This window comes from Rhodococcus tibetensis, from assembly GCF_024438035.1.
Classification (GTDB): domain Bacteria; phylum Actinomycetota; class Actinomycetes; order Mycobacteriales; family Mycobacteriaceae; genus Rhodococcus_F; species Rhodococcus_F tibetensis.
Map to the genome: position 1 here is coordinate 1 of NZ_JANFQF010000029.1, position 57,671 is coordinate 57,671.

At 66.7% G+C, this 57,671-nt stretch carries 46 protein-coding genes and 1 pseudogene (1 of these 47 running past the window's edge); 22 read left to right on the forward strand and 25 right to left on the reverse strand.

The window, feature by feature from the left end:
• The first annotated feature begins 24 nt into the window (after window positions 1-24).
• Window positions 25-3,417, forward strand: coding sequence for a non-ribosomal peptide synthetase (locus tag NOF53_RS25050; RefSeq protein ID WP_255974024.1), 3,393 nt, complete (start codon window positions 25-27; stop codon window positions 3,415-3,417).
• Here NOF53_RS25050 and NOF53_RS25055 read toward each other — a convergent pair.
• From NOF53_RS25055 to NOF53_RS25065, 3 genes are all read right to left on the reverse strand, one after another.
• Entirely contained in the window at window positions 3,396-6,323 is a 2,928-nt protein-coding gene (locus NOF53_RS25055) for a non-ribosomal peptide synthetase (protein ID WP_255973938.1), read from the reverse strand. The two genes, NOF53_RS25050 and NOF53_RS25055, sit on opposite strands and share 22 nt — an antisense overlap.
• Before the next feature lie 84 nt (window positions 6,324-6,407).
• Window positions 6,408-7,238, reverse strand: a complete 831-nt coding sequence (locus NOF53_RS25060; protein ID WP_255973940.1) for an SDR family oxidoreductase — start codon at window positions 7,236-7,238, stop codon at window positions 6,408-6,410.
• Complete coding sequence (locus tag NOF53_RS25065) at window positions 7,235-7,948, reverse strand: thioesterase II family protein (protein ID WP_255973942.1); 714 nt, start codon at window positions 7,946-7,948, stop codon at window positions 7,235-7,237. Before NOF53_RS25065 ends, NOF53_RS25060 begins: the two co-directional genes overlap by 4 nt.
• A gap of 231 nt (window positions 7,949-8,179) precedes the next feature.
• Between NOF53_RS25065 and NOF53_RS25070 the strand changes: the two genes are divergently transcribed.
• The 3 genes from NOF53_RS25070 (at window position 8,180) to NOF53_RS25080 (ending at window position 12,062) form a co-directional block, all read left to right on the forward strand.
• Window positions 8,180-10,483, forward strand: a complete 2,304-nt coding sequence (locus tag NOF53_RS25070) for a carbon starvation CstA family protein (RefSeq protein ID WP_255973944.1) — start codon at window positions 8,180-8,182, stop codon at window positions 10,481-10,483.
• Window positions 10,476-10,667, forward strand: coding sequence for a YbdD/YjiX family protein (locus NOF53_RS25075; RefSeq protein ID WP_255974026.1), 192 nt, complete (start codon window positions 10,476-10,478; stop codon window positions 10,665-10,667). Before NOF53_RS25070 ends, NOF53_RS25075 begins: the two co-directional genes overlap by 8 nt.
• Window positions 10,668-10,820: 153 nt before the next feature.
• Window positions 10,821-12,062, forward strand: a complete 1,242-nt coding sequence (locus NOF53_RS25080) for an AI-2E family transporter (RefSeq protein ID WP_374212666.1) — start codon at window positions 10,821-10,823, stop codon at window positions 12,060-12,062.
• 7 nt (window positions 12,063-12,069) lie between these two features.
• Here the strand turns inward: NOF53_RS25080 and NOF53_RS25085 are convergent, their stop codons facing one another.
• Complete coding sequence (locus NOF53_RS25085; RefSeq protein WP_255973946.1) at window positions 12,070-15,051, reverse strand: AAA family ATPase; 2,982 nt, start codon at window positions 15,049-15,051, stop codon at window positions 12,070-12,072.
• On the reverse strand, window positions 15,048-16,232 hold the full coding sequence (locus NOF53_RS25090) for an exonuclease SbcCD subunit D (RefSeq protein ID WP_255973948.1): 1,185 nt from the start codon (window positions 16,230-16,232) through the stop codon (window positions 15,048-15,050). The genes NOF53_RS25085 and NOF53_RS25090 overlap by 4 nt, the downstream gene beginning before the upstream one ends.
• Before the next feature lie 197 nt (window positions 16,233-16,429).
• On the opposite strand from NOF53_RS25090, the gene NOF53_RS25095 reads away from it, so the two are divergent.
• Window positions 16,430-17,290, forward strand: coding sequence for a DUF6542 domain-containing protein (locus tag NOF53_RS25095; RefSeq protein ID WP_255973950.1), 861 nt, complete (start codon window positions 16,430-16,432; stop codon window positions 17,288-17,290).
• A gap of 18 nt (window positions 17,291-17,308) precedes the next feature.
• Here the strand turns inward: NOF53_RS25095 and NOF53_RS25100 are convergent, their stop codons facing one another.
• Window positions 17,309-18,319 carry a 4-hydroxy-3-methylbut-2-enyl diphosphate reductase gene (locus tag NOF53_RS25100; protein WP_255973952.1) on the reverse strand — a complete coding sequence of 337 codons (1,011 nt, stop codon included), beginning with the start codon at window positions 18,317-18,319 and terminating at the stop codon, window positions 17,309-17,311.
• Between the two features lie 142 nt (window positions 18,320-18,461).
• Between NOF53_RS25100 and NOF53_RS25105 the strand changes: the two genes are divergently transcribed.
• From NOF53_RS25105 to NOF53_RS25115, 3 genes are read left to right on the forward strand one after another with little or no spacing between them, the layout of a single operon-like run.
• Complete coding sequence (locus NOF53_RS25105) at window positions 18,462-19,088, forward strand: lipid droplet-associated protein (protein WP_255973954.1); 627 nt, start codon at window positions 18,462-18,464, stop codon at window positions 19,086-19,088.
• Window positions 19,085-20,341: an exodeoxyribonuclease VII large subunit gene (xseA, locus tag NOF53_RS25110; RefSeq protein ID WP_255973956.1), complete on the forward strand. Its 1,257-nt coding sequence runs from the start codon at window positions 19,085-19,087 to the stop codon at window positions 20,339-20,341. The genes NOF53_RS25105 and xseA overlap by 4 nt, the downstream gene beginning before the upstream one ends.
• A gap of 4 nt (window positions 20,342-20,345) precedes the next feature.
• Window positions 20,346-20,582: an exodeoxyribonuclease VII small subunit gene (locus NOF53_RS25115; protein ID WP_255973958.1), complete on the forward strand. Its 237-nt coding sequence runs from the start codon at window positions 20,346-20,348 to the stop codon at window positions 20,580-20,582.
• A gap of 14 nt (window positions 20,583-20,596) precedes the next feature.
• Here the strand turns inward: NOF53_RS25115 and NOF53_RS25120 are convergent, their stop codons facing one another.
• Window positions 20,597-21,166, reverse strand: coding sequence for a DUF4245 domain-containing protein (locus NOF53_RS25120; RefSeq protein ID WP_255973960.1), 570 nt, complete (start codon window positions 21,164-21,166; stop codon window positions 20,597-20,599).
• Between the two features lie 191 nt (window positions 21,167-21,357).
• Here NOF53_RS25120 and glpX point away from each other — a divergent pair, with 191 nt between their 5' ends.
• A complete protein-coding gene (gene glpX, locus NOF53_RS25125) occupies window positions 21,358-22,398 on the forward strand; it encodes a class II fructose-bisphosphatase (RefSeq protein WP_255973962.1) in 1,041 nt (346 codons plus the stop codon).
• 92 nt (window positions 22,399-22,490) lie between these two features.
• Window positions 22,491-23,894: a class II fumarate hydratase gene (locus tag NOF53_RS25130; RefSeq protein WP_255973964.1), complete on the forward strand. Its 1,404-nt coding sequence runs from the start codon at window positions 22,491-22,493 to the stop codon at window positions 23,892-23,894.
• Between the two features lie 64 nt (window positions 23,895-23,958).
• Here the strand turns inward: NOF53_RS25130 and NOF53_RS25135 are convergent, their stop codons facing one another.
• Window positions 23,959-24,816: an acyl-ACP desaturase gene (locus NOF53_RS25135; protein WP_374212667.1), complete on the reverse strand. Its 858-nt coding sequence runs from the start codon at window positions 24,814-24,816 to the stop codon at window positions 23,959-23,961.
• 154 nt (window positions 24,817-24,970) lie between these two features.
• Between NOF53_RS25135 and NOF53_RS25140 the strand changes: the two genes are divergently transcribed.
• On the forward strand, window positions 24,971-26,578 hold the full coding sequence (locus tag NOF53_RS25140) for a serine hydrolase (RefSeq protein ID WP_255973968.1): 1,608 nt from the start codon (window positions 24,971-24,973) through the stop codon (window positions 26,576-26,578).
• 24 nt (window positions 26,579-26,602) lie between these two features.
• Window positions 26,603-27,034: a limonene-1,2-epoxide hydrolase family protein gene (locus tag NOF53_RS25145; RefSeq protein ID WP_255973970.1), complete on the forward strand. Its 432-nt coding sequence runs from the start codon at window positions 26,603-26,605 to the stop codon at window positions 27,032-27,034.
• A gap of 73 nt (window positions 27,035-27,107) precedes the next feature.
• On the opposite strand, the gene phoH2 is transcribed toward NOF53_RS25145, so the two are convergent.
• The 3 genes from phoH2 to NOF53_RS25160 form a co-directional block, all read right to left on the reverse strand.
• A complete protein-coding gene (phoH2, locus tag NOF53_RS25150) occupies window positions 27,108-28,475 on the reverse strand; it encodes an RNA 5'-3' helicase PhoH2 (protein ID WP_255973972.1) in 1,368 nt (455 codons plus the stop codon).
• Window positions 28,476-28,789: 314 nt separating this feature from the next.
• Window positions 28,790-30,085 (reverse strand): serine hydroxymethyltransferase, encoded by a 1,296-nt coding sequence (glyA, locus tag NOF53_RS25155; protein WP_255973974.1) that lies wholly within the window; start codon window positions 30,083-30,085, stop codon window positions 28,790-28,792.
• A gap of 80 nt (window positions 30,086-30,165) precedes the next feature.
• Window positions 30,166-31,371: a DUF885 domain-containing protein gene (locus NOF53_RS25160; protein WP_255973976.1), complete on the reverse strand. Its 1,206-nt coding sequence runs from the start codon at window positions 31,369-31,371 to the stop codon at window positions 30,166-30,168.
• Between the two features lie 169 nt (window positions 31,372-31,540).
• Here NOF53_RS25160 and coaA point away from each other — a divergent pair, with 169 nt between their 5' ends.
• A complete protein-coding gene (coaA, locus tag NOF53_RS25165; RefSeq protein WP_255973978.1) occupies window positions 31,541-32,473 on the forward strand; it encodes a type I pantothenate kinase in 933 nt (310 codons plus the stop codon).
• A 22-nt stretch (window positions 32,474-32,495) separates the two neighbouring features.
• On the opposite strand, the gene NOF53_RS25170 is transcribed toward coaA, so the two are convergent.
• Window positions 32,496-33,263, reverse strand: a complete 768-nt coding sequence (locus tag NOF53_RS25170; RefSeq protein ID WP_308213870.1) for an isoprenyl transferase — start codon at window positions 33,261-33,263, stop codon at window positions 32,496-32,498.
• Window positions 33,264-33,423: 160 nt separating this feature from the next.
• Between NOF53_RS25170 and trhA the strand changes: the two genes are divergently transcribed.
• Window positions 33,424-34,095: a PAQR family membrane homeostasis protein TrhA gene (gene trhA, locus NOF53_RS25175; RefSeq protein ID WP_255973979.1), complete on the forward strand. Its 672-nt coding sequence runs from the start codon at window positions 33,424-33,426 to the stop codon at window positions 34,093-34,095.
• Here the strand turns inward: trhA and NOF53_RS25180 are convergent, their stop codons facing one another.
• The 3 genes from NOF53_RS25180 to mca are packed head-to-tail and all read right to left on the reverse strand — an operon-like array spanning window position 34,096 to window position 37,324.
• Window positions 34,096-36,111 (reverse strand): thioredoxin domain-containing protein, encoded by a 2,016-nt coding sequence (locus NOF53_RS25180; protein WP_255973981.1) that lies wholly within the window; start codon window positions 36,109-36,111, stop codon window positions 34,096-34,098. It lies immediately after the preceding gene.
• Window positions 36,112-36,128: 17 nt separating this feature from the next.
• Window positions 36,129-36,449, reverse strand: coding sequence for a hypothetical protein (locus NOF53_RS25185; RefSeq protein WP_374212668.1), 321 nt, complete (start codon window positions 36,447-36,449; stop codon window positions 36,129-36,131).
• Window positions 36,446-37,324: a mycothiol conjugate amidase Mca gene (gene mca, locus NOF53_RS25190; protein WP_255973985.1), complete on the reverse strand. Its 879-nt coding sequence runs from the start codon at window positions 37,322-37,324 to the stop codon at window positions 36,446-36,448. Before mca ends, NOF53_RS25185 begins: the two co-directional genes overlap by 4 nt.
• A 191-nt stretch (window positions 37,325-37,515) precedes the next feature.
• On the opposite strand from mca, the gene NOF53_RS25195 reads away from it, so the two are divergent.
• Both NOF53_RS25195 and greA read left to right on the forward strand, forming a co-directional pair.
• Window positions 37,516-37,941 (forward strand): DUF4307 domain-containing protein, encoded by a 426-nt coding sequence (locus NOF53_RS25195; protein WP_255973987.1) that lies wholly within the window; start codon window positions 37,516-37,518, stop codon window positions 37,939-37,941.
• A gap of 228 nt (window positions 37,942-38,169) precedes the next feature.
• Window positions 38,170-38,664, forward strand: coding sequence for a transcription elongation factor GreA (gene greA, locus NOF53_RS25200; protein WP_005238978.1), 495 nt, complete (start codon window positions 38,170-38,172; stop codon window positions 38,662-38,664).
• 72 nt (window positions 38,665-38,736) lie between these two features.
• Here greA and NOF53_RS25205 read toward each other — a convergent pair whose 3' ends face one another.
• Complete coding sequence (locus NOF53_RS25205; protein WP_255973990.1) at window positions 38,737-40,101, reverse strand: C40 family peptidase; 1,365 nt, start codon at window positions 40,099-40,101, stop codon at window positions 38,737-38,739.
• Between the two features lie 244 nt (window positions 40,102-40,345).
• Between NOF53_RS25205 and NOF53_RS25210 the strand changes: the two genes are divergently transcribed.
• Window positions 40,346-40,537, forward strand: a complete 192-nt coding sequence (locus NOF53_RS25210) for a hypothetical protein (RefSeq protein ID WP_255973992.1) — start codon at window positions 40,346-40,348, stop codon at window positions 40,535-40,537.
• A gap of 22 nt (window positions 40,538-40,559) precedes the next feature.
• Complete coding sequence (locus tag NOF53_RS25215) at window positions 40,560-41,327, forward strand: FAD:protein FMN transferase (RefSeq protein WP_255973994.1); 768 nt, start codon at window positions 40,560-40,562, stop codon at window positions 41,325-41,327.
• 7 nt (window positions 41,328-41,334) lie between these two features.
• Here NOF53_RS25215 and ilvA read toward each other — a convergent pair whose 3' ends face one another.
• The 4 genes from ilvA to NOF53_RS25235 form a co-directional block, all read right to left on the reverse strand.
• Window positions 41,335-42,567 carry a threonine ammonia-lyase gene (gene ilvA, locus NOF53_RS25220; RefSeq protein WP_255973997.1) on the reverse strand — a complete coding sequence of 411 codons (1,233 nt, stop codon included), beginning with the start codon at window positions 42,565-42,567 and terminating at the stop codon, window positions 41,335-41,337.
• Window positions 42,568-42,639: 72 nt separating this feature from the next.
• A complete protein-coding gene (locus NOF53_RS25225) occupies window positions 42,640-43,812 on the reverse strand; it encodes a cystathionine gamma-synthase (protein WP_255973999.1) in 1,173 nt (390 codons plus the stop codon).
• A gap of 21 nt (window positions 43,813-43,833) precedes the next feature.
• Window positions 43,834-44,355, reverse strand: coding sequence for a hypothetical protein (locus NOF53_RS25230; RefSeq protein ID WP_255974001.1), 522 nt, complete (start codon window positions 44,353-44,355; stop codon window positions 43,834-43,836).
• 69 nt (window positions 44,356-44,424) lie between these two features.
• Window positions 44,425-45,810 carry a cystathionine beta-synthase gene (locus NOF53_RS25235; RefSeq protein ID WP_255974003.1) on the reverse strand — a complete coding sequence of 462 codons (1,386 nt, stop codon included), beginning with the start codon at window positions 45,808-45,810 and terminating at the stop codon, window positions 44,425-44,427.
• 136 nt (window positions 45,811-45,946) lie between these two features.
• On the opposite strand from NOF53_RS25235, the gene NOF53_RS25240 reads away from it, so the two are divergent.
• Both NOF53_RS25240 and NOF53_RS25245 read left to right on the forward strand, forming a co-directional pair.
• Window positions 45,947-46,969, forward strand: a complete 1,023-nt coding sequence (locus tag NOF53_RS25240; protein ID WP_255974005.1) for an SGNH/GDSL hydrolase family protein — start codon at window positions 45,947-45,949, stop codon at window positions 46,967-46,969.
• 108 nt (window positions 46,970-47,077) lie between these two features.
• Entirely contained in the window at window positions 47,078-48,295 is a 1,218-nt protein-coding gene (locus tag NOF53_RS25245; RefSeq protein WP_255974007.1) for an acetyl-CoA C-acetyltransferase, read from the forward strand.
• Window positions 48,296-48,363: 68 nt separating this feature from the next.
• Here NOF53_RS25245 and NOF53_RS25250 read toward each other — a convergent pair whose 3' ends face one another.
• The 3 genes from NOF53_RS25250 to NOF53_RS25260 all read right to left on the reverse strand — a co-directional run bounded on the left by NOF53_RS25250 (window position 48,364) and on the right by NOF53_RS25260 (window position 51,220).
• On the reverse strand, window positions 48,364-49,218 hold the full coding sequence (locus NOF53_RS25250) for a Bax inhibitor-1/YccA family protein (RefSeq protein ID WP_255974009.1): 855 nt from the start codon (window positions 49,216-49,218) through the stop codon (window positions 48,364-48,366).
• Between the two features lie 165 nt (window positions 49,219-49,383).
• Window positions 49,384-50,511, reverse strand: a complete 1,128-nt coding sequence (locus tag NOF53_RS25255) for a class I SAM-dependent methyltransferase (protein ID WP_255974011.1) — start codon at window positions 50,509-50,511, stop codon at window positions 49,384-49,386.
• A 1-nt stretch (window position 50,512) separates the two neighbouring features.
• Complete coding sequence (locus NOF53_RS25260) at window positions 50,513-51,220, reverse strand: nitroreductase (protein WP_255974012.1); 708 nt, start codon at window positions 51,218-51,220, stop codon at window positions 50,513-50,515.
• 100 nt (window positions 51,221-51,320) lie between these two features.
• Between NOF53_RS25260 and NOF53_RS25265 the strand changes: the two genes are divergently transcribed.
• On the forward strand, window positions 51,321-54,818 hold the full coding sequence (locus NOF53_RS25265) for a protein kinase domain-containing protein (protein WP_255974032.1): 3,498 nt from the start codon (window positions 51,321-51,323) through the stop codon (window positions 54,816-54,818).
• Window positions 54,819-54,963: 145 nt separating this feature from the next.
• Window positions 54,964-55,833: pseudogene (locus NOF53_RS25270) on the forward strand (class II glutamine amidotransferase).
• Between the two features lie 14 nt (window positions 55,834-55,847).
• On the opposite strand, the gene NOF53_RS25275 reads toward NOF53_RS25270, so the two are convergent.
• Complete coding sequence (locus NOF53_RS25275) at window positions 55,848-56,153, reverse strand: hypothetical protein (RefSeq protein WP_255974013.1); 306 nt, start codon at window positions 56,151-56,153, stop codon at window positions 55,848-55,850.
• Window positions 56,154-56,348: 195 nt separating this feature from the next.
• Window positions 56,349-57,671, reverse strand: partial view of a zinc ribbon domain-containing protein gene (locus NOF53_RS25280; RefSeq protein ID WP_255974015.1) — the 3' portion only. Its footprint extends 483 nt past the window's final position; 1,323 of the gene's 1,806 nt are visible here — the last part of the coding sequence; its start codon lies off the right edge, out of view; it ends in the stop codon at window positions 56,349-56,351.

The window sequence follows — 57,671 nt, forward strand, 5'->3', positions numbered from 1 at the left end:
ACCACCGAAGACCCCCACAGCCTCATCACCACCCAACTCCACTACTGGAAAAACACCCTCCACACACTCCCCGACCTCCTCCCCCACCCCACCGACCACCCACGACCACCACAACGCACACTCCGCGGTGATCGCCGCGGGTTCGGCATCGGTCCCGAACTCCATCGGCAGCTGCGTTCCATGGCGCGCGCGAGCAATTCAACGCTCTTCATGACGTTGCATGCCGCCTTCGCCGCCCTGCTGTCCCGGCTGACCGGCACCGAGGACATCGTCATCGGCACACCGATCGCGGGCCGCGCCGAACCCGCCCTCGACGACCTCGTCGGCATGTTCGTCAATACACTGGTATTGCGCACTCGGGTGACGGGAGCCGAGTCGTTCACCGAACTCCTCGACGACACCCGGGAAGTCGATCTCGGAGCGTTCATTCACGCCGACCTGCCGTTCGAGCAACTCGTCGAGGCACTCGCTCCGGTCCGCTCGACAGCGCATTCCCCGTTGTTCCAGGTGTCCCTCGAATTCGACAGCAGCGCGCCGCACGACCTCGAGATTCCCGGTCTCACAGTCCATCCGGCAGAGACCGCACCGGCGACAGCCAAGGTCGATCTCGAGCTGGTGGTCACCGAGAAACTCGACAGCACCGGGGAGCCGATGGGAATCGCCGCCGGATTCACCTATGCCACAGATCTGTTCGACCCTGCGACGATCACCGGTTTCGCGAACCGTTTCCTCCGCATTCTCGAACAGATCGTCGCCGACCCTGCGATCGTGGTCGGCGACATCCGACTCGGTGACGAGGAAGTCCCCACCGCAGGACTGCCCGCGTCCACTCCACACCTGTGGTCGGAACTCCTCGCAGTCGCCGCGCAGGCCCGTCGAGAAGACGTGGCCGTCTCCTGCGAGGGCCGCCACCTCACCTACCGGGAACTCGACGAACGGTCCAACAGGCTGGCGCGGATGCTGGTGCAGCGCGGCGCCGGACCGGAACAGGCTGTCGCGTCGGCCCTCCCCCGCTCGATCGCATCCGTGCTCACGCTGTGGGCGGTGGTGAAGACCGGGGCGGCCCTCGTGCCGGTAGACCCCACCTATCCCCCTGCGCGCATCTCCCACATGCTCGACGACTGCGGCGCGCGACTCGGCATCACCGTGTCCGAGTACCGGGCGAAGCTTCCCGAGGCGCTGTCGTGGCTGGTTCTCGACGAACCCGGATTCGACGAGCACCTCCAGGGCCTCCCCGCTGCCGTCGTCACCGACGCCGACCGCACCACGACTCTCCGCCTGGGCCACCCCGCGTATCTGATCTACACCTCCGGATCGACGGGGACACCGAAGGGTGTCGTGCTCACCCACCGCGGTCTCGCCGATCTCGCCGAACAGGAACGGGTACGGCTGGGTGTCACTCCCGAAGCGCGGGTATCCCACCTGGCGTCCCCCAGCTTCGATGCGTCGATCTTCGAGATGACGATGGCGTTCTGTGCCGGTGCGAGCGTGACCATCGCGCCCCCGATGACCTACGGCGGGCCTGCGCTGGCGGAGTTCTTCGTTCGGGAAGGGGTCACCCACGCGTTCATCACCCCCACGGCGCTGGCCACCCTCGAACCCGACGGCCTCGACACCGTTCGGGTACTCACCGTCGCGGGCGAGTCGTGTCCCTCGGCCCTCGCCTCGCGCTGGGCGCCCGGCCGTCGCATGGTCAACGCGTACGGTCCTACGGAAACGACCATCATGTCGCACATGAGTGAGCCGCTCACTTCCGGCGATCCCGTCACCATCGGCCGGCCCACCCGCGGATTTGTCGCTGCCGTGCTCGACGACCGACTCCATCCCGTCCCGGCGGGCACGCCCGGCGAACTGTATCTCGCCGGCCCGGGACTTGCCCGTGGATACAACGCCCGGCCCGGGACGACGGCGCACCACTTCGTGGCCTGTCCCTTCACGAAGTTCGGTGACAGGATGTACCGCACCGGCGACCTGGTGCGCTCGCGTGCCGACGGCACGCTCGAGCATCTGGGCCGCACCGACTTCCAGATCAAGATCCGAGGTTTCCGGATCGAACCGGGGGAGATCGACACGGCGCTCACCACACACCCGGACGTCTCCTTCGCCGCCACCATCAGCAGACCCGGTCCGGGCGGCGTCCCTGCAATCGTCACGTACATACGATCCGACACGAGATCCGCCGACCCGGCGGAACTGACCGCATACCTGTCGCAACTGCTTCCGGCGCACATGATCCCCGCCGCGATCGTTCACCTCGACCACATCCCGCTCACCCCCGCCGGGAAGCTGGACCGTAGCGCCCTGCCGGAGCCGGCCTTCCATTCGGAGTCCACCCCGTTACGGGGTCCTCGAACCGCGACCGAACGCGCCGTTCTCCACGCGTTCCAAGAGGCACTTCGGCCGGAGGGCGGTGACGACGACGCCGGACGGATCGGCGTGGACGAAGACTTCTTCGCGCTCGGTGGCACCTCGCTCACCGCGATAGGCGTCGTCACCGCTGTGGAGGAGCGGCTCGGACGCGCGGTCCCGCTGCAAGCGTTGTTCCTCGATCCGACTGCAGCGGGACTGGCCAGGCGTCTCGATGCCGAATCTGATTCCGCCCGCAGCGATGCAGGCGCGATCGACGCGGCACTGCGGGTGCTCGTTCCCCTCCACCCCGGTGGGTCCCGACCGCCTCTGTTCTGTGTCCATGCCGGGATCGGGTTGGCCTGGGCCTACACCTCACTCGTGCGTCACCTCTCGCCGGACCGTCCCGTGTACGGGCTGCAATTACCCGCCCTCAGCGGCGGTCCGAACTACGAATCGATCGAGGAACTGGCCCGGCGATACGTCGACGAGGTCAAGGCGATCCAGCCGAACGGCCCGTACCATCTCCTCGGCTGGTCGCTCGGCGGGACAATCGCCCACGCCATGGCCACCGCACTGCGATGCGACGGTGACGAGGTCGCGGCGCTGGTTCTCCTGGACAGCTATCCCGGCAATCCGGAGGGGGACCACGCGGCGACATTGCCGATCCGCGAGCTGCTCGCGGGCCTCGGCGTCGATGCCGGGGCGGAGGCCGGTGACGAGGACCTGACGTACGGCGAGGCCGCTCTCCGGATACAGCGGGCATATGGATCGGCCGTGGCCGGGCTCACCGCCGAGCATCTTCGACGAATCAACGAGGGGTACGCGAACTCCACGCGCATGCTCGGCCGATTCACGCCGGCGTCGTTCGACGGTGATCTCCTGTTCTTCACCGCGGCCGAAGCGGCGCAGGACGGCGGCGGCGCACACGCCGTCGAAGCCTGGCGGACTTCGGTTGCCGGAACCATCCACGAACATTCGGTCGCGTGTCGTCACAACGACATGACACAGCCCGAACCGGCGCAGGAGATCGGGCCTGTCGTCGAACGCTACCTGTCCGCCGGCGGATAGAGCCTGTTCAAGGTGTCGCAAATTCCCCGAACACTCGGCCGGAGATACAACTCCCGCATCGGGAGTACCGGTAGGCCGAGTCTTCGCATCATGCTGTCGGCCTTGATGGCGCACAACGAGTTTCCGCCGAGTTCGAACAGGTTGTCGTCGGCGCCGACGGGCACACCGAGGACGGATTCCCAGATGTCGGTGAGAGTGGCGGCCAGGTCGTTCGTCGACGTCGCGTGCGATGGCCGAGTGGGCGGCGTCGGGAAGTGGCGCTCCGGCACCGGAAGCCGGGCGACGTCCAGTTTGCCGTTGATAGTGAGGGGCAGGGTCTCGACCACGGTGATCGTGCGCGGCAGCATGTAGTCGGGCAGGAACGTGGCGGCGCGTTGCCGTATCGACCCCGCTTTCCCGTCGCGCGAGATCACGTACGCGTCGATGCCCGGTCCTGCCGGATCGTCTTCGGTGTCCGTGGCCACCACTGCCGCAGCCGTGACCTCGGGGTCATCGAGCAGGACACCCCGTACCTCACCGAGTTCCACCCGGAACCCGCGGAGTTGAACCTGCGTATCCAGCCGGCCCAGGTGTTCGAGGGTGCCGCCACCGTGAAGGCGGCCCCGATCTCCTGTGCGATACAGCTTTTCGCCTTCCCGCCGGGATACGAACCGCTCCTCGGTCAGCTCGGGCCGGTTCAGGTACCCCAGCGCGACGCCGACCCCACCGACACAAATTTCACCGGTCACACCTGCCGGCACGGGGCGGCCGCAATCGTCGAGAACGTGCACGGACCAACCCTGCAACGCCTTGCCCACCACCTTCGAATTCGACAACGCGTCCCGTCGGGTCACCGTGTGGGCGGTGACGTGAACGGTGGTCTCGGTGGTCCCGTACATGTTGACCAATCGGCACCTGGATTCCGGATAGCGGTCCATCCAGGGCACGAGCATGCGCGTGTCGAGTGACTCTCCACCGAACACGACCAACCGGAGGTGTGCCAAGCTCGGCAGTTCACGGTCCGCCACCGTCAGTTGCCCGAACGCCGAGGGCGTTTGGCTCAGCACGCTCACACCTTCCTCCTCGAGGAGCGTGTGGAATTCGACCGGTGAGCGGGATATCCAGTACGGCACGATGACCAGCCGGGCGCCCGTCAGCAGCGCACCCCAGATTTCCCAGACCGAGAAATCGAACGCCGACGAGTGGAACATCGACCAGGTGTCGTCGGGCGTGAGGGCGAATTCGTCCTCCGTGGCAGCCATGAGAGCGAGCACATTGCAGTGGGGAATCAGCACACCCTTGGGACGACCCGTCGATCCCGACGTATAGATCACGTACGCCACTGCGGTGCCGTCACTCATTTCCGTCCCGAGTCCGGATGCGACGGCCCCGTCGGGGTGGGCAGCACTCGCCGCGCCGTCGAGATCCTGCGGAGTCAGCGAGCGGATTCCATCCCCCCAGCTCGTGTTCGTTCGATCGGTGACGACCAGGCGGATCCCGGCGTCACCGGCGGTGTACTCGAGACGGTCCGGGGGATGGCGGATGTCCATGGGGACGAACGCCGCACCCACCTCGAGGATCGCCAGCATCGTGACGACGAGCTCGATGGAGCGGTCCAGGCACAAGCCCACACGATGACCGGGTTCGACGCCACATTCCCGAAGTCCGACTGCGGCCCAGCGGGAGTGCTCGTCCAGTTCACCATAGGTGAGGGTGCGGCGACCCTGTACCAGGGCAACCGAGTTCGGGCGCTCGCGGGCCCGCTGCCGGAACACGGTGTCGATCCGCTGTGACCGGTCCGCTGCGACGTGCGCTCCCAATTCGGCAACCCGGAGACTATCGTCCTCGGACACGAACACGTCGTCGCACGTGGAGCCCGAAACTTCCGCAGTCCCGAGGCGGCGAAAGATCTCGACCGCGTGCTGCGCGAATTGCCGTGCTGCCTGTGCGTTCACCACATACGGTTGCGCGTACACCGCGAGCGTTGCGTCCCCCGCCTCACTGATCGCCACGGCGAGCGTGAGGGGAAACGGTGGGCTGTGACAGGCCAGCCAATGCTGCGCCGTACCCGGGCATCCACGGGCGCCGCTGAGGACACCGATACGCTGCGGTTCCGTGTCGTCACCCGGCGCGGTCCACGATCGCGGAATGTCCTCGTTCGCAGGATGTTCGGCGCAGTCGACCGAGAGTACGTCGAACTTGTCGAATCCGCCCAGGACATCCACGGGTCTCTCGGAATCCGGAGACCACAGACCGACCCGCACCGTGTCGAGGTCTTCGTACCGACCGAGGACTCTCCCAGCCGCGAGCGCTACCCGGACTGCGATGTCGCACGGAGGTCGCCCGAGCGATACCTGGACCGGCGCTGGGTGTGGGCCCGGTTCCTCACCTGTCACCCAGGAGAAGCCCGTGCGTCCACGCATACCTGTCGTAGGCGGTGCTTCCAGGGCGCGCCCGTCGAGGCGTTGTCGCAGGGGTTCTGCGGTGAGTGGTTCGGCACTGCGGTTGCCCACCAGGACATCTGCTACCGCGGCAAGAGACGGCGGGTCCAGGTCCCGGCGATCCGCGGTGACGACGAGATCCGCCGCACCGTCCGAGTACCGCAACAGCACAACCCGCATCACGGGCCCGTCGATACTCATCGGCCGGCGTAACTCGGCATCGAGTCTTCGCCGTGCTACCGAGTCGGTGGAGGCGGCGGCGACGCGTTCGATCCACAGCCGCGGATGCGGAGCGTCGTTGCCCCACCACCGGCTACTCGCGGCTTCGAGGGTGCGAGCGATTGCATCGTCGTTCCATTGTTCTGCGGCCGAGAAGCTTTCGGCCGAGAGGTTTTCGGCCGAGGAGCCCGCGGGAATGCGCACCGACAGTGCATGGCCGTACGCCGTGCGCGCCAGCCCAGCCCGACCCCAATGGGATTGGTGCATAAGCCGATTCTACCCAAGAAACGCCTCGAAGTGAGTACGGAGATACGCCCGGCGCATCGCCGCAGCTTCCAGACGGACGGCCTGTCAACGAGCCGAGAACCCTCCGTCGACCGTGACGACCGATCCGGTGACTCGCCTCGAGTCGTCGGAGGCGAGCCACCGGGCAGCCGCAGCGACATCCTCGGGTTCGATGAGTGCATTGCCCGGTTGCGACTGCACGAACACGGACTCGTGCTCCTCCACTCGGATGCCGAGCGATCGAGCGATCTCGGACAGCATCCGCCCTTCGAACGCTGGGCTGTCGCGGACCGAACCGGGGCACAGTGCATTCACGCGTACGCCACTCGGCGCGTAGTCCAGTGCGACGGCCTTGGTCAGTCCGACCAGTCCGTGTTTGGCGGCAACATAACCGGCGAAGCGGCTGTAGCCGACGATGCCCGCCGTGGAACTGATGTTGATGATGCTGCCGCTGCGTTGCGCCACCATGATCCGCCCTGTTGCCGCGATCGCCCGCCACGCCCCCGAGAGGTCGACATCGATCATCAACTGCCATTCGTCCTCGTCGATTTCGTGTACGAGCTTTCCCGACGGCGCCGCGATCCCTGCGTTGTTGACCAGCACGTCGACGTGACCGAAACGTTCGTGTGCCGCGTCGACGGCGGCGTCGATCTCGCTGCGCACCCGCACATCCACCGCACGGGTCAGCACCGCCACTCCGTGGTCGCGGCACAGGTCGGCGGTGTACTCGAGCTGGCTCGTCGAGCCCATCGGATACGGAACACCCGCAATGTCCCGGGACACGTCGAGCAGCATCAGGTCAGCACCCCCCGCGGCGAAGTCGATCGCACAGGCACGTCCGATGCCCCGCGCAGCTCCGGTGACGACGGCGGTCTTCCCCTCCAGCGCGGGGCTCATCGCGAGTCGGTTCCTGCGAGGCGGGACGCAACGAGTCGCAGGAGGGAGTGCGGATGGTCGGTGAGGTACATGTGGCCACCGTCGAGTTCCACCACCGTGGCCTCGGCCGTGGTCACCTCTTTCCACTGGGCTGCCTGTTCCGCGCTGACGAGGTGGTCCTCACGTCCGCGAAGTGCCGTCACGGAGATGTCCAGTAGTGAGTGCGGCGGCGGCCGGTAATTCTCGTGCATCTCGACGTCGGCGCGGAGGACCGGGAGGAGAAGTTCGCGTAGTTCGGGATTCTCCAACGCCGGATGCGAGTAACCGGCCAGTTCGTGCACCTGCGCGAGAAACCCCTTGTCATCCAGCAGCGAAGCGCGGATCTCACGGACCGTCGCGGGCCCGGGCGACCCGCTCACGAACAGATGTGTCAGGGGCACACCGGCCTCACCGGCCAGGCGATGGGCGAGCTCGTAGGCGAGAACCGCACCCAGGCTGTGTCCGAAGATCGCGACCCGCTCCGCATCTCGCCCGATCGGCAGCACCCGGGGCAGGAGATCGTCGACGGCCTCCGCGACCTCGGTGAGCGGAGGTTCCACGAAGCGCTCCTCGCGCCCGGGCAGTTGCAGCGGGACGACATCGAGCCCTCGCGGAGCGAAACCGCGCCACCCGCGGAAGAACGACGCACCGGAACCGGCATACGGCAGGCATACGAGCACGGTCCCATCCATCGCGCGTCTCCGTTCGACGAAGCTCGTCGAGTCCGGCGGCTCCGACACTCCCCGGGCTCTCCCTTCAGCCTGCCCGGGTTTGCCTCCACATAAACGGGAGACATTTTTCCGTGTCGGCCCACACTGGCAATCTGGGGGCAATAGTGTGGCGGAGGCCACAACACCGTGAGCCGTGTCGACACCGTTCCCCTGCCACACAATGACGACGGGAACGCTGGAAAGGAGATCGCGATGGCTCTGAAAGCCGCCCCCGAGCCCGAGGTCGAATATCTGAGGACGGACCCCGATCTGCCACCAGTGGGAGTCGTAGACCGCACCACGATTTCCCCGACGGCACGGATCGTCTTCATCGTCCTCGGCATTGTCGGCGGCATCGCCTGGGCCATGATCGCGTTCGTCCGCGGTGAAGACATCAGTGCCGTGTGGTTCGTGGTCGCAGCCGTCTGCACCTACCTCATCGCCTACCGCTTCTACGCACGGCTGATCGAGCGCAAACTCGTCCAACCCCGTGACGACCGGGCCACCCCCGCCGAGATCCTGGAGAACGGCAAGGACTACATGCCGACGGACCGGCGGGTGCTGTTCGGCCACCACTTCGCCGCCATCGCCGGCGCAGGCCCTCTCGTCGGCCCCGTCCTCGCCGCGCAGATGGGCTACCTGCCCGGCACCCTGTGGATCATCATCGGCGTCGTCTTCGCAGGAGCCGTCCAGGATTTCCTCGTCCTGTGGATCTCGACGAAACGCCGTGGACGCAGCCTCGGTCAGATGGCCCGGGACGAACTCGGCGTGGTCGGTGGTGTCGCCGCCATGATCGGCGTCTTCGTCATCATGATCATTCTCATCGCCGTCCTGGCGCTGGTCGTCGTCAACGCGCTCGCCGAAAGCCCGTGGGGTGTCTTCTCCATTGCGATGACCATCCCGATCGCCCTCTTCATGGGCGTCTACCTGCGGTATCTCCGTCCCGGCAAGGTCGCGGAGGTGTCGCTGATCGGCGTCGTGCTGCTGCTGCTCGCCATCGTGTCCGGCGGTTGGGTCGCCGACACCGGCTGGGGCGCCGACTGGTTCACGCTCTCCAAGGTCACCATCGCCTGGCTGATACTCGCCTACGGTTTCGCCGCATCCGTCCTGCCCGTGTGGCTGCTACTGGCCCCCCGCGACTACCTGTCGACGTTCATGAAGATCGGCACGATCATCCTGCTGGCCGTCGGAATCCTGGTCGCGCAGCCCACCATCAAGATGCCGGATGTCACCACGTTCGCCATCGAGGGCAACGGCCCCGCCTTCGCGGGCTCGCTGTTCCCGTTCCTGTTCATCACGATCGCGTGCGGCGCGCTGTCCGGTTTCCACGCCCTCATCTCCTCCGGCACCACGCCCAAGCTGCTGGCGAAGGAAAAGCAGATGCGGCTGATCGGCTACGGCGGCATGCTCACCGAGTCGTTCGTAGCCATCATGGCGCTCGTCACGGCCTGCATCATCGACCAGCACCTGTACTTCGTGCTCAATGCCCCGTCCACCCTCACCGGCGGAACCCCGGAAACTGCAGCCGATTACGTGAACGGGCTCGGACTGACCAGTCCTGACATCTCACCCGGTACCATCTCCGAAGCCGCCGAGAACGTCGGCGAGGAATCGATCATCTCCCGCACCGGTGGCGCACCCACACTCGCCTTCGGCATGTCGGAAGTGCTCAGTCAGTTCCTCGGCGGCGCAGCCCTGAAGTCGTTCTGGTATCACTTCGCCATCATGTTCGAGGCGCTGTTCATCCTCACCACCGTCGACGCAGGCACTCGTGTCGCCCGGTTCATGCTCTCCGATTCCCTGGGCAACTTCGGTGGCCCGGCCCGCAAGTTCAAGGATCCGTCGTGGCGCGTCGGAGCATGGGTCTGCTCGCTGGCGGTCGTCGGACTCTGGGGCGCCATCCTGCTGATGGGCGTCACCGACCCGCTCGGCGGAATCAATACCCTTTTCCCGCTCTTCGGCATCGCGAACCAGCTGCTCGCCGCAATCGCCCTGACCGTGGTCCTCGCCGTCGTCATGAAGAAGGGCCTCTTCAAGTGGGCGTGGATTCCCGGGGTGCCGCTCGTCTGGGACCTGATCGTCACGATGACCGCATCGTGGCAGAAGATCTTCTCCGGCAACACGTCCATCGGCTACTGGTCCCAGCACGCTGCTTTCAAAGATGCCAAGGAAGCCGGCAAGACCAGCTTCGGTTCCGCGAAGACCCCGGACGCCATCGACGCGGTCATCCGCAACACGTTCATCCAGGGAACGCTGTCGATCGTGTTCGCCGGACTCGTCCTCGTCGTGGTGGCGGCCGGACTGATCGTGTGCATCAGAGCGTTCCGGGCGGGTGGACTGCCGACCACCGAGTCACCCGAGCAACCGTCGAAGATCTTCGCACCTGCCGGGTTCGTCCCCACCGCCGCCGAGAAGGAACTCGACAAGGAATGGAACGAACTCATCGCGTCGGGCGTCGTGCGCGCACCCGGTGCCGCGCACACCCACACGGACAGGGCACATCACCATGATGAATAGGGTCGTCGGGGCCGTCCGAACCGCCTGGTGGTGGGCGGGGTCGCTGATGGGCGACCACGACTACAGCAGGTACGTCGAGCACCTTCGCCGGAACCATCCGGACGCCGAGGTGCCGACCGAGCGCGAGTACTGGAAGGCGCGCTACGCGGACGCCGACGCGAATCCGGGTGCCCGCTGCTGCTGACCTCACACGACGGCGCGGCGCGCTGTCAGTACGATCGGCGGACGGAGAGTCGGCACACGTGGTCAGTGCGGTCACCGGTCCGCGTCAGCGCGGCACCGGGGCGGCACAGGAGCGATATGGCAGATACGTCTGCAAGACGAGGGAGGACCAACTGTGGCGGAGCAGGGAGCCCCGGCAGCGCCAGGGCAGGACATCACCAAACCCGACCGCGGGCATCTCATCGGACTCGGCGGGATGTGGCTGGCCAAGTGGTCGCTCGTTCTCGTCGCGATCGCGCTGGGCGCATTGTTGTTCGGGTGGATCATCGAGAAACTCTGGGTGATCGTCCTCCCCGTCCTGCTCGCGATCGTCGTGTGCACCGTGCTGTGGCCGCCGACGCGGGCGATGACCAAACGGGGCATGCCCTCGGCGGCGGCCGCCGCAACCACGCTCGTTCTGTTCATTGCGGTGCTCGCGGGCATCATCGCGGGCATCGTGCCCTCGGTGGTCAGCCAGGCTCCGGAGCTGGCCAACAAGGCCACCGAGGGCATCAACCAGGTGCAGGACTGGTTGCAGGGCCCGCCGATCAACCTCAAGGACGATCAAATCGACGAGGGAATCCACACCATCGTCACCAAGGTCCAGGAAAGTGGAACGGTCATCGCGTCCGGCGTGTTCACCGGCGTCAGCACCGCCAGCTCCCTGCTGATCACGCTCGGCCTGGTGCTGGTTCTGTCGTTCTTCTTCATCAAGGACGGACCGCGCTTCCTCCCCTGGCTCCACTCCGTGAGCGGCGGCCGCGCCGGCCGTCACCTCGAAGTGGTGCTCAGCCGGATGTGGGAGACGCTCGGCGGGTTCATCCGAACGCAGGCACTCGTGAGCCTCATCGACGCGGTGTTCATCGGCGCGGGGCTGCTCATTCTCGGCGTACCCCTCGCACCGGTCCTCGCGATCCTGACGTTCATCGGTGGCTTCATCCCGATCGTCGGTGCGTTCGTCGCCGGCGCTCTCGCCGTCCTCGTCGCCTTGGTGGCCAACGGGCTCACCACCGCGGTGATCGTGCTGATCATCATCCTGGTGGTGCAGCAGATCGAAGGCAACGTGCTGCAGCCCGTCCTGCAGAGCAAGAGCATGAAACTACACGCGGTCGTGGTGCTGCTCGCCGTCACGGCGGGCGCCTCGGTGTTCGGCATCGTCGGCGCCTTCCTCGCGGTGCCTGCCGCCGCCGTGGCCGCCGTCGCGGTGCGCTACATCGGCGAACAGATCGACGAGAAGAGTGCCGAAGCCAACATCCCCGACGACGTCGCCGCCGACGAGGACATCGACGATGCCGAGCGGGAGGGTGTGACGATCGACGAAGCCGCCGTCGCGCCCAAAGGTATCGCCCCCAAATCCATCACACCGAATGCCGGGTGATCGGCGCTCAACCCGCGATCACCTCGACCGTCGAACCGGTCCGGCCGCGAATCACGTGGAGTCGGCTGGGAATTCGCTGACGCATCTCGTCGACGTGGCTGACGATACCGACCACGCGACCCCCGTCCCGCAATTCGTCGAGCACGCCCATCACCGAATCGAGCGTGTCGGCGTCGAGCGTGCCGAACCCCTCGTCGATGAACATGGTGTCGAGGACGACGCCACCGGACTCCGCCGCGACCACGTCGGCGAGACCGAGCGCCAACGACAGCGACGCAAGAAACGACTCGCCGCCGGACAGTGTCTTCGCCGACCGAACAACGCCGGTGTAGTCGTCGCGGATGTCGAGTCCGAGGCCGCCACGACGACCACGCGGACCTGCCTCGTCGGTGTGCACGAACGAGTAACGTCCAGCAGACATCCGGCTCAGCCGGGCGGACGCCGAGACCGCGACTTCCTCGAGCCGTGCCGCGAGAACGTAGGACCGCAGCGACATCTTCCGTGAGTTCTGACCACGGCCGGCGATCACCTCGGCGAGAGCAGCCAGTTCCTCGTGTTCCGCCTGCATCGGGGCGATTGCCGCGGCAGTTCTCTCGAGCTGACCGGCGTAACGCTCGAGATCGAGTAGCCGGCGTTCCGCCTCAGACGCTACTGCCACAGCGACGTTCACTGCCTCTGCCGCGGCGTCGTGCGCCTGCTGGGCAGACACCAGATCGACTGGCGGCGCATCGGCGACCGCGACGATCTCGGGATCGTCGAGGACCCGGCGTGCCCCGACCTCGGCATCACGGGCAGCCGTGAGAAGGGCGTCGATCTCGTCCTGCCGGGCGACGGAGCGCACCGCTGCCACCGCGGCGCTGGTTTCAGCGAATCCGGCTTCGCGAGAGAGCAATTCGGCCTTCGCCGCGAGTTCCCCAGCCGAAGCCTCTGCTACTGCCCCCTCGTCCCGCGCATCGAGCAGATCCGATGCGGCATCCGCCAGCACCTCGATGCGGGAGCGGCGGGCCGCGGGACTGCGGTCGTCATCTGCTGCCTCACTCACCCGTGCCCGAATCTCCTCGAGTTGCGCCACTCCCGAGGTGATCTTCTCGGCGACGGTGGCAGCGTCGACCGCCAGATCATGCGAACGAGCGTGCAGCTGCGACTCGCGGTCGCGGAGTTCACCGAGATGCTGAGCCCGCGATGCGGCCCGCTCACCGAGTTCGGTCGCACGGTGTACCGCCGCCTCGGCGGCGGCGAGTTCTACGTCGAGTTCCGCTACATCACCGTCGCCGCAACGCTGGACCAGGACGTCGATTGCGCGTTCTGCCGTTGTCAGAGCCTCCACCGCGGTGTTCACCTTCGCCGCGGCCTGCTGTTCCGCCGCGAGGGCCGAATCCTCATCGGCCTTGGTGACCAACAGCTCGGACGCTGCCGCCGGGGCGGGGTGCTCTACCGAACCGCACACCTGACACGGTTCACCATCCTCGAGCGTGCTCGCGAGTTCGGCAGCCATGCCCAAGATCCGGCGCTGCAGCAGGGTGAGCCAGTGTTCCCGCGCATCTTGGTGTTCTTGCCGGGCGCCCAGCACGGCGCGTTCGAGTGCGCCGCGTCCCGCCCGGCACGTGCGGAGCTCGGCGGCCGCCGCTGCGGCGTCGGCCGCACGAGCGCGAACGTCCTCGAGCGCAGGCAAAGACACGCGAGCATTCTCGGCCTCGTCGAGAGCTCGTTCCGCGTCCCGGATGGCTCCGGGCAATTCCTCGCGTTCGCGGGAAAGCTCCGCACGAGTGTCGGCGAGTGCGAATTGCCGGGCGCGCAATCGGTCGAGTTCAGCGTCGAGCCGATCTGCAATTTCCGACTCGGCGAGCACACCGTCGAGGCGGACGACGTCGTCGCGCCACGACCGGATACATGATCGAAGATGTTCACGCTCTTGATTGTTCGGCGGCCACGACAGTTGCTCGACCACCTCTGCACCGCCGGGCGTCGAACACAGCCGGTCTGCGATGGCGGCAACCCGCCGTGCCGCCATCGCGGCCTTGTCGCGGGCGGCGTCCGCTTCGCGGACGACGGCGGCCACCGGTTCGGCCCGCCGCGCTTCGGCGACTTCGGCCGCGAGAACCGCTCGCTCGGAAGCTCCGGCCTCGTATTCGGTGAGTTCGGCTTCTGCCTGGGCGCGCCGGTTCTGCAGCTCGACGATCCGGCGAGCCTCCGCCAAGGCATCACGGGTCCGGGCCGCGTCACACTTGACCCCCTCGAGCTCGTCGACGGCCACATCTCGGGTGGCGCGCGCTTCCTCTTCGAGTTTGTGCGCCCAGGTGACCGGATCGGCGTCCGCACCCCCCTCGATCCCGGCCGCCGTCGCCACCTTGGCGATCAACACGTCGATGGAACGCTGATGCTCGTCCAGGTCGTGAGCGCTCGTTCGCCGCCTGCTCAGGAACCACTCCTCCACCGTCCCGAACCTGGTGGTGTCGAACAACCGCTCGAGCAACTGTCCGCGCTCTTCATTGTCGGCACGCAGGAATCGGGCGAACTCACCTTGCGGGAGCAGCACGACCTGAAAGAACTGGTCGGCGCTCATTCCCATCAACCGGCCGACTTCTTCGGCGATGTCGGGGATGCGGGACAGGTTCTCGCCCCGGCCGTCCAGCCACGTGAGAGTCGCTTTGGCGTTCTCCTTGATCGTTCCCGTACCGCGCCGCTTCGGGCGGTCGAATTCGGGACTGCGCACCAGTCGGAGGCGGCGGCCGGCGATGGTCGTCTCGAGTGTCACCGTCGGCACCGACCCTGCCGGAGCATGGTCGGAGAGCAGCCGCTTTCCGTCCTTCCGCGCGCCGGGAACAGTGCCGTAGAGCGCGAAGGCCACGGCGTCGAGGACCGTAGTCTTGCCCGCACCGGTATGACCGTGCAGCAGGAACAGGCCGTCGGCACCGAGTCGGTCGAAATCGACCTCGACAGAATTCGCGAACGGCCCGAAGGCCTCGACCTCGAGTCGATGCAGCCTCATGCCGTCTGTTCCAGCGAAACGACGCCGGCCGTGTCTTCCCCGGCACGGTCGGCGTAGCCGAGAGCAGCCTCCACGAGGCGTACTTCGCGCGGGGACGGCTCGCTGCGCACATCGGTCAGGAAGCTGCGGGTGATCTCCACGTCGCTACGCCCATGCACCTTCTCGCGGTACCGCAGATCCTCGGTGCCTGCCGGTCGCTGCCATTCGAGGTGGACGGCGAACGGAAAACGGGTCTGCAGGGAGCGCATGGCGTCCACGGGGCGTTGCGGATCGGTGAGGACCGCGGACACGTAGCAGTCCTCCGCGTCCTGGAAGTGCTCACGTTCGAGTAGCTCCGCCACAGTGCCGGTGAGTTGTCGCAGGCCGCGGACGACGGGCAGATCCACTCGCTCCACACGGCGGAGCCCGTCCGCAGCGAGGTCGACGAGAAAGACAGCCTTGCGGTGGGTGCGCTCACCGAAGGAGTACGGCAGCGGCGACCCCGAGTACCGGATGTGCTCCGTCAGCGTCTGCGGTGAGTGCAGATGGCCCAGCGCCACGTAATCGACGTCACCGAACGCCGACGCCGACACCGTCTCGACGCCGCCGACCGAGATGGAGCGTTCCGACCCTGTGGCCTCGGCCCCCACGACAAACGCGTGAGCCAACACGACCGACCGCGTACCCGGCGCGTCGGCGATCCTGGCGCCGCGGTCTGCCCGCACCCGATCCATGGCCGCATCGAGAATCTCCGCGTGCGATCGGGCAGCGGGGACACCGAGCTGAGTTCGGGTGATCTCCGGTTCGAGATAGGGAATTCCGTAGAACGCGACCGGACCGTGCTCGTCCTCCAGCACTACCGGCGATGTGATGCCGGCCACCGTGGTCATCAGGTGGAGACCGCCCGCACGGGAGAAGGCGGCGCCCGCGCCCAGTCGCGCGGCGGAGTCGTGATTACCGGAAGTTGCGATGATGACCGCACCGGCGTCGCGGATCGCCTCGAAGCCGCGGTTGCACGCCGTGACGGCGTCCGCGCTGGGAATCGAGCGGTCGTACACGTCACCGGGAACTACCACGACATCTACCGCGTGCTCGCGGACCAGCGCGGCGATCGAATCGAGCACCCGGGACTGATCGGCGAGCAGATCCACTCCGTGGAACGTGCGTCCGATGTGCCAGTCCGACGTGTGCAGGATCCTCATGTCTCGGACGGTAGAGCACGATGCCGACATCCTCGAACACCCCGACCGCGTGGCGCACGACCGATCACCCGGCACCCGGACCCGTGGGCGATGTCGCCCCGCCGATTCGTGAGGAACCACACAAATACGGCGCGAGTCCGGTATCCGACCGGTCACGCCAACGGGGATAGTCGACGTGTTGCCGCTACTGTCGTTGTGTGTCTGCAACCCAACGTGCTCGCTCCGGGGTGCCGCTCGACCGGCAGTCGATTGTCGGGTCGGTCCCCGGTCTCCCCTGGTGGGGTGTCATTCTTCTGGCCGTCGGCGTCACCTGTGTCGGGTTCGCGGCCGATGCGGCCGGGGGGCGCGAACTCACGGCAGCCTTCTCGACGTTCTATTTCCTCGGCTGTGTCCTCGCCGTGCTGGCGGCCGGCAACCGGGCCCTCTTCACTGCGATCGTTCAACCACCGCTGATCCTGTTCGTCGGAGTACCGCTCGGCCAGAGCCTGATCGCGGACGAGAACAGCACCGCACTACGAGACCTTGCCATCAATGTCGCCTACCCGCTGGTCAACCGGTTCCCGATCATGCTCGCCGCCACCGTCGCCGTCTTGGTGATCGGCGGCCTGCGGCTCTTCTTCCTGCAACAGCGGCGTACCGGGCCGGCCCGCGCGGCGGAACGTCGTCGCGCACCTCGCTCTGCGCGTGAGGGCACGCGCACTCGTCGGACCGCACCGGACGCCGAGCAGACGGCCACCAGAATGCGGCAGAAACGTACTGCGCGGGAGCACCCTCGCTCGTCGGCGCGACGAGCCGACGCACCGCCCGCGCGCCGGTCGGCATCGTCGGGCCGCCCCACTCCCCCGCCGCCGGTATCCGACAGGATGGCGCAGGCACCCCGCGCAACCCAGGTACCGCGCAGCGCACAACCCTCGCGCTCCACCGAGACACCTCGATCGGCCCCGCAGCGGCCGACGGCACGCTACAGACCGAGCACCGACGTGCCTGCTCACCCGATCCCTCAGGTGCGCTACCGGGACCGCTACGAACCGCCGTTCGAGACGGAGCAGCCCCGCTGACCGCTGCGGTCGAGGGGGTCAGTGCCGGGCGGCGCGAAGCTCCCGAGGCAGCGCGAAGACGAGCGTCTCGTTGGCCGTGGTGACCGACTGGACGTCGTGGAACCCGTGCTCGGCCAGCAGGTCGATCACCCCGCGCACGAGAATTTCCGGCACAGAGGCGCCGGAGGTGATGCCGACCGTGCGGACACCGTCGAGCCACGCCGGATCCACCTCACGGGCGAAGTCGACGAGATACGACGCCTTCGCGCCGGCACCCAGAGCGACCTCGACAAGGCGCACGGAATTGGAAGAGTTGCGGGAGCCGACCACGATCACCAGATCGCACTCGGGCGCCATCGCCTTGACCGCGACCTGACGGTTCTGAGTGGCGTAGCAAATGTCGTCGCTCGGCGGATCCTGCAGGTGGGGGAACTTCTCACGCAGCCGTGCCACGGTCTGCATGGTCTCGTCGACGCTCAGCGTGGTCTGCGACAGCCAGATGACCTTCGACTCGTCGCGGACCGAGACGGCGTCCACCGAGTCCGGTCCGTCGACCAGCTGAACATGGTCGGGGGCCTCACCGGCCGTGCCCTCGACTTCCTCGTGGCCCTCGTGGCCGATGAGGAGGATGTCGTAGTCGTCGCGGGCGAACCGCTTCGCTTCCTGGTGGACCTTGGTGACCAGCGGACACGTCGCATCGATGGTGCGGAGGTTGCGGGCCGCGGCCGACTCGTGCACGGCCGGCGACACACCGTGCGCGGAAAAGACGAGCAACGCACCTTCGGGCACCTCGTCGGTTTCGTCGACGAAGATCACGCCGCGCTCGGTAAGCGTTTCCACCACGTGGCGGTTGTGCACGATTTCCTTGCGGACGTAGATCGGGGCGCCGTGCTTCTCCAGCGCCTTCTCGACCGTCTCGACAGCGCGGTCCACGCCGGCGCAGTAACCGCGGGGTTCGGCAAGCAGCACTCGCTTCTCGCCGCTCGCGCGCGAGACTCCCGAATCTGCCGAACGTGTGATACCCACATTGAGTGGAACAGCCGAAGACATGGTTCCAGCGTACGGGTCACCCCCCAGCGACGACACTTTCGCTGGGCCACGCAGGAGTACTGTGCGCGTCATCGAGTCGGAGTCGTCCACGCTGTGGGCACGTCGGCTACCCAAACGTGCCGATGTCAGGCAGGCTGTGAGCATGATTCGTCCCCCGTTCGTGGCGCGTGTCGCCGCTGGAATCGCAGTGACGGCCGTCGAAGAAGCCAGGAGGCTGCCTACTACGGCGGTCACTCTGCCGATGACTGCGGTCAGCCAGGTGCTGCAGACCACGATGCGAGTCCAGCAGACCATGACGGCGCTGGCCATCAAGGGTGACCAGGCCTTCGCCCTCATCCACTGGTCGCACGACGACGAGCAACCGTCGTGGGCGGTGTTCGACGAGGACACCGACGGAGAACCCGATATCGAGGACGCCCCGGACGATCGTCCCGCCGGGCCCGGCCGCTTCGCGCTGTACTCCCTCAGCCCTCAGGACGAGAACACTTCGGAGAAGTCCGCCGTTCCCGCGGCTGCCGGCCCGACCACCTCGGGCACCAACGGTGTGGCCAAGACCACGAACCCGAAGCCTGCTTCCGCCGTCGCCGAACCGGAGATCGCCGTCTACCTCGACTACGCGTCGCTGACCCTCGCCCAGTTGCGGGCACGACTGCGGTCGCTGTCCGTCGAGGACCTGACGACATTGCTGGATTACGAGACGGCGACGCTGGCCCGCGCACCGTTCCTGACCATGCTGACCAACCGCATAACCACCGCCAAGGCCAAGTGACTTCCGCCCAATCCCGCGCAGCCAGCACCGCACCGAGTACCGCCGACAAACCGTGGCCGGTTCGTACCGTCTCGGCCAAGGTCGCTCAGTGGATCGATCGGCTCGGAAGTGTGTGGGTCGAGGGTCAGATCACTCAGATCAATGCCCGTCCGGGAACCCGGACTGCATTTCTCGTCCTGCGCGATCCGTCCGTCGACATGTCCCTTTCCGTGACGTGCTCACCTCAGCTGTTGCAAAACTCCCCCGTCCCCCTCACCGAGGGCAGTCGGGTGGTGATGTTCGGGAAGTTGTCGTTCTACACCGGCCGCGGATCGGTGTCGTTGCGAGTCACGGAGATCCGCGCGGTGGGAATCGGCGAACTCCTCGCCCGGATCGAGCGACTCCGCGCGCTCCTGGCCGCGGAGGGCCTGTTCGACCCCCGGCTCAAGCGCCCGCTGCCCTTCCTTCCCGGTACCGTCGGCCTGATCACCGGCCGGGCGAGCGCCGCCGAGCACGACGTTCTCAGCGTGGCGCAACGCCGTTGGCCGGCCGTGCGCTTCGAGATTCGTAACACCCCGGTGCAGGGCGTCACCGCTGTCCCGCAGATCCTCGATGCGTTGAAGGAACTCGACGCCGACCCCCACGTGGACGTGATCATTCTGGCCCGTGGTGGCGGCAGCGTTGAGGACCTGCTGCCGTTCTCCGACGAAACTCTGTGCCGGGCGATCGTCGCCTGCACGACCCCGATCGTCAGCGCCATCGGACACGAGCCCGACAGCCCGCTCAGCGATCACGTCGCCGATCTGCGCGCCGCCACCCCCACGGACGCCGCCAAACGGGTGGTTCCCGACGCCGTCGCCGAGCAGGCGCTCGTCAGCGAACTGCGCTCACGCAGTGCAGCAGCACTCCGAAATTGGGTACAGCGCGAATCCCACCTGATCTCCCAGCTGCGGAGCCGGCCGGTACTCGCCGACCCGGGGCGCGCGCTATATCAGCGGGGCGACGAGATCGAGCGGTTGCGCGACGCCGGCCGCCGCGACATCAGCAGGGCGATCGCCGCGGAGAGCACCACCGTCGAACACCTGCGCGCCCGGCTCGCGACGCTCGGACCCGCAGCCACGCTCGCCCGCGGCTATTCGGTGGTCCAGCGGATCGTGCCCGAGGGCGACCCCGAGGTGCTGCGCTCGATCGACGACGCCCCGCCCGGCACTCAGATCCGAGTTCGAGTCGCCGACGGCGCCATCCGCGCCGCGGTGATGGGAAAGGAAAAATAGCTGTATGAGTAAGCCCAGCGACAACGACACCGACACCGACATCGCGGAACTCGGCTACGAGGCGGCCCGCGACGAGCTGGTCGACGTGGTCAAGGTTCTCGAACAGGGCGGCCTCGACCTCGACGCGTCACTCGCCCTGTGGGAGCGCGGTGAGGCCCTCGCGAAGCGGTGCGAAGAACACCTGGCGGGAGCCCGCAAGCGCGTCGAGACTGCCCTCGCGCACGCCGACGACGAGAGCTGACGAACCGGCTTCGGTCAGGCCGGGAGGATTTCGGCGTCGGCCGCCGCAGTCGTCAACTGTTCGAATGCCTCTTCCGAGGCGCTGCCCGTGACGAGGAGCCGCACGTCCCCGAAGTCGGAGACCCAGATCGGTTCGACTCCCTCACCGCCGTACACGATCCAGGTGTGACCTGCGATGTCCTCCGTTCCGGTGGCCGTCCGCGGACCACCGGCCACGAAGGGCACCAGCACGGTTTCGAGCGCGTTGCTCTGCGTCAGCTGGATGTACCGGCCGGCCGGCGTGATGAAGCCGACGGTGCTCGAGTCGCCGCCGCCGTCGCCACTGACGATGCTGCGGCTACCCGAGTTGGGTGTCCAGCCCTCGGGCGTCGCCGGTTGCCGAACCGGGAACGGAAGGTCGTTCGCGTCGTACTTCAGCGCGGCGTCGATGTCGAAGCTGGGGATCGGGCCGGTCGTCGGACCGCCGGGGCTGAAGGTGCACTGACTGGCGATACCCGCGATCAGCACGCAGAACAGGACGAGGGGTACGAGCGACCACACCATGTCGCGGTTGTTGTGCAGGATGCGCGGTTTATCGGATGCCACGCACACCAGTATCCAGGGTCGGCCCCCGAACCACGATTCTCGGTCCCCGATATGTCGCCCCAGCAGCGCACGTCACACTTTCTTCTGGGAGAATCAACGCTGAGATCCACTCGACAGTCGGCGGCCGACAGGCCGACCGGCACAGCGTCGACGTACAACGTCGACCAGGACTGCACCAGGAGGCACAGCCCATGACGGCCAGCACCACATCGAGTCGCCGCGAGGCCCCGGACCGAAATCTTGCTCTCGAATTGGTCCGGGTCACCGAGGCTGGTGCAATGGCTGCCGGTCGCTGGGTCGGCCGTGGCGACAAGGAGGGTGGCGACGGCGCCGCCGTCGACGCCATGCGCCAGCTCGTGAGCTCCGTCTCGATGCGCGGTGTCGTGGTCATCGGCGAGGGCGAGAAGGACGAAGCCCCGATGCTGTTCAACGGCGAAGAGGTCGGCAACGGCGACGGCCCCGACTGCGACTTCGCGGTCGACCCGGTCGACGGAACCACCCTGATGGCCAAGGGAATGCCCAATGCGATCGCTGTCCTCGCAGTCGCCGAGCGCGGCGCGATGTTCGACCCGTCCGCCGTGTTCTACATGGAGAAGATCGCCGTCGGTCCCGACGCCGCCGATGTCATCGACATCACCGCGCCCGTCGCCGAGAACATCAAGCGTGTCGCGAAGGTCCGCAAGGCGTCTACCTCCGACGTGACGGTCTGTATCCTCGACCGTCCGCGGCACGCCGGGCTCATCCAGGAGGTCCGGGACACCGGCGCCCGGATCCGTCTCATCTCCGACGGCGACGTCGCGGGTGCGATCGCCGCCGCGCGTCCGGAGTCGGGCACCGACATCTTGATCGGCACCGGTGGCACGCCCGAGGGCATCATCGCCGCCGCCGCCATGCGCTGTATGGGTGGTTCGCTGCAGGGCCGGCTGGCCCCGACCGACGACGCCGAGCGTCAGAAGGCCATCGACGCCGGCCACGACCTCGACCGCGTGCTGACCACCGAGGACCTGGTGTCGGGCGAGAACGTCTTCTTCTGCGCCACGGGTGTCACCGACGGTGACCTCCTGCGTGGTGTCCGCTACTACGGCGGCGGCGCGTCCACCCAGTCCATCGTGATGCGGTCCAAGTCGGGCACCGTCCGCATGATCGACGCGTACCACCGCCTCGAGAAGCTTCGTGAGTATTCGTCCGTCGACTTCACGGGCGAAGACGGGGCAGTTCCGCCTTCCTTCTGAGCGGCTTCGCCGCCCGTGCGCCTTTCTGGTAGCTCCCTGCCACCAGAAAGGCACACGGGCGCGCAGCGCCCGGAAGTGGCAATGTTTGACCCATGACGGAGAGCAACGAGCAGCAGTACCGGATCGAACACGACACCATGGGCGAGGTGCGGGTCCCCGTGGACGCGCTGTGGCGCGCGCAGACGCAACGCGCCGTCGAGAACTTCCCGATCAGTGGTCGAGGTCTCGAGCGCACCCAGATTCGCGCCATGGGCCTCCTGAAAGCGGCGTGTGCGCAGGTCAACAAGGATCTCGGGCTTCTCGATCCCGAGAAGGCCGACGCGATCATCGCGGCGGCAGGTGAGATCGCCGAAGGCAAGCACGACGACCAGTTCCCCATCGACGTCTTCCAGACGGGCTCCGGAACCAGCTCCAATATGAACGCCAACGAGGTGATCGCTTCGATCGCTGCCGCGGCGGGTGTCGTCGTCCACCCCAACGACGACGTCAACATGTCGCAGTCGTCGAACGACACCTTCCCCACCGCCACTCATGTTGCCGCGACCGAGGCCGCGGTGAAGAACTTGATCCCCGCACTCGACCACCTCCGGTTGGCCTTGCTCGACAAGTCCACCGAGTGGAAGACGGTCGTGAAGTCGGGACGCACCCATCTCATGGACGCGGTCCCGGTGACACTGGGACAGGAGTTCGGTGGGTACGCCCGGCAGATGGAAGCCGGCATGGAACGCATCGTGGCGTGCCTGCCACGGCTCGGCGAATTGCCCATCGGGGGCACAGCAGTCGGGACCGGCCTCAATGCCCCGGACGGTTTCGGACCGAAGGTCGTCGCGGAACTGGTCAAAGCGACGGGCGTGGACGCGCTCACGCCGGCAAAGAACAGTTTCGAGGCACAGGCGGCGCGGGACGGTCTCGTCGAGGCATCCGGGGCGATGCGCACCATCGCGGTCTCGCTCACCAAGATCGCCAACGACATCCGCTGGATGGGCTCGGGTCCGCTCACCGGATTGGGTGAAATTCGGCTCCCTGACCTGCAGCCCGGCAGTTCGATCATGCCCGGCAAGGTCAATCCGGTGCTTCCCGAGGCAGCCACCCAGGTAGCTGCCCAGGTGGTCGGCAACGACGCCGCCGTTGCCTGGGGCGGTGCCGCGGGCGCATTCGAGTTGAACGTCTATATCCCGATGATGGCCCGCAACGTGCTCGAATCGTTCACCCTCCTCGCCAACGTCACGCGCTTGTTCGCCGACAGGTGCGTCGCCGGCCTGGTGGCCAACACCGATCACCTGAGGACCCTCGCGGAGTCGTCGCCGTCCATCGTCACGCCCTTGAACTCGGCGATCGGATACGAGGAGGCGGCTGCCGTTGCCAAGCAGGCCTTGAAGGAGAAGAAGACGATCCGGGAGACCGTCGTCGACCGCGGTCTGATCGGTGACAAGCTCAGCGAGGAGGAGCTCGACAAGCGTCTCGACGTGCTCGCCATGGCGAAGGTCGAGGACTGAGCTTCCGCTCGACATGCAAGTGGCCCGCACTCCTCGGAGTGCGGGCCACTGTCGCTGCCGATCTCTACAGCAGGGCGGACAGTTTCTCGCGGGCCTTCTCGCCTTCGGTCCCGACATCGGAGCGGCCGGCGATGTTCCACGCCGCGAGGAGCGGTGCGAACACCTTCTCCCGCTGGTGTGCCGGATCGTAGATGCCGGCTTCGGCGAGCACCGCAGTGCTGTTCTTCCCGCCGGGCAACTCCACGCTCGGCACATCGAATGCGTCGATCCGCGACGCGATGGCGCGCATCGTCTGATCGGGCGCCACCGCGAAGGCGCCTTCGACGACGTTGCGGTAGAACACCGACTGCAGTTCGTCATCGGCAGCCAGCCGCGCTTCGATCGATGCCACCAGCGGGTCCTCCGCGAGGGCGGCGGTGTTGTGGTGCCGGACTGCCGCGGCCTTCTCTTCGAATGCCGAGTTGGCCAGCATCTCCAGCAGGTGCATCGGCGGCATGGCGTATCCACGCACCATCTCGTCCATCCGGGCGCGCTCGAGTGCGACGGGATCGACCGCGCGGGTCACCATCAGATAGTTCCTGAGCACGATGGAGTGCCGGTTCTCCTCCGCCGTCCAGCGGCCGACCCAACGCCACCACGGACCCACCATGGCCAGGTGCTTGGCGATCTCCCGGTGGTATGCGGGCACGTTGTCGGCGACGAGAACGCCCACGGTGAGCGCAAGCGCCTCCACCTCGCTCAGGGTCGACTGATCGGCCGACCAGTCCGTCCCACCCATGAATGCAAAGTTCTTGCCCTGGTCCCACGGGACCAAATCGTGCGGCAGCCAGCCGTCGGCCTCGGCGATGTGACGAGCGAGATTCTCCTCGACCACCGGGCCCAGCTCGGTGAGAAGGTGCTTGTCCGTGAATTCAGTCGGCATCCGCATACCGTAGCGCCCGCGTGGGTGTGCGGGAATCTCCACCATGCGCACAGTCGAGCCCCGGAGGCAGGATCGGCGGAAAACCCCCAGGTCACCGAGCTCCATGGTTACGCTGAGAGTTCCCGAATCCGCCGGCACCAGCAGAGGACCTCCAATGCGCAGACGTGGGAACTCGACGACACTGCTCTTCGCGGTCGTGCTGGCCGGATCGCTCGTCGCAGGGTGCACCAACGACAACGAGCCGTCCACCGACTCCGCCAGTTCACCGGCATCGACATCGGCCCCGCCGGAGCCTGCCAATCCCGCGACCGTCGCCGGCGTCGACATTCCCGAGGGTCGAATCGACGACGCCGTCGGCCGCCTGGACGAACTGGCGAACGAGCTCATGGACAGCACCCATCTGCCAGGGATGGCGGTTGCAGTGGTGCACGGCGGGCGAACCGTCTATGCGAAAGGATTCGGCGTACGTGAAGAGGGCACCGATGAGATGGTGGACGCCGATACCGTGTTCCAGCTCGCGTCGCTGTCGAAGCCGGTGGGGTCCACCGTGGTCGCGCACGAGGTGGGCACCGGCGTGGTCGGCTGGGACACGACAGTGGTGTCGAAACTCCCCGGTTTCGCGCTCGCGGACCCCTGGGTCACCGAGCACGTCACAGTGGGCGATCTGTATTCACACCGCTCCGGACTGCCCGATCACGCCGGAGACGGACTCGAGGACCTCGGCAACAACCAGCAGCAGGTACTCGACAAGCTGCGGCTCGAGCCGCTGAATCCGTTCCGGATCACCTACGAGTACACCAACTTCGGGGTCACCGCGGCCGCCGAAGCCGTGGCCGTGGCGTCCGGAACGGATTGGGCGACGCTGTCCGAACGGGCGCTCTACCAACCACTCGGGATGGACTCGACGAGTTCCAGGTTCGCCGACTTCCAGGCGCGCAGCAACCGTGCCGCCGGCCATCAGCTCGTCGACGGCAAGTATGTCGCCGACGCCGTACGAGACCCCGACGCGCAGGCACCGGCCGGTGGCGTCAGCTCGTCCGTGAACGATATGAGCAAGTGGCTCACCATGCTCTTGGGCGACGGCATGTTCGAGGGCAAGGAGATCGTCGACGCGAAAGCACTGCTCCCCGCGGTCAGCCCGCAGAGCGTGTCGAGTCCCCCGAGCTCCCTCGATGCCCGGCCGGGTTTCTACGGTTACGGATTCAACGTGTCGACCACTTCCGCAGGGCGGGTGTCCCTCAGCCACTCCGGCGCCTTCCAGCTCGGCGCTGCGACCAATTTCGTGGCGATCCCCTCCGCCGACGTCGCGATCGTCGCCCTCACCAACGGTTCCCCCACCGGAATCCCCGAAGCCCTGACAGCCGAATTCGCCGATCTCGTCCAGTACGGCGAGATCCGCGAAGACTGGAGAGATCTGTATTCGAAAGCGATCTCGCCGATGCTCGACCCCGAGGGCAGCCTCGTCGGCAAGGACGCACCTGCCAACCCCGCTCCCGCGCAGCCGCTTCCCACGTACACGGGAACGTACGGAAACGCCTACTGGGGTCCCGCCGTCGTCAGCGAGAAGGACGGTCAGCTCACCCTGCAACTCGGACCCGCAGGGCAGACGTTTCCGCTGAAGCACTGGGACGGAAACATGTTCACGTTCACACCCAGTGGCGAGAACGCCCCGCCCGGCACGGTGTCGGAGGCAACGTTCGCGGGCAACAATCTCATCTTGGAGTACTACAACACGGACGGTCGAGGAACGTTCGTTCGCTGAGCGCACACTCGAACAGGAAGAGCCATGGAACCTCGTACACACCCGACCGAAACGGCTTTACTATCCGACACCGCCAATGTCCAATTGGTGCGCAGATTCCTCGCCGCTCTCGCCTCCGGCGACCCGGATAGCGCCCGCCAATATTTGCACCCGGACATCGTGTGGCACAACGTATCTCTACCGAAAGTTCGCGGGATCGATTCGGTGATGCGCATACTCCGAGGCTCGAGCAGGCCCGGTGTCGGTTTCGACGTCCGGTTGCACCACATCGCCGACGAAGGAACAGCAGTTCTCACCGAACGCACCGACATTCTCATCTGGAAGCGGGTGCGCAGCGAATTCTGGGTGTGCGGCACGTTCGAGATCGAGGACGGCAAGATCCTGGTCTGGCGCGACTACTTCAGCAACCGAGACGTCCTGTGGGGCACGATCAAAGGCATCGTGCGCGCCTTCTGACGTTTCCGCCCGATGTCACCTCGGTCCGATCGGACTGTGCAACATCGGGCGGATCACGCTGTCGGGCAGGAGCCTACGACGTCGGCCCGAACTCCTCCAGCATCTCCGTCACGAGTGCCGCGATCGGAGAACGCTCACTGCGGGTCAGCGTGATGTGGGCAAACAACGGATGCCCCTTCAGCTTCTCGATCACCGCCGCGACACCATCGTGGCGTCCGACCCGGAGGTTGTCGCGCTGAGCGACATCGTGCGTCAGCACCACCCGGGATCCTGTTCCCAGCCGGGACAGCACCGTGAGCAGGACATTACGTTCGAGGGACTGCGCCTCGTCGACGATCACGAACGAATCGTGCAGTGACCGTCCCCGAATATGGGTGAGGGGTAGCACTTCCAGCATCCCGCGGCTGATGACTTCTTCCATCACCTCGGGGCTGGCGAGGCCGTCCAGCGTGTCGAACACGGCCTGAGCCCACGGCCCCATCTTCTCGCTCTCACTACCCGGCAGATACCCGAGTTCCTGACCGCCCACCGCGTACAGCGGCCGGAACACCACGACCTTCCGCTGAGTGCGACGCTCGAGCACCGCTTCGAGTCCCGCCGTCAACGCAAGCGCCGACTTGCCGGTACCGGCCTTGCCGCCCAGCGACACGATGCCCACGCTGTCGTCCATGAGAAGGTCGAGGGCGATGCGTTGCTCGGCCGACCGTCCGTGGAGACCGAACGCTTCCCGTTCCCCTCGCACCAACTGCACGCGCTTGTCGGCGTTCACCCGGCCGAGCGCGCTCGACGTACCACCCAGAAGCCGGATTCCCGTGTGACAGGGCAACTCCCGCGCCTCCTCCAGATCGACGACACCCTCGGAGAAGAGTTCGTCGATCGACGACGACGCCACGTCGAGTTCGGTCATACCCGTCCAGCCGGAGGGGACGACGTCGTGTGCGTGGTACTCGTCGGCCGGCAAACCCACTGCGCCGGCTTTGACGCGGAGCGGGATGTCCTTGCTGACCAGAACGACGTCGCTGCCCTCTGCTTCGAAGTTCAGTGCACAGGCGAGGATGCGCGAATCGTTGCTGTCCGTGCGGAATCCGACCGGGAGCACTGATGGGTCGGTGTGGTTCAGCTCGACCTGCAGGGTGCCACCCTCCGTACCGATCGGCACGGGCTGGTCGAGACGACCGTATTCCAAGCGAAGGTCGTCGAGCATGCGCAGCGATTCGCGTGCGAACCATCCCAGCTCGTGATGGTGACGCTTCCCCTCGAGTTCACTGATGACGACGAGGGGAAGCACAACACGGTGCTCGCCGAACCTGGCGACGGCCCAGGGGTCGGACAGCAATACGGAGGTGTCCAATACGAACGTACGAACTGCCGAAGCCGAGGTCTTGCCGGAGGCTGCGGACGAACGTCCTGATCGGGCTGAGACGGAGCGTGATGCAGTCACGTGAGGCTCCTAGGTCTGCGCGGCACCCACGCAAACTCGGTTCGCTGGACCGGTCCGTCCCTGGTGTGTCAAATCACACGAGGGCCGGGCGCCGGCCCCCTCGTACTGAATGTTCCAGTCACGATCAGGACCTCCCGTACAAGCAACTTCCCCGCTGCCTGTTACTTCAGACGGTACTGCCAAACACCCCGCGGGGCCGCCCGGGCGCTGGGCGTGTCGGTGAACATCGGGTTACGCGGAGAAGGCGCCTGCGGCGCCCGTGCGCGGTTAACGAGTCCCTGCACTCGCAGTCCACGCACGGGCGGCGGAGCCGCCTAGATCAGGCGCCAGTCCTCGAGGCCCTCGTACAGCGGGAAGTCGGCAGCCAGCTTGGACACGCGGCCGCGCAGCGACTCGACGTCGGACGATCCGGCCAGAGCGGTACCGATGATGTCGGCGACCTCGGTGAACTGTTCGTCGCCGAACCCGCGGGACGCGAGCGCGGCGGTGCCGATGCGCAGTCCGGAGGTGACCATCGGCGGGCGCGGGTCGAACGGCACGGCGTTGCGGTTGACGGTGATGCCGACCTCGTGGAGGAGATCTTCACCCTGCTGTCCGTCGAGTTGCGAATTGCGAAGGTCGACGAGCACGAGGTGCACGTCGGTGCCGCCGGTCAGGACACTGACGCCCTTGTCGGAGACATCGGAGGCGGTCAGGCGCTCGGCGAGGATCTTCGCGCCGGTCAGCGTGCGCTGCTGACGGTCCTTGAATTCGTCGGTCCCGGCGATCTTCAGGGACACGGCCTTGGCGGCGATGGCGTGCATGAGCGGCCCGCCCTGTTGTCCGGGGAAGACGGCCGAGTTGAGCTTCTTCGCCCATTCCTGCTTGGCGAGGATCAGGCCGGAGCGGGGACCGCCGAGGGTCTTGTGGACGGTGCTCGACACGACGTCGGCGTACGGGACGGGCGACGGGTGCAGTCCAGCCGCCACCAAGCCGGCGAAGTGCGCCATGTCGACCCACAGGTACGCACCGACCTCGTCGGCGATCGACCGGAACGCGGCGAAGTCCTCGTGACGCGGGTACGCGGACCAGCCGGCGACGATCACTTTCGGCTGCGCGGCGACGGCGATCTTGCGGACCTCGTCCATGTCGATGCGGTGGTCTTCCTTGCTGACCCCGTACGACTCGACCTCGTAGAGCTTGCCGGAGAAGTTCAGCTTCATACCGTGCGTGAGGTGGCCGCCGTGTGCCAGGTCGAGTCCGAGGAGCTTCTCACCCGGATTCATCAGAGCCATCAGGACGGCCGCATTGGCCTGCGCACCCGAGTGCGGCTGGACATTCGCGAAGTCGGCGCCGAACAGTTCTTTGGCACGGGTGCGTGCGAGGTCCTCGATGACGTCGACGTGCTCACACCCGCCGTAGTAGCGGCGACCGGGGTATCCCTCGGCGTACTTGTTGGTCAGCACGCTGCCCTGGGCCTGCAGCACCGCGCGGGGAACGAAGTTCTCCGAGGCGATCATTTCCAGCGTGTCGCGCTGGCGGGCCAGCTCACCAGCCATGGCCTGGGCGACTTCGGGGTCGAGTTCGGCGAGGGGGGCCGTGTTGACGTCGGTACCGGGCACAGCGGTCATCGAGGAATCTCCAAGCTGGATGCGGAAACGAATGCCCCCAGTCTACGAAGAACCCGGAAGTGCTTCTTAACCACCCATTGTTAAGAAGCACTCACGGAGCGGAGGGCACTGGGAACGAGCGGTTCGTCGAGCAGCCGGCGGAAGCGTTCCGACCGCTCCGCACCCACTGGGACCTCCGACAGCCAGCCGCCGAGCAGGCGGTATCCCTCGACGTAGGTGCTGGTGTAGGCCCGCCACAGAGGTGAGGACAGGAATCGCAGCGACTGCCGTGCGCGCTCGGGGGTCGACAGGCTCCACCGCTGCAGGAACGCGGCGACACCGTCCGCGCTGCGACGCTCGTCGTGCAGCATCATGGCGGCGTCCTGGCGAACACCGAGGAGCTGCCCGGAGGCCGCCGACAGGCGCTGCGCCTGCTCACCGTCGAATCGCAGTCCGAGATCGGCGTAGATTTCCTGCGCCCACAATCCCCAGTCCTTGCCGACGATGGATTCGAGCGCGAGGTCGGCAAGGCCCTCGGCCATCAGGCACTGGGGGGTGTTGACGACGAACAACGTCTGTTCCAGCTGACCCGCACCGACAAGACCGGCTTCCTTACGACAGTGCTCGGTGTGATGCCCTGGGTACGATTCGTGCGCGATGAGCCGAGGCAAGTTGGCCATGTGCTGCTTCAGGTCGGAGTTGATGGCTACCGTGGACCGGTAGTTTCCGAGGTAGTAGTTGAACCCCGACCACGGTTTGTCCCCGACCACCTCGTACTCGACGACTTCGGAGTCGGGCAGCGCGTAGTGCTCACGCACCAGGTCGCGCAGGGCACTCGAGAAAGCGGCGACACAGTCCTTCAGCCGGTCGGCCGGTATCTCGTCGCCGGCGCGATGGGCCTGTACGCGCTCGGCGAGGGGACCCGATCCGGGCAGCACGGCGTCCATCTTGCGGTGCGCCTCGCGGTACTGCTCCTCGTCGCCCCGTTCGATGCGGACGTCGAAATAGGCCTCCACCTCGTCGACGAATCCGACGTCGTCCCCGGCGAACTTCCGCCCCGAGCACTCGAGCGCCCGCAAGTGGACGTCGAGGAACCGCGTCCGCTCGTCCGAGAAACCTGCGGACGGCAATTCCGCGCGCAGCGTCGCCGCCGTGCGTGCCAGATCCCGCGGATCCGGCCGGGGCGCGTTCTCGACCTGGCGGCGCAGCGCCGGGTCGCCGGTGTAAGCGTCGACGAATCCCTCTTCGAGCCGATCGAATCCCAGCCCGAGCAGCAGATATTCGCGAACCAACGAATCCGATTCCATGACGATCGACCTTAGTCCGACTACCGTGTGTGTGACCCGCCGACAGCTCAGCCTGTGGCACCAAGCACAATCCGACTATGCAACCGCTACGCGCCAGCGCGACGACGACGGCCGGGATTCTGGGCGTGGACAGCTCACTCCCCCGGCCGCTCGAGTGTGAGCGGAACTGATGGCCCGGGCAAGCGAATCCAGCCCGTACGTCGAATTCGATCGGAAGCAGTGGCGCACGCTGCGGAAGTCGACTCCGCTGGTCCTGACCGAGGAGGAACTGTACGGGCTCCGAGGTCTCGGCGAGCAGATCGACCTCGAAGAGGTCGCCGAGGTGTACCTTCCGCTGTCGCGTCTGATTCACCTTCAGGTGGCTGCACGACAGCGGCTGTTCGCGGCCACCGCGACGTTCCTCGGTGAGAAGCATCCGGATCAACAGGTGCCGTTCGTGATCGGCGTCGCGGGAAGTGTCGCGGTCGGCAAGTCCACCACCGCGCGTGTCCTGCAGGCACTGCTCGCCCGCTGGGAGCATCACCCACGCGTCGACCTGGTGACCACGGACGGCTTCCTGTATTCCACCGACGAGCTGAATCGGCGCGGGATCATGCACCGCAAGGGCTTTCCGGAGAGCTACGACCGGCGCAAGCTGCTGCGGTTCGTCACCGAGGTGAAGTCGGGGGCCGAGGAAGTGGCTGCACCCGTCTACTCGCACATCTCGTACGACATCATCCCCGGCCAGTACCATCTGATCCGGCAGCCGGACATCCTCATCATCGAGGGTCTCAACGTCTTGCAGACCGGTCCGCGCCTCATGGTCTCGGATCTGTTCGATTTCTCGATCTACGTCGACGCCCGCATCGAGGACATCGAGAACTGGTACATCCAGCGTTTTCTCGCGTTGCGGAAGACGTCGTTCGCCGACCCCGACGCGCACTTCCATCACTACGCGGGACTGTCCGATCGGGACGCGACTGCTGCCGCGCAGGAGATCTGGCACAACATCAACCGGCCGAACCTGGTGGAGAACATTCTGCCGACGCGCCCCCGCGCCACCCTCGTGCTGCGCAAGGACGCCAATCACTCGATCAACCGGCTGCGCCTGCGCAAGCTGTAGATGAGTGGTCGCTCGTCTCGGGTCAGACGCCGAATCTGCGGTGCCGGGCCGCGTAGTCGCGCAGTGCGCGCAGGAAGTCGACCCGCCGGAACTCGGGCCAGTACGCCTCGGTGAACCAGATCTCGGAGTATGCGCTCTGCCATAACAGGAACCCTGACAGCCGCTGTTCGCCCGACGTGCGGATCACCAGATCAGGGTCCGGTTGGCCCGACGTGTAGAGGTGCCCGTCGATGCCTTCGACTGTGATCGACTTGACCAACTCGTCGCCGGACAAACCCGCGAGTAGCTTTTCGCACAGCAGCGACTGGACGGCGTCGGCGATCTCCTGCCGGCCGCCGTAGCCGATCGCGACGTTGACATGCGTGCCCGTTCGGCCCTCGGTCCGCTCCGCCGCCTCCCGCAACCGGCGCGACTGCTCGGCGGGTAGCAGGTCGAGCGCGCCGACGATCTTCACGCTCCAGTTCTTGTCCGGTCCGGAGATCTCTTCGACGACGTCGGTGATGATCTCGAGGAGGGTGTCGAGTTCCTCCGCGTCGCGGCGCAGATTTTCGGTGGAGAGCAGATAGATGGTGGCCATCTCGATGCCCGCGGCATCACACCATCCCAGCATCTCGGAAATCTTGAGGGCACCCATCCGGTGTCCGTGACTGACGTCGGTGAAGCCGTTCTCGCGGGCCCATCTACGGTTGCCGTCGCACATGACCGCTATGTGCCGAGGGTGCTGCAGACCTTCGAGCCGCGCGAGCAGCCGTCGCTCGTAGATGCTGTACAGCAGTCCTCGCGCACTCACCGGGAGATCACCATGACAGCCAAGACTACGCCGCTCGGATCGTGATTCGCGACGGCGGTCACAGGTGCTGCAACGTGCTCCTACCGACGGGTACGCTCTTCTCACATGCGAACCTACGGTTCCGTAGGTTCGAGTCGCGAACAACGAGAAGGGGTGTCCTGTGACAGCTTTCGGACTCGACGAGCTCCCGGTCAAGCCACGTCTGCGGGGGTGGATTCACCTGTGGGCGTTCGGTGTCTCGGTCATCGCCGGACTGGTCCTGGTCCTCGTGTCCGGACTGCGGGTGTCGGGCGAAGCGGCCGTCGCCACAGCCGTCTACAGCATCACTGTGTGCGGCGTGTTCGGAGTGAGCGCCACCTATCACCGCGTGCACTGGAAGACCCAGTCCGCCCGCACGTGGATGAAACGGGCGGATCACTCGATGATCTTCCTGTTCATCGCGGGCAGCTACACGCCATTCGGGCTGCTGGGACTGCCGTCCGACACCGGGCGCACCCTGCTGATCGTCGTGTGGTCCGGCGCACTCGCCGGCGTGGCACTGAAGATGCTGTGGCCGACGGCTCCGCGGTGGGTCGGTGTTCCGCTCTACCTTCTCCTGGGCTGGGCGATCGTTCCGGTGGCACCGCAGTTGACGTCCGAGGTGGGTGTCCTGCCCATGGTGTTGCTGCTCATCGGTGGCATCCTCTACTCGGTGGGCGCCATCCTGTATGCCACCAAGTGGCCGAATCCCTGGCCGAACACCTTCGGCCACCACGAGTTCTTCCATGCCGCCACGGTGATCGCGGCGTTGTGTCACTACATCGCCGTCTGGCTGGTCGTATTCGGCGGGTAGCTACCGGCTGAGCGCGTCGGCCAGGTCGCCGACAGTCGACACCGGCCGATCGCAGGCGAAACCGCGGCACACGTAGGCTGCCGGATCGCCTTCGACCAGCGGCCGGTCCGCGAGCAGCGGAGACGAATCCGGTGTGCCGCCGACCACCACCGCACCACCCGGCGCCAGTCGGCGTGCCGCATCCAGCAGCCCGGTCTCGCCGTTCGTGGCCACCGCCACCTGCAGGGGTCCTCGCACCGACGCCTCGGCTACGGCAAGCCAGTGCCCCGCCGACCTCGGCGCCCGTTCGAGCAGCAGAGCCACCCGATCGAGTGACGCAGCCGCAGCGGCGCCGTAGTGCGCCGAGACGTCCACGTCCGCGACAGCCGCTGCAGTGAGCAGCGCTTCCGCCAGGCACGAGGAACCGGACGGGGTGGCGCCGTCGACCGGGTCGCGTGGACGAGTCACCAGGGTTTCGGCGTCATCGGCCGTGTCGAACCAGCTGCCTGGCTGCTCGGGATCCGCGAAGTGCCGCAGGGCGCGGTCCAGCAGGACTTCGGCAGGTTCGAGCCATCCGGTATCACCCGTCGCCTGGAACAGCGCGAGGAGTCCGGTGGCGAGGCACGCATAATCCTCCAGGACACCGACGGGTTCACCCACCACCGACCCAAGCGAGGCACGGCGCAGGCGACCGTCGAGAACGTGCAGGTCCAGCACTGCCCGGGCGCAATCGGCAGCCGCGGAAATCCACTCCGGCCTACCGAGTCCGGCACCGGCCTCGGCCAGCGCAGTGATGGCCATCCCATTCCAGGCGGTGACCACCTTGTCATCGCGGCCGGGCTGCGGCCTGGTCGCCCGGTGGGCGAAGAGTGCATTCCGCACGCGATGCCATCGATCCCAGTCGTCCGGATCCTTCAGGAGTTGCAGCACCGACGCGCCTTCTTCGAATGTTCCGTCAGGTGTCACGGTCAGCACGTGTGACGCCCATTCGCCGTCCTCGGCCCCCAGCACCTCGACGAGCTGTGCGGGCGTCCATACATAGGTAGAGCCTTCGACGCCCTCCGTGTCGGCGTCGAGCGCAGACGCGAACGAGCCGTTCTCGGTGCGCAGATCGCGGAGCAAGAACCGGGCGGTCTCCTCGGTGACGCGAATCGCCTGCTCCGAACCCGTTCGCCGACCGAGATGCGCGTATACGCGCAGGAGCTGAGCGTTGTCGTAGAGCATCTTCTCGAAGTGCGGCACAACCCATTCGGCGTCCACCGAATACCGAGCGAACCCGCCACCGAGCTGGTCATAGATCCCACCACGTGCCATCGCGGACGCCGTGCGCTCCACCGCCTCGAGTACCTTTGAGTTTCCGGAACGCTCGTAGGTGCGGAGCAAGCCCTCGAGCAGTGCGGATGGCGGAAACTTGGGTGCGCCGCCGAACCCGCCACGCAGGGTGTCCTCGTCCTTCAGGACGGCGATCGCGGCAGCGTCCAGGAGCGCGGCATCCACTGCGACATCGGCCGTGGGTATGCCGCCGGCCCCGCGGCGTAGTTCCGTGGCCACCGACTCCGCGGCGTTGTCGACGTCGCTGCGCCGATCCCGCCAGGTGTCGGCGATGGCGCCGAGTAGCTGGGTGAACGACGGCATTCCGCCACGCGGCGCGGGCGGGTAATAGGTACCGCAGTAGAACGGTGCACCGCCGGGTGTGAGGAAGCACGTCATCGGCCAGCCGCCCTGGCCCGTCATCGCGACGGTCGCGTTCATGTACACGGCGTCGAGGTCGGGCCGCTCCTCGCGGTCGACCTTGATGCACACGAAGTGCTCGTTCATCAGCGATGCGACGGCGTCGTCCTCGAACGACTCGTGCGCCATCACATGACACCAGTGGCACGCCGAGTACCCGATCGACAGCAGAATCGGCACGTCACGCCTGCGCGCCCAGTCGATGGCCTCCGGACCCCACTGCTGCCAGTGAACCGGGTTGTCGGCGTGCTGCCGCAGATAGGGGCTGGTGGACCCGCCGAGTGCGTTGTGTGCGAGTGGGTCCATGTCCAGCTCCTCTTCGACTACTTCTGCAGTTTCGGTGGATTGTCGGTGGGCCCGGAGGGTCCGCTCGTGGTCCCGTTGTCACCGTGCAGTGCGCCCCGATCGGTGCCCTCGTCGGCTTCCTGATCGGGTTCGGGATGGTCTGGTTCGAAGGTCTCGGGCAGATTCTTCAGCTGCTTGTTCATCGACCGCACCAGAAGTACCACTCCCGCCAGCAGTGCGAGGATGACCACCAGACCGATGGGCGAGGCCTTGCCGAATTCGGGGCCGGACGGGCTGCTGGGCGTCTGCGCCAGCAGATCTACCGCCCCGGCGACGACGCCGACCGTCAACGACATCACTTCGACTCGTCCTCGTGGACGCCCGCGAACAGATCGTTCTCGGGAATGGAGGTGGTGACCCGGGTCTTGGCGAGTTCGAACTCTTCGGTCGGCCAGATCTTCTGCTGGATCTCGAGCGGGACCGCGAAGAACGAACCGTTGGGGTCGATCTGCGTCGCGTGAGCGCGCAGGGCGTCGTCCCGCTGCGGGAAGTAGTCGCCGCAGATGATCTGAGTGGTGACGCGCGCCATCAGATCACCCTGTTCGGTCTTCCACTTCTTGAGCCACTCCGCCATCGGGAACTCTTCGCCGCGGCGTTCGTACTCCTCCTGGAACTGCAGAAGGCGTTTGCGGATGAACCCGTGCGAGTAGTAAATCTTCTGCACCCTCCACGGCTCGCCCGCGTCGGGGAACTGCTGCGGGTCGGCGGCCGCCTCGTAGGCAGCCATCGATACCTCGTGGCAGCGGATGTGATCGGGATGCGGGTAGCCGCCGTTCTCGTCGTACGTCGTCATGACGTGAGGGCGGAACTCGCGGATGGCCCGGACCAGAGCTTCGGTGGACACCTCGAGCGGGACCAGCGCGAAGCATCCTTCGGGCAGCGGCGGCAGCGGGTCGCCCTCGGGCAGCCCCGAGTCGATGAACCCCAGCCACTGATGCTGGACACCGAGGATGCGGGCCGCTTCGGCCATTTCCTCGATGCGAACCTCATGGATGCGGTCGCGCACGCCGGGCACGTCCATCGCCGGATTGAGGATGTCGCCGCGTTCACCACCGGTCAACGTCACGACCCGCACTTCGTTGCCCTCGGCGGCGTAACGGGCCATCGTCGCCGCACCCTTGCTCGACTCGTCGTCGGGATGGGCATGGACGGCCATGAGACGGAATCCGCTCACGTAATCGTTCACCTCAACTTCGCCAGTAGCCGTTGCCGGCTTGTTCGTGTCGCACGCTCTCGTACTCCGCCATCGCTGACGGCGGACGGACGCACATCCTCTATAGTTCCACCCGATAGTTCCGCTTGCAGCCGTGACCCCGCTCGAGTGCTGGAAGCCACGAGGAACTGGAGCGGTGTGAGAGCAGAGTGATGACGAGAACGCTTCCCCCCGGCCGATACGCAGCCGCGGCAAAGCCTGCGCGGCCGAGGCGCTGGCTCGCATGGGTGCTCGGAGCGGCCGTCGTGGTGATCGGGGTGATCGTGGCTCTCTCCGCCTACGACAGGTTCACGGTTTCCGACATCGACAGCGAGGCCACATCGTTCGACCTGGTCGACGATTCGCGCCTCGACATCACGTTCACCGTCACTCGTGACGACCCGTCGCGGCCGGGAGTATGCATCGTCCGCGCGCGGTCCAAGGACGGTTCCGAGACGGGACGCCGCGAGGTCTACATCGCCGCGGGTCCTGACCAGACGGTGAAGATCACCGCACCCGTCTACACGTCCCAGCCGCCGGCCATGGGTGATATTTACGGGTGCAGCCTGGACGTTCCCGCGTATCTCACCGGCGGTTGACCCCGTCGCTTCCCGAGCGACCGTTCGGCTTCTCCGGCAGTTCCCACCTCCGATCGTGCTAGAATCGGCTGATACACGGTTCCGGTTTGGAACCGTGTATTGCTGCATTGGCGGCAAGGTGGATCTGCGTTCGGCCCCGGCCGGCTGATCCACGGAGCCGTTGATCACTGCTGTTGCAGTGGTCTGTCGAGGGAGCCCGGGGGCTCCAACTACGAGGGAGTGATCGAGATGACCGAGACCCAGGTGACCTGGCTGACCCAGGAGTCACATGACAGGCTCAAGAGCGAACTCGACCAACTCATTGCCAATCGCCCCGTCATCGCCGCCGAGATCAACGAGCGACGCGAAGAGGGCGACCTGAAGGAGAACGGTGGCTACCACGCGGCCCGCGAAGAGCAGGGCCAGCAGGAGGCACGTATCCGCCAGCTCCAGGAGTTGCTGAACAGCGCGAAGGTCGGCGAGGCACCCACCCAGTCCGGCGTGGCGTTGCCCGGCTCGGTGGTGAAGGTCTACTACGACGGCGACGAGAAGGACACCGAGACGTTCCTCATTGCCACTCGCGAAGAGGGCGCACGCGACAACAAGCTCGAGGTCTACTCCCCCAACTCACCGTTGGGCGGGGCCCTGCTCGAGGCCAAGGTCGGCGAGACCCGCGAGTACACGCTGCCCAACGGCAGCAGCATGAAGGTGACGCTCGTCAGCGCGGAGCCCTACCACAGCTGATATCGGCTCTGTTTCACAGAACTCCGGTCCGGGCGAGACGCCCGGACCGGAGTTTTTGCGTAGCGGATCGGCTCAGATGATCCTCCGGGCTTTCATGCCCGAGAACACCGCACCGATCCGCACCACGTCGCCCGTGGTGGGGGCGTGGAGCATCTGGCCGTTCCCGACGTAGATCGCCACGTGCCCGGGACCACCCGACTGCCAGTTACCGAAGAGCAGATCTCCCGGCCTCGCCTCCGAAAGCGGGATCTCGACGCCCACGCGCCACTGTGTCTCCGAGGTCCGGGGCAATTTGATACCCGTGGCGGCGTAGACAGCGAACGAAGTGAGACCGGAGCAGTCGAATCCACCACCGGACGGGCCGTTGATATTGCCGCCGCCCCACACGTACGGCAGTCCGATGAACCGCATCGCCATCTCGACCACGCGGCTCGGCTCGCCCGAGCCGACGCCGTAGAAGAACGGCGACAGCATTCGGGCGAACGATTCTTCGAGCGAGCGGATCCGCGCCACATACGGCTGGGTTTCGTGCACGTAGTCCGGTTTCCCGGCGGGCATGCCGCCCGACGTGCGCACCGCACCCGCACCGGCGTTGTATGCCGCAAGGGTGAGGTCGAGGGTGTCGCCCTTGACCACGCCTTGCTTCTTCCAGGCGTCGATCTGCGCATGGAGGTCGCACAACATCTGGCCGGACGCCATCATCGGGTCGGCGACGCCGTTGATGTCCACCTTGCCGTCGCCGTCCGCGTCCTTGCCGTACTTGGCCCAGGTGCCGGGCAGGAACTGACCCGGTCCGCGGGCACCTGCCCTCGACACCGGCGAGGCCGCCCCGTAGCGGAAGCCGTTCTCCACCGAGTACAGAGCAGCCAGGGTGGGCGGTTTGATTCCTTCACACAACGAGCCGGCCTTGCGAATCCAGGGGGCGAAGACAGCGATGGCTCCGATCGGGGCCAGTGAAACGCCCGGAAATCCGGCAGGCACCGACGGAATCAAAGATCCGAGGCCGCTGATGATGGCGGGGACACCAGGGACGGCGGCCAGGCCACCGATCATCGTTTCCGCGCCCGAGGCCATCGGCGCCGGGGGTTGGTCGAGCGGACTGTCAGGGAGGACGAGTGACTGCTCAGGGGCGGGGATCGGCGGGGATGGCGCCAGCGGTGCATCTGCAGCAGGTGGCGCGGGAATGTACGGATCGGTTGCCTGCTTCACCACCTCGGATGCGTCGGTGACCATCTGTTCGGCTTGCAGTCGTGCTGGTTCCGGGAGAGCCGAGATTGCGTCGTTCACCTGTTTCTGAACGTCGGGTGAAGCCTGCTCCACTACTTGAATCGCTTCGGCTGCTTGATCTTTCACTGGCTGCGGTATGTCCGTTCCTTGAACCATTGCCCCCGCTGCTGTGGTGATCGCCACGATGATCGCCGCTGCATCAACTGACATACGTGCGCTCCTCCTCCTCGGTAGACCGAACCGAGTAGGTTCACGTTACGACGGGGTACAGCAGCTGCGGGGCGAATTCGGCAGCTTGGGCCGCACCCATTTCGTACGGTGAGCAGGCTTCGGATCCTCGGACGCGAACGACCGCGAGTTTTGCCCGATGCCCGGCGCTGCCGGCGTCGGTCTCGCATCGCACTCCGAACTGTCTCCCAGGTTGCTCACAGGATCGTCGTGGATGGTGGTGGGCATGAGTGAAGACCGACGGAGTTCCCGCCTGCTTCCCGTTCGGCGTGCGCTCGCAGTAGCTGGAATCGCCGGGCTGGTCGCCGGTGGCGGCATCGCGGCCGCCGCGGACACCTCTGCTCCCGATGCGGCAGTCGCCGCTCCCCTCGTCTCCGCGGGGTCCGGAACGCCGGACGCGGTGTCCAGCGGATCCTGAAGACGCGGGAAGGAACTACGGCATGAGCGGTGCGCGAAGCGCGACCGAATGGTCGACGTGGGGTGTGCACGCACGCGTCGTCGTCACCGACCCGGCCGCGCTCGATTCGGCCGCCAACCTAGTGCGCGGCTACCTCGCTGCGGCAGACGCCGCGGTCAACCGCGAGCGGTCCGACGCCGAGATCCACTCGCTCCGACCGGGGAGAAACACCGTCACCCCACTGTTCGCCCGATTCATCGCCGATGCCCTCTCTGCGGCACAGACCACCGACGGCAAACTCGACCCCACCTCGCCAGCGGGGGCCCACTCATGGCGTTCGGTCGGTGTCGACGGAACCGAGGTGACGCTTCCCGAGGGAGTGGAGCTCGACCTCACGTCCACCGCTCGGGCGAGCTCTGCCGACCACTGCGCGTCGACGACGGCCGAACTGCTCGGTTGCGGCGTGCTGGTGGCCCTGGGCGGAGACATCGCCACCGCCGGAACCACACCGCCGGGAGGGTGGCAGGTGCAGGTTCAAGACCTGCCGGGCGACCCCACCTGCCAGGTGTCGATTCCGTCGGGTGCGGGGGTGGCGACGGCCAGTACCGTGAAACCGCTGCACCCCGACCCGATTGCGGTGTGGCGCACGGTGTCCGTGGTGGCCGACTGCTGCACCACTGCCCACGGGGCCAGTAGCGCTGCGGTTGCGATGGGCGGCGGCGCCGTCGACTGGCTCACCGAACTGAAGCTACCCGCGAGGCTGGTGGATCAGGAGTTCCGGGTGAGCACCCTCGGCGGATGGCCCCATTGACGGTCCATCAGTGCTGCAGCCGGACGGCGTATCCGGCGACGTCGAGCGCGTCGAGCAGATCCTGTCGATGCCCGGGGCCACGGGTCTCGACGGTGAGAAAGACCTCCACCTCGTCGAGCGCGAGTGAGCCACCGGTCCGGGAGTGAACCACGTCGACCACACTGGCCCCGTTTCCGCTGACCACTTCGAGGAGTCCCACCAAACCGCCCGGTCGGTCTGGAATGGTCACGTGCACACCAAGATAGCGTCCTGCCGCGCGCAACCCGTGATTGACCACATGGGTCAACAGCAACGGGTCGATGTTGCCGCCCGACAGCACGGCGCACACCTTTCCGGTGAGGCCGAGCTCGGCCGGTGGGCAACTGATCAGCGCCGCGACCGCAGCGGCGCCGGCAGGCTCGACGATGAGTTTCGCTCGCTCGAGGCACAAGAGCAGTGCACGGGACAACGCGTCCTCGCTCACCGTCACGATGGCATCCACCTGAGTGCCGACATGAGCAAACGGGACGTCGCCCGGTCGGCCGACCGCAATGCCGTCAGCCATGGTGGACATATTTTCCAACGGCACCGGACGGCCTTCGGCGAGCGAGGCCGGCCAGGCGGCCGCCTGCTCGGCCTGGACGCCGACGATGCGCACGTCGGGGCGCAACTCCGACACCGCGGCGGCAATCCCGGCGATGAGGCCACCACCGCCCGTCGGAACGACGATGGTTCCGACGTCCGGGTCCTGCTCCAAAATTTCGAGACCCACCGTCCCCTGACCTGCCACAATGTCGATGTGGTCGAAGGGGTGGATCAGTACGGCCCCGGTCTCCGCGGCGAATTCCTTCGCCGCAACCAGGGCGTCGTCCACGGTGTCACCGGTCAGATGCACCGTGGCGCCGTACGCCTTGGTTGCGACGAGTTTCGGTAGGGGCGCGCCCGTCGGCATGAAGACGGTCGACGCGATACCCAGGTCGGTGGCAGCCCAGGCCACACCCTGCGCATGGTTACCGGCACTCGCGGCGACCACACCACACGCGCGTTCCTCCTCGGACAGGTTCGCAATCCGGTTATAGGCACCACGCGGCTTGAACGACCCTGTGCGCTGCAGGTTTTCGCACTTGAGCGACACCTCGTGCCCGCACCGCTCGGACAACGCCCGCGACGCGATCACCGGCGTCCGGCGCATCACGGGGTCCAGCAGCCTACGGGCTGCCCTGATCTGTTCGAGCGTGACGGATTCCACGCGGGCCAGCATAGGGCGCTCCGCGCCCCGTGCGTGGTTAACGAGTCCAGAGACTCGTCAACCACGCACGGGCGGCGAAGCCGCCTACTTCAGCGCCTGCTCGATGTCGCCCACGAGGTCGGCGGCATCTTCGATGCCGACGGACAACCGCACGAGATCGTCCGGGACCTCGAGGAGCGAACCGGCGGTGGAGGCGTGGGTCATGGCGCCCGGATGCTCGATCAGCGACTCGACACCACCGAGCGACTCGGCGAGGGTGAAGATCTCGGTTCGCGAGCAGAAGTCCAGCGCCGCCTGCTTGCCGCCCGCGAGTCGGACGGAGATCATGCCGCCGAAGCGGCGCATCTGCTTCTCGGCGATCTTGTGGCCACTGTGCGATTCGAGGCCCGGGTAGATGACCTGCGACACCGCGGGGTGCCCGGTGAGCAGTTCGACGACCTTCTCGGCGTTGTCGCTGTGCCGCTCCATGCGCAGGGAGAGCGTCTTGATGCCGCGGAGCGTGAGGAACGCGTCGAAGGGTCCCGGGACCGCACCTGCACCGTTCTGCAGGAACGCGAACGCCGTGTCGAGTTCCTCGTCGTTGGTGACGAGTGCGCCGCCGACTACGTCGGAGTGGCCGCCGATGTACTTGGTGGTCGAATGCAGGGCGATGTCGGCGCCGAGCTGCAGCGGCTGCTGCAGGTACGGCGAGGCGAACGTGTTGTCGACGACGATCTTCGCGCCGGCCTCGTGCGCCACGTCGGACAGCGCCTCGATGTCACCGATGTTGAGGAGCGGGTTGGTGGGCGTCTCGACCCACACGAGCTTGGTGTTGGGCCGGATGGCTGCCCGGACCGCATCCACATCGGACACGGCGGCGGGCGTGTACTCGATGCCCCACTGGGTGAACACCTTGTCGATCAGGCGGAACGTTCCGCCGTAGGCGTCGTTCGGGATGACGAGATGGTCGCCGGGGCGGAGCGCAGCACGGAGGAGGCAGTCGGTGGCGGCCATGCCCGAGCCGAAGGCCCGGCCGTACGTGCCCGACTCCAGGGCTGCGAGGTTGGCCTCGAGCGGCCGGCGGGTGGGGTTGCCGGTGCGGGCGTATTCGAATCCGTTACGCATGCCGCCGACGCCGTCCTGGGCGAACGTCGAGCTCGCGTAGATCGGGACGTTGACGGCGCCGGTCTGCGGGTCGGGGTCGAATCCGGCGTGCACGGCCTTGGTGGAGAAACCCTGCCAGCTGATGTTGTCCGCTTTGCTGCGCTGCTCACTCATGTAGGCCAGCGTAGTAGGGACTCAATCTTGCAGATACTCCGCGATCGCGAAGGCGACGTCGAGCTTGGTGTCGTCACTCACGGAGGGGTCGAGCGCGTTGACGATGATGCTGTGTGTCGGCGTGAGTAGTGCCATGGCGACGACGTCGAGGACCACCCCGTCCACCGCCGTGGATCGCGGGTCCGACACTACGTTGGTCCCGTTTCTCATCTCCACGATGACCACAGGGTCCGTCGTCTGCGGCTTGACGGACGCCGTGAGGGTGCTCATGACATTGGTCGGCCCCTTCGACCACGAGCAGGTGGGGTCGACGGATCCGGGCACGACGGCCTCGGTGAGATACGGCCGGTCCGATACCAGCGACCCCAGCACCTCCGTGAGGTGATCGCAGTCGGTCGAACCGGACAGCGCCGCCGAGCCGGGCTTCGCCGTCACCATCGATGCCGGCTGTGCGACACCGTCGATCGCCTGCCCGCACCCGGTCGCCGTCAGTCCGAGGGCGACGATCGGAATTCCCACCACACGACGCAGACGAGCGCCCACTGCTTCCCCCCTCGATATGTGGGACGGGCCGCCCGCGTCCAGCGAGCAGCCCCGTCCCGTTGTCTCGCCCTAGGACCCCGCGCTGAGGAACCCCAGCAGGTCGTGGCGGGTGATGACGCCGGCCGGCTTTCCGTCGTCGACCACCATCAGCGCGTCGGTGTCCCCCAGCGCCTTCGTCGCGGCCGACACAGGCTCACCCGAGCCGATCAACGGGAAAGGCTTGCTCATGTGCTTCTCGACCGGATCTGCGAGGTGAGCACGGCCCTCGAACACGGCGCTGAGAAGGTCGCGCTCGGTGACGCTCCCCGCCACCTCACCGGCCATGACGGGCGGCTCTGCGCCGACGACGGGCATCTGGGACACCCCGTACTCGCGGAGGATCTCGATGGCGTCGCGCAGCGTCTCGGACGGGTGGGTGTGCACGAGGTCGGGCAGTTCACCCGACTTGCCGCGTAGCACGTCGCCGACCGTCTTCTCGTCCGGTTTGCCGTCGAGCGGGGTGCGGAGGAACCCGTAGGAGGCCATCCACTTGTCGTTGAAGATCTTGGACAGGTAGCCGCGCCCGCCGTCTGGGAGGAGGACGACGATGACCGCGTCGGGACCCTCACGCTTGGCGACCTCGAGTGCGGCGACGACGGCCATGCCGCAGGATCCGCCGACCAACAGGCCCTCTTCGCGCGCGAGTCGGCGCGTCATCTCGAAGGAGTCGGCGTCGGAGACCGCGATGATCTCATCCGGGATGGACGGGTCGTAGGCGCTCGGCCAGAAGTCCTCGCCGACACCTTCCACGAGGTACGGACGGCCGGTGCCACCCGAATACACAGAGCCCTCGGGGTCGGCGCCGATGATCTTGACCTTCCCTCCCGACACCTCCTTGAGGTAGCGGCCGGTGCCGGTGATGGTGCCACCGGTGCCGACACCCGCGACGAAGTGCGTGATCTTGCCGTCGGTGTCGGCCCAGATCTCGGGGCCGGTGGTCTCGTAGTGGCTCTGTGGGCCGCCCGGGTTGGAGTACTGGTTCGGCTTCCAGCCACCCGGGAGTTCGCGTGCGAGGCGGTCGGACACGCTGTAGTAGCTGTCCGGGTGTTCCGGCGCCACCGCGGTCGGGCACACCACGACCTCGGCACCGTAGGCCTTGAGGACGTTGCGCTTGTCCTCGCCGACCTTGTCGGGGCACACGAACACGCACTTGTACCCACGCTTCTGCGCAACCAGTGCCAGCCCGACGCCGGTGTTGCCGGACGTGGGCTCGACGATGGTTCCACCCGGCTTCAGCTCGCCTGACGCCTCGGCGGCGTCGATCATCTTGACCGCGATACGGTCCTTCGAGCTTCCGCCGGGGTTCAGGTACTCGAGCTTGGCTGCAACGGTCCCGTACTCGCCGCCGATAACCGAAGTGAGCTTGACGAGAGGGGTGTTGCCGATCAGGTCGACGACGTGTTCCGCGATGCGCATGACTCCATGGTCCCAGATGCGCAGATCGGATGCTCACAGACGTCCGGCACGGGGACTCCGACGCGGCTAGATTGGGTACGGGCGCAGTCCGCCGGAAGCCGTGAGAAGCACCCCAGGTAGCGGAAAGGTGAGACCAGTGCCGAAGAGCACCTGGCAGACCGGTGTGAAGGCCGGCGCCACGGCTGTCGTGGCGGGTTCGAGCGCAGGCACATTGTCGTGGGTGGCGTACTCGTACCTCATGTCGCAGGCCACAGCGGCGCGAGGCGTCATCGGACGCAATGTCACGAAACCGCCGGAAGCAGACGGCGTGTACGCCCCCGGCGGCGCGGCCGTGGAACGCTGGCGTCGCGGCACACCGTACGACCTGCACCTGATGATCTTCGGCGACTCGACGGCCGCGGGCGTGGGTTGCCTGTCGGCGGAGGAAGTGCCCGGCGTGCAGATCGCCCGCCGCCTGGCCGACGAGACGGGCAAGCGAGTCCGGCTGAGCACCAAGGCGATCGGTGGCGCTACCTCGCGCGGACTCAGTGGTCAGGTGGACGCGATGTTCGTGGCAGGTCCCCCGCCGGACGCCGCCGTCATCCTCGTCGGCGCCAACGACGTCACGTCGAAGAACTCCATTCGGGCCTCCGCCCGCAGGCTGGGTGAGGCAGTCGCCCGACTGCGGGAACACAACTGCGCCGTAGTCGTCGGGACGTGTCCCGACCTCGGCGTCGTCACTGCCATTCCCCAGCCCCTGCGCACTGTCGTGCGCACGTGGGGCCTCCGGCTGGCGAGGGCGCAGGCGGTCTCGGTCACCGAAGCAGGTGGACACCCGGTTGCGCTGGCCGATCTCCTGGCGCGCGAATTCCTGGCTGCCCCGGACCGGATGTTCTCGGCCGACCACTTCCATCCTTCGGCTGCAGGATACGAACTCGCGGCGATCCAGATCGTGCCCGTCCTCGCCACGGCGCTGGGCATGTGGCACGGCGGCCCCCTCCCCGACCTGCCCGAGGTCTCGGAGGCGGCCGAGGCACGCAAGTTCTCGACGCGAACCCTGGCCTCGCTCAATCGCTTTCTGTGGCGACGGGCCGCGCGACGACGCGCGACGGGCCGCCTCGACGACCTGCTCGGAATCGAGGAGGCGTCGGCGTCGAGAGCCCGGCGGGCCGCCCAGTGAGAAGGCGACATTCCGCCGTGGCCGCGGCAACGTAAGTTGTTTGTAAAGCCATGAAAACGGTGGTCTGCAACACAGTGCAGACCACGGCAGCCCACAAAGGAGTTATTCATGCCCGAGGCAGTAATCGTCTCTGCAGTACGTTCACCGATCGGCCGAGCCATGAAGGGCTCGCTCAAGTCGATCCGCCCGGATGATCTGACGACGCAGATGGTGGCCGCGGCGCTGGCGAAGGTCCCCGAACTCGACCCCACCGAGATCGACGACCTGCTTCTCGGGTGCGGACAGCCCGCCGGACAGTCCGGGTTCAATATTGCGCGCGTCGTCGCGGTGGAGCTGGGCTACGACTTCCTGCCCGGTGTGACCGTCAACCGGTACTGTTCCTCCTCGCTGCAGACCACCCGGATGGCGCTGCACGCGATCAAGGCCGGCGAGGGTGACGTCTTCATCTCGGGCGGTGTCGAGTCCGTGTCCAGTTTCATCACCGGTAACGCCGACGGTCTGCCCAACACGAAGAACCCGAAGTTCGCCGACGCCGAGGCGCGTACCGGAAAGCTCGCCGAGGGCGGTGTCGCCTGGACCGACCCGCGTGAAAACGACCTGCTGCCCGATGTCTACATCGCAATGGGTCAGACGGCCGAGAACGTCGCGTCCGCCACCGGCATCAGCCGTGAGGAACAGGACCGTTGGGGTGTCCGGTCCCAGAACCGTGCGGAGGAGGCCATCAAGAACGGATTCTTCGAGCGCGAGATCACACCGGTCACACTGCCCGACGGCACCGTGGTCTCCACCGACGACGGCCCGCGCGCCGGCACCACCTACGAGGCTGTGAGTCAGCTCAAGCCGGTGTTCCGGCCAGACGGCACCGTCACCGCCGGCAACGCGTGCCCCCTCAACGACGGTGCTGCCGCGCTGGTCATCATGTCCGATACGAAGGCGAAGGCGCTCGGACTTACTCCGCTGGCGCGCATCGTGTCCACCGGTTTGTCGGGGCTCTCGCCCGAGATCATGGGTCTCGGTCCGATCGAGGCAGTCAAGAAGGCTCTCGCGATCGCCGGCAAGTCCGTCTCGGACATCGACCTGTTCGAGATCAACGAGGCCTTCGCGGTCCAGGTCCTCGGCTCGGCCCGCGAGCTGAAGATCGACGAGGACAAGCTGAACATCTCCGGTGGCGCCATCGCCCTCGGTCACCCATTCGGCATGACCGGTGCCCGCATCACCAACACCCTGCTCAACAACCTGCGTGAGCAGGACAAGACGTTCGGCGTCGAAACCATGTGCGTCGGCGGCGGCCAGGGCATGGCGATGGTCCTCGAGCGCCTGAGCTAGGCGGCTCCGCCGCCCGTGAGTGGTTGACGAGTGCAGAGACTCGTTAACCACTCACGGGCGCGAAGCGCCTAGTCGTTGTTGAAGTAGCTCAGCAGGCGCAGGATCTCGATGTACAGCCACACCAGGGTGACCGTGAGTCCGAAGGCGACTCCCCATGCGGCCTTCTCCGGCGCCTGAGCGCGGATCAGCTGGTCGGCGGCGTCGAAGTCCAGCAGGAAGCAGAAGGCGGCGATACCGATGCAGACGAGGCTGAAGATGATGGCCATCGTGCCGCCGTCGCGCAGTCCGAGGCCGCCTTCGATGAAGAAGCTGGCGATCACGTTGCCCAGGGCGAGGACGACGACGCCGATGAGCGCGCCGATCACCATCCGGGTCAACCGGGGCGTCACGCGGATGGCGCCGGTCTTGTAGACGACCAGCATGCCGAAGAACACACCGAAGGTACCGAGGACTGCCTGGCCGATCAGGGCCGAGCCGCCGACTCCACCGAACGTGATGTCGGTGAACATGAACGACAGCGCACCCAGGAACAGACCTTCGGCGACGGCGTATGCCAGCACGATCGCCGGGTTGTCCATCTTGCGGCCGAAGGTGGCGATCAGTACGAGGACGAGACCGACCAGACCGCCACCGATGACGAAGGGGACAGCCAAGTCGGCGTCGTTGCTCACCAGGAAGTAGGAGATGATCGCCGTCACCGAGAGCACACCGAGTGTGATTCCGGTCTTCGTGACGACGTCGTCGATGGTCATCGAACGGTGGTCGGGGCCCGTCCGGTAGGGCTCGGCCTGCGTGTACTGCGGCTGGCCGAACTGCTGGGTGACCTGCGCGGCGCCGGCCGTCGTAGATCCGAACGAGGCGTATCCGCCGTTGCCCTCTTGTTTGGGCAGGTTACGGAACACCGGGTTACTGGTGGTGCGCACCGTGCACATCCCTTCTCGTGGCTCGCCGGGTGGATCCGGGTTCTCTTATGTGCTCAACGTCCGGCACCCCACCGCAAGTTCCCGTTCTTCGCTTCGGGTCGGACAATTCGGACTCTACCGGTGCCGTGGTGGCGATCGCCAGACGAGGGCGCGGCGGCGCGGCGGTCAGGCGATCGACCGGGTGACGGTGAATTTGGGATTCCGGCCGACTACGTCCGTGCGCCCGACCAGCCGCTGTAGCCGGCCTCGATACCCGAGATGGGAGTTGTAGACGGTCCACATTTCGCCGCCGGACCGGAGAACCCGTCCGGCCTCGGCGAACATCTTCAGGGCGATGCCGGTGTGTACGGCCGCGCCGACATGGAACGGCGGATTACAGAGGATGACGTCGCAACTATCGGTGGCCAGCGTCGACATGACGTCGTCGCGCAGTGTGCTCACCCGGTCGGCGACTCCGTTGGCACGGGCCGTGGCCGACGCGGATGCGACTGCGGCCGCCGATTGGTCGGTGGCTATGACCGAGATGTCGGGTAGCAGCCGGGCGAGACTGACAGCCAGGATGCCGGTGCCGCACCCGAGGTCGACAGCGGTGTTCGCGGTGGGGTTCACGCGTGGGAGGAAGTCGAGGAGGCACCGGGTCCCGATATCGAGTGCGGAACCGGCGAACGCGGCTCCGTAGGAGACGACGTCGAGGCCGATGTCGTCGATGTGTTCGGTGACCGGGAAGCTCGGCTGGGCGGCCGCTACCGGACCGCTCGCGATCAGCACCCGCGACTTCTGTCTTCCGAGTGTCGCCCGCACGGATCCGAACGAGCGCCGAAGCACGTCGTTCATCCCGGTGGAAATGTGTTTGTTCCGGCCACCCGCGTAGACCACCACGCCGCGGTCGGCGTACCGGGCGATAGCCTCAGCGATCTCGGTGAGCTCGCTCAGGCTGCGCGGCAACTGCAGCACGACGACCTTCGCACCCGCGAGCAGGTCCTGCCCGAGGGTGCACTGCCTATAGCACGAAGTGAGGCCGGCCGCCTCGGCGTTGCGCGCCAGCGCCAGTTCCCCCGTCAGCGGGTCCTGATAGACCCGGATACCGGTGGCACCGTGCGTCACCGCGGCGCCGAGGGTGAGCGCGCCGTAGTGGTCCCCGATCACGGCGACGGTACCCGTAGGCGCGTCTGCCAGAGCGGTCGCGGCCTCGTCGAGGATAAGACGGTCGGCGGCGTCGACGGCTACCAGATTCGGTGCCTCGACGTCGGGACGGCGCCGCAAGTGGGCGAACAGTGAATCGCGGTCGAGCACGTTACTGCGACACCCACTCGACCACGTTGTCGACGCTTTCGCGACTGGTACGGAATCGGTTGACCGGATTCTCGGTGTCGGCGTATCCGAACGAGATGGCGCAGACGACTTTGCGTTCTTCCGACAGCGAGAAGAAGTCATGGATGTAGCGCGAGCTCCCGGCCAGTGCCGCCTGCGGAATGGTGGCGACACCGAGGCTCTGCGCCGCGAGGAGGAAGCTGTCGACGTACAGGCCGCAGTCGACGGCGCCGTACGTACCGAGCGCTTCGTGTGTGGTGACGATCGCGACGTGCGGTGCCCCGAACAGGTCGAAGTTCTTCATGGTCTGTTCGGCGGACGCGGCTCTGTCCCCGGGCGCTATTCCCACACTCGAGTACAGCTGCATGGCGCATTCCCGGCGACGCAGCTTGTGCTCGCCTTGATACTCGCGAGGAAAGTCGAAGTCCGATTCTTGCGGATGGCTACGCACGTATTCCGCCAGCCCGGTACGAAACCGCTCGGTCCCTTCCCCCTCCGTGATCGTCACCTGCCACGGCTGCGTGTTGCACCACGACGGCGTCTGCTGCGCCAACTCGAGGATCCGTGCGATCACCTGGCGCGGCACCTGATGGGGCAGAAACGCCCGGCAACTGATTCTCTCGTGGAGAAGCGTGGCCAGAATTCTTTCGGCCGAGCTCGTGTCGGGTGCGGCAATGCCGGTGTCGGTCACGTAGAAATCTCCTCGGGTTCGCTCGCTCTCGAACACGCTCTCGGGGATGAGGGACCGCGATATGCTGGCGTCAGTGCACCGAGAAGGTGATGTCATGAGTGTGCCACGAGGCCCGGAAGGACAAGCCTGGCCGACCGACTCGGATCCGCGGACCACTGCGCGCCACGCCGTCACCGGCATCGCTTCAGAGCTGTCGGCAGAAGGCTTCGACGATGCGCGCGAGATCGGGCGGGGCGGGTTCGGGGTCGTCTACCGATGCCTGCAGAGTGCCCTCGATCGCACGGTGGCCGTCAAGGTTCTCTCGTCCGACCTGAGAGACGAAGACCGCGCGCGGTTCCTGCGCGAGCAGCGCGCAATGGGCAAGTTGTCCGGACATCCCCATGTCGTGGACATCCTTCAGTCGGGGGTGACCCCGAGCGGAAGGCCGTACATCGTGATGCCGTATCACCCGCGCGATTCACTCGAAGCCTGGATTCGTCACGAAGGACCCCTTTCGTGGACCGAGGTGCTCCGCGTGGGTGTGAAATTGGCCGGGGCGCTCGAGACGGCGCATCGCGCGGGCACGCTGCACAGGGACGTCAAGCCGGCCAACATTCTGCTCACCGGGTACGGCGAGCCCCAGCTCACCGACTTCGGCATCGCCCGCGTCTCGGGTGGATTCGAAACCACGTCGAGCATGATCACCGGATCGCCCGCGTACACCGCCCCCGAGGTGCTCCGGGGTGAACCGCCGTCCGTGGCGTCCGATGTGTACAGCCTCGGTGCGGCGCTGTTCTGCCTCCTCACCGGACATGCCGCGTTCGAGCGGCGCAGCGGTGAGAGGCTCGTTGCGCAATTTTTGCGGATCGCCACGCAACCCATCCCTGATCTTCGGGGTGAAGACGTGCCGGACGACGTGTGTTCGGCGATCGAGCACGCGATGGCCGACGATCCAGCCGACCGCCCCTCGGGCGCAGCGCAATTCGGCCAGGAATTGCAGGAGGTGCAACGCAGGCACGACCTCGGCGTGGACGAGATGGCACTTCCTTCTACGGTCGGCGAATTCCCGCGGGTGGAACAGTCGGCAACCCCGACCACCCAGTCTGCCGTGTCCGGACGCAGCCGTAGTTATCGCAGGCGCTCGGGCGCCACACCTCCCAGCGCTGCGGCCCGCTTCCGTCCTCCGACGCCGATGCGGTCGCTGGTTCCGCGGACCCGGCCGCTCGACATGCTTCGACAGGGACAGCGCCGACGCCTGGCGCTGATCCACGCGCCTGCGGGTTTCGGGAAAAGCACGGTGGCCGCGCAATGGCGTGACGAACTCGTCCGGGAGGGTGCCGTCGTCGCCTGGTTGACAGTGGACAGCGACGACAACAACGTCGTGTGGTTCCTGTCCCATCTCGTCGAGGCGATTCGCCGGGCCGATCCTTCCCTCGCCGACGAATTGGGCCAGGCACTCGAGGAGAACGGTGAGGATGCGGAGCGATACGTGCTCACTTCGCTGGTCGACCAGATCCACGAAGGCCGCCGCCATGTGGTGGTCATCATCGACGACTGGCATCGCGTGTCCGATCCGAGAACCATCGCTGCCATGGACTTCGTCCTCGAGAACGGTTGTCACCATCTGCAGATCGTGGTGACGAGCCGCACCCAGGCCGGACTTCCGCTGGCGAAGCTCCGCGTTCGGGACGAACTCGTGGAAATCGACAGCATGGCACTACGTTTCGATCTCGGTGAGTCACAGCGTTTTCTCGTCGACCTCGGCGGACTCGAACTCGCCGATGCCGACGTCGAGGCCCTGGAGGAAACTACGGACGGGTGGGTCGCGGCCCTGCAACTTGTCTCGCTGTCGTTGCGGGACCGGGCCGATCCCGGCGACCTCATCCGGCACATGTCGGGCAGGCACCACGCCATCGGTGAGTACCTGGCCGAGAACGTCCTGAGCACCCTCGAACCCGCGCTACTCGACTTCATGCTCGCGACGTCGATCACCGAACGCGTCTGCGGCGACCTCGCGTCGGTGCTGGCCGAGGTGAAGCGCGGGCAGGCACTGCTCGAGCAGGTCGAGTCACGGGATCTGTTCCTGCGGAGCCTCGACGAGGACCGGGAGTGGTTCGAGTACCACCACTTGTTCGCCGAGTATCTTCGCCGTCGGCTCGAACGTGATCAGCCCGAGCGTGTTCCGGCGTTGCACCGCGCCGCCGCGCAATGGTTCGCCGACCACCACTACGTGAGCGACGCCGTCGATCACGCCTTGGCGACAGACGATCTCGATATGGCAGTGACCGTGGTCGAAACGCAGGGGATGCGCCTGGTCGAACACTCGCGAATGGTCGCCCTGCTGGGCTTGGTGGAGAAGCTGCCGCCCACGCTCGTGGAGTCCAGCCCTCGAATCCAGATCGCCGTCGCGTGGGCGAGCATCCTGCTTCAGCGTGCACCGGAAACCCTCCGCGCACTCTCCCGCGTTGCTGCCGCCCTCGAGCATTCCCCGCTGAGCGAGTCCGAGCGCAGGGACATTCGGCTGGAGAGCGATGTCATCAGAGCCGTCGTCGAGGTGTCGGCGGATCGGGTTGCCAAGGTCCCCGATCTCATCGCCGAGGTGATGGAACGGCCCGATCTTTCGCGCTCGTGGATCGTCTCCGTTGCCGCCAATCTCGCTTCCGCCGTCGCCATCGCCAGGTTCGAGTACGGGGAGGCGCGTCGCTTGCAGCAGTGGGCACTTCCCTACCACCGGCAGACCGTCGGGACGTTCAACCAGATGTACGGCTACAGTTTCGCGGGCCTCGCCGCCATGGAGCAACTCGATATCTCGGCCGCCGAAAAGAACTTCCGCCTTGCGGTGCAGGTCGCGACGGGGGCGAGCGGGCAGCACTCGCACGCCGCACGCCTCGCTGGGACGTTGTTGGGCGAATTGATGTACGAGCTCGGTCATCTCGAGGAGGCCGAGCGACTCTTCGATGAGAGTCACGAACTCGGACGCGAGGGCGGCCTCGTCGACTTCATGATCGCCCGCTTCGTGACCTCTGCCCGGTTGAAGGCGGGGCGCGGGGAGTTCGCGTCCGCATCCCGCCACCTGGACGAGGGTGCCGCGGTGGCCGGCACGCTGGGTCTTCGACGGCTTCTCGCCAGAGTGCAGAACGAGCGGGTCCGGCTCGGACTTCCGCCGCCTCCGCCAGAGTCGGAACCGCCTACGACGCCCATGCGCCCGCCCGACTTCGGCTATGCCGAGATCGTTGCGCAACTCGACGATGCGACTGCCATTCGCCAGCAGATGACGGACCAGCCCGGTCTCGCATGCGAACGCGCCGAGGCGTGGGTTCGCCGAGTAGAGGCACAGAACAGGCCGAGAGCGACGCTACAGGCCAAGCGTCTTCTAGCGGCGTGCCTGGTGGCGGCAAGCCGCATCGACGAAGCCAAGCCGGTTCTGGCGCAAGTCGCCTCGACGTGCGCCCGAATCGGGTTCGTGCGTTATGTCATCGACGGCGGTCCCCGAATGATCCCCGCACTTGCCGCCCTGCTGGAAGACAAGCAGGGCAAGCGCTGGCCTTCCGATTGGCCGGATGTTCCCGCCGACTTCCTCGCCGCCGCCTTGGCCGGTGACACGCCACTCGAGAATTGACTGCCTCGGAGAGGCGCTGATGCAGCGTGACCGTGGACACACACGCTGATTCCACGTTCGCAACGAGGCACCTTTTCGCCACGACGACAGCACCGGACGACCTATCGTGAGAACGGTTGACGCTACCTGCCGAGAGGTCGCTCGCATGTGCCGGTTGTTCGGATTGTCCGCTGCGCCCCGTCGGGTCCGTGCCTCGTTCTGGTTGCTCGACGCCCCGGACAGCCTGACGCAGCAGAGTCACCGGGAGCCGGACGGCACGGGGTTGGGAACCTTCGCGGACGACGGCACTCCGGTGGTGGAGAAGCAACCATTGGCCGCCTACGCGGACACCGAGTTCGCGCACGAGGTGAAGCATCGATATTCGAGTACGTTCGTCGCGCACATACGGTTCGCCACCACGGGCGACCTGTTGCCGGCGAACACGCACCCGTTCACCCAGCGCGGCCGAATATTCGCCCACAACGGCGTAATCGGCAATTTAGCCGCTCTCGACGCCGAATTGGGCTCCGATCTGGCCCTCGTCGAGGGTGACACCGATTCGGAGCGGTTCTTCGCCCTCGTGACCCGGCACATCGACAGGAACGGCGGCGACGTCACGGCCGGGATCAGCACCGCTGCGCAATGGATAGCCGACAAACTCCCCGTCTATGCCCTCAACCTGGTGCTCACCACCCCGGAGGAACTCTGAGCGCTGCGCTACCCGGACACACACGACCTCTTGGTGCTCGAGCGGCAACCCGGCGGGCCGAGCGGGAGCAGGCACCTGCAACACACCAGCAGCTCCGGCAGAGTCCGGGCTCGGTCCGAACATCTCACCCAGCATCCCGCGGTGATCGTCGCGAGCGAGCAGATGGACGAGGACCCGGGGTGGACCCCACTACGATCGGGCGAGCTGCTGCACGTCGACCGGAACCTCACGGTCAGCCGCGAGGTGGTCCTCGACCGTCCACCCCGCGACCTCATCCATCTCGACGACCTCGACAGCCGGGCCGCCGCCGCGCAGCACGAAAAGTAGCGCGCCCCCGGCAGCTACTGGGCGGAGAGCCCGGGCTGTGTGTCAATTCGGCTGGGTCCGCCGTTGAAGGTGCCCGCCTTCCCGAAGGACCATTCGCCGTCCTTGCCGCAGACCAGCACCCCGTTGCGGTCACCCGGGTTCGCGTACCCGACGACGGTGGTGTTGCCGTTGGCGTCGTCCTGCACGATGGGGCACCCCTTGCCGGGGCCGTTGTTCGGGTCGACGGGGACGGCATGCGCCGTGGTGGCCGCGCCCAAAGCTCCGAGGATCGGAAGGGCTGCGAAGGCGATAGCGGCGATGGTTCGGCGGGCGTTGATCATTCGTTCTCCAGAGGATGTCGGGTAAGTGTCTTGCTGACAGGTACTACTGTGCCGATTTCTGCGCGCGGTTCGAAGCAACCCCAGGGGTGGGATCCGCTCACCTACCGCGTTTGCCGCACATGCCTTACTCGGCCCAGTACTCCAGCATCGGTTCGCTTGCGAGTTGGTTCGACCCCTCGGTGATGACGAGAGCGTCTACGTAGATCTCATACTATCTGCCACTGGTGTGGTGTTGATCGGAGATGTACGTCTGTCACGGCTACCCGCATCACCGTGCGGTGGTGCGGGTTTGACCGTGTCCCACACCGACGCTCGAGGTGCAGGAACATGTTGTTTCGGAGTCACCCCCAACCGCCGTGTCACGGTGGGGAGGCTGTGTCGGACCCGGCGATGCCGCGGCCGAGGTGGTGTCGGACTGATTTTGTCGCGGGACTTGCGGACCGGTGCGTGCTCGGCCACCCGGACCGCGGGCATCTGCCCCCGCCGGCGGGTCACATTGCCTTTGCCGAGCAGGGCGCGTTTGGCCAGATTCACCCCGGCGATGTGGTCCCGGTTGCCGCCGACCCGGCAACCCTGGCACCACGCGGTGTGATAGCCGCCGGGGCGGGTGAGGGGTTCGTCGCAGCCCGGACATTGTGCGGAGGAGCCGCGTGCCGGCACCACGACCACCGCGATACCGACACCCGCAGCGGTGTGCGTAAGCGCAGCGGCCGCTTGACGGCGGGCGGACTGCGCGGCCCGGTTGTTGTTGACCCGTCCGTGTCCGCGGGTCTCGAGGGTGGCCAGGTCCTCGACCGCGATCACCTGCGCGCCCGCCGCGGCGGCGTAATCGGCGACCTGACGGCCGAAGTGGAATCCCAGTTCCCGATTGATCTTCCCCCGCTTGGCGCCCACAGCCTCCCGGTGCCCGTCGAGGACGGCGATCTTCGCCTCCAGCCGGGCACGGACCTCGGGATCGGCGGTGGCGGCCAGTCGGGTCAACCGGGCCGCCTTGCGGTGCAGCAGCTGCCCCTCGGCCTGCAGGCGCGCGAGTTTGACCCCGAGGCCGCGGTCATCGTAGGTGAAACCCCGGTAATCGGAGGACAACCCGTCCGAGTTCTCGGTGGTGATAGCGGCGGCCCCCAGCGTGGACGGGGACCAATCCACCCCCACCGCGACGGTCGCCGATCCCGGGTTACAGTCGGGGACGAGTTCGGTCGCCGCGCACCGCCACAGCAAACCCTTCCGGTCGAGGACCAGGGCCGGAAGATGCCAGTCGGTGATCGCCCGGCCGTGCAGGTGCGCGGGGATCGCCGCGGTCAGCCGGACCCGCCGCCACTGCGCCCGCCCCGCCGGGGCCGGGCAGGTCGGCAGCTTCACCCTCAACACCAACTCACGCCCGGCCGCGGTGATCTGCGCGAGTTGCCGATCTGCTGCCGAGAGTCGGGCCATCGCCGCGACCCGCGGTGGTCCCTGGACGTCGGTGATCCGCAACCGCGCCGACTGCGCCCCGTCGGTGCGGCGAGAGCGTGCAATCAG

Coding starts and splice junctions, on each gene's coding strand:
- NOF53_RS25055 (WP_255973938.1), bottom strand. CDS start 6,323: ATGCACCAATCCCATTGGGGTCGGGCTGGGCTGGCGCGCACGGCGTAC.
- NOF53_RS25060 (WP_255973940.1), bottom strand. CDS start 7,238: ATGAGCCCCGCGCTGGAGGGGAAGACCGCCGTCGTCACCGGAGCTGCG.
- NOF53_RS25065 (WP_255973942.1), bottom strand. CDS start 7,948: ATGGATGGGACCGTGCTCGTATGCCTGCCGTATGCCGGTTCCGGTGCG.
- NOF53_RS25070 (WP_255973944.1), top strand. CDS start 8,180: ATGGCTCTGAAAGCCGCCCCCGAGCCCGAGGTCGAATATCTGAGGACG.
- NOF53_RS25075 (WP_255974026.1), top strand. CDS start 10,476: ATGAATAGGGTCGTCGGGGCCGTCCGAACCGCCTGGTGGTGGGCGGGG.
- NOF53_RS25085 (WP_255973946.1), bottom strand. CDS start 15,051: ATGAGGCTGCATCGACTCGAGGTCGAGGCCTTCGGGCCGTTCGCGAAT.
- NOF53_RS25090 (WP_255973948.1), bottom strand. CDS start 16,232: ATGAGGATCCTGCACACGTCGGACTGGCACATCGGACGCACGTTCCAC.
- NOF53_RS25100 (WP_255973952.1), bottom strand. CDS start 18,319: ATGTCTTCGGCTGTTCCACTCAATGTGGGTATCACACGTTCGGCAGAT.
- NOF53_RS25105 (WP_255973954.1), top strand. CDS start 18,462: ATGATTCGTCCCCCGTTCGTGGCGCGTGTCGCCGCTGGAATCGCAGTG.
- NOF53_RS25115 (WP_255973958.1), top strand. CDS start 20,346: ATGAGTAAGCCCAGCGACAACGACACCGACACCGACATCGCGGAACTC.
- glpX (WP_255973962.1), top strand. CDS start 21,358: ATGACGGCCAGCACCACATCGAGTCGCCGCGAGGCCCCGGACCGAAAT.
- NOF53_RS25130 (WP_255973964.1), top strand. CDS start 22,491: ATGACGGAGAGCAACGAGCAGCAGTACCGGATCGAACACGACACCATG.
- NOF53_RS25135 (WP_374212667.1), bottom strand. CDS start 24,816: ATGCCGACTGAATTCACGGACAAGCACCTTCTCACCGAGCTGGGCCCG.
- NOF53_RS25140 (WP_255973968.1), top strand. CDS start 24,971: ATGCGCAGACGTGGGAACTCGACGACACTGCTCTTCGCGGTCGTGCTG.
- NOF53_RS25145 (WP_255973970.1), top strand. CDS start 26,603: ATGGAACCTCGTACACACCCGACCGAAACGGCTTTACTATCCGACACC.
- glyA (WP_255973974.1), bottom strand. CDS start 30,085: ATGACCGCTGTGCCCGGTACCGACGTCAACACGGCCCCCCTCGCCGAA.
- NOF53_RS25160 (WP_255973976.1), bottom strand. CDS start 31,371: ATGGAATCGGATTCGTTGGTTCGCGAATATCTGCTGCTCGGGCTGGGA.
- coaA (WP_255973978.1), top strand. CDS start 31,541: ATGGCCCGGGCAAGCGAATCCAGCCCGTACGTCGAATTCGATCGGAAG.
- NOF53_RS25180 (WP_255973981.1), bottom strand. CDS start 36,111: ATGGACCCACTCGCACACAACGCACTCGGCGGGTCCACCAGCCCCTAT.
- NOF53_RS25195 (WP_255973987.1), top strand. CDS start 37,516: ATGACGAGAACGCTTCCCCCCGGCCGATACGCAGCCGCGGCAAAGCCT.
- greA (WP_005238978.1), top strand. CDS start 38,170: ATGACCGAGACCCAGGTGACCTGGCTGACCCAGGAGTCACATGACAGG.
- NOF53_RS25205 (WP_255973990.1), bottom strand. CDS start 40,101: ATGTCAGTTGATGCAGCGGCGATCATCGTGGCGATCACCACAGCAGCG.
- NOF53_RS25210 (WP_255973992.1), top strand. CDS start 40,346: ATGAGTGAAGACCGACGGAGTTCCCGCCTGCTTCCCGTTCGGCGTGCG.
- NOF53_RS25215 (WP_255973994.1), top strand. CDS start 40,560: ATGAGCGGTGCGCGAAGCGCGACCGAATGGTCGACGTGGGGTGTGCAC.
- ilvA (WP_255973997.1), bottom strand. CDS start 42,567: ATGCTGGCCCGCGTGGAATCCGTCACGCTCGAACAGATCAGGGCAGCC.
- NOF53_RS25225 (WP_255973999.1), bottom strand. CDS start 43,812: ATGAGTGAGCAGCGCAGCAAAGCGGACAACATCAGCTGGCAGGGTTTC.
- NOF53_RS25235 (WP_255974003.1), bottom strand. CDS start 45,810: ATGCGCATCGCGGAACACGTCGTCGACCTGATCGGCAACACCCCTCTC.
- NOF53_RS25245 (WP_255974007.1), top strand. CDS start 47,078: ATGCCCGAGGCAGTAATCGTCTCTGCAGTACGTTCACCGATCGGCCGA.
- NOF53_RS25275 (WP_255974013.1), bottom strand. CDS start 56,153: ATGATCAACGCCCGCCGAACCATCGCCGCTATCGCCTTCGCAGCCCTT.